The 57,671-nt window shown below is 46.2% G+C and carries 40 protein-coding genes and 1 riboswitch (1 of these 41 running past the window's edge); of the genes, 21 read left to right on the top strand and 19 right to left on the bottom strand.

Annotated features, from left to right (window positions below):
• Together F3I09_RS24280 and F3I09_RS24275 are read left to right on the top strand one after the other, a co-directional pair.
• Window positions 1–872, top strand: the 3' portion of a protein-coding gene (locus F3I09_RS24280; RefSeq protein WP_149697652.1) for a hypothetical protein. The gene continues 2,791 nt to the left of window position 1, outside the view; the window shows 872 of its 3,663 coding nt (coding positions 2,792–3,663); the start codon falls outside the window, past its left edge; the stop codon is at window positions 870–872.
• A 44-nt stretch (window positions 873–916) separates the two neighbouring features.
• Window positions 917–2,854 (top strand): heparinase II/III family protein, encoded by a 1,938-nt coding sequence (locus tag F3I09_RS24275; RefSeq protein WP_149697651.1) that lies wholly within the window; start codon window positions 917–919, stop codon window positions 2,852–2,854.
• Between the two features lie 119 nt (window positions 2,855–2,973).
• Here F3I09_RS24275 and F3I09_RS24270 read toward each other — a convergent pair whose 3' ends face one another.
• The gene (locus tag F3I09_RS24270; RefSeq protein ID WP_223233365.1) at window positions 2,974–4,056 is read right to left on the bottom strand and encodes a TlpA disulfide reductase family protein; all 1,083 of its coding nucleotides are present in this window, start codon (window positions 4,054–4,056) and stop codon (window positions 2,974–2,976) included.
• Window positions 4,057–4,592: 536 nt separating this feature from the next.
• On the opposite strand from F3I09_RS24270, the gene F3I09_RS24265 reads away from it, so the two are divergent.
• From F3I09_RS24265 to F3I09_RS24250, 4 genes are all read left to right on the top strand, one after another.
• A complete protein-coding gene (locus tag F3I09_RS24265; protein ID WP_149697649.1) occupies window positions 4,593–4,958 on the top strand; it encodes a hypothetical protein in 366 nt (121 codons plus the stop codon).
• 408 nt (window positions 4,959–5,366) lie between these two features.
• Window positions 5,367–8,360 (top strand): SusC/RagA family TonB-linked outer membrane protein, encoded by a 2,994-nt coding sequence (locus F3I09_RS24260; protein ID WP_149697648.1) that lies wholly within the window; start codon window positions 5,367–5,369, stop codon window positions 8,358–8,360.
• A gap of 30 nt (window positions 8,361–8,390) precedes the next feature.
• A complete protein-coding gene (locus tag F3I09_RS24255) occupies window positions 8,391–9,707 on the top strand; it encodes a RagB/SusD family nutrient uptake outer membrane protein (RefSeq protein ID WP_149697647.1) in 1,317 nt (438 codons plus the stop codon).
• A 207-nt stretch (window positions 9,708–9,914) separates the two neighbouring features.
• Entirely contained in the window at window positions 9,915–12,350 is a 2,436-nt protein-coding gene (locus F3I09_RS24250) for a TonB-dependent receptor (RefSeq protein ID WP_149697646.1), read from the top strand.
• A gap of 82 nt (window positions 12,351–12,432) precedes the next feature.
• Here the strand turns inward: F3I09_RS24250 and F3I09_RS34185 are convergent, their stop codons facing one another.
• The 6 genes from F3I09_RS34185 to F3I09_RS24210 form a co-directional block, all read right to left on the bottom strand.
• Complete coding sequence (locus F3I09_RS34185; protein ID WP_188133941.1) at window positions 12,433–14,700, bottom strand: glycoside hydrolase family 19 protein; 2,268 nt, start codon at window positions 14,698–14,700, stop codon at window positions 12,433–12,435.
• Window positions 14,701–15,035: 335 nt separating this feature from the next.
• Entirely contained in the window at window positions 15,036–15,776 is a 741-nt protein-coding gene (locus F3I09_RS24230) for an ROK family protein (protein WP_149697645.1), read from the bottom strand.
• 64 nt (window positions 15,777–15,840) lie between these two features.
• Window positions 15,841–16,026 carry a DUF3606 domain-containing protein gene (locus F3I09_RS24225; RefSeq protein ID WP_188133940.1) on the bottom strand — a complete coding sequence of 62 codons (186 nt, stop codon included), beginning with the start codon at window positions 16,024–16,026 and terminating at the stop codon, window positions 15,841–15,843.
• 1 nt (window position 16,027) lies between these two features.
• Window positions 16,028–17,968, bottom strand: coding sequence for a sialate O-acetylesterase (locus F3I09_RS24220; protein WP_149697643.1), 1,941 nt, complete (start codon window positions 17,966–17,968; stop codon window positions 16,028–16,030).
• Between the two features lie 21 nt (window positions 17,969–17,989).
• Complete coding sequence (locus F3I09_RS24215) at window positions 17,990–18,739, bottom strand: SDR family NAD(P)-dependent oxidoreductase (protein WP_149697642.1); 750 nt, start codon at window positions 18,737–18,739, stop codon at window positions 17,990–17,992.
• A 24-nt stretch (window positions 18,740–18,763) separates the two neighbouring features.
• Window positions 18,764–20,893, bottom strand: coding sequence for an alpha-glucuronidase family glycosyl hydrolase (locus F3I09_RS24210; protein ID WP_149697641.1), 2,130 nt, complete (start codon window positions 20,891–20,893; stop codon window positions 18,764–18,766).
• 681 nt (window positions 20,894–21,574) lie between these two features.
• Here F3I09_RS24210 and F3I09_RS24205 point away from each other — a divergent pair.
• Window positions 21,575–21,943, top strand: coding sequence for a hypothetical protein (locus F3I09_RS24205; RefSeq protein ID WP_149697640.1), 369 nt, complete (start codon window positions 21,575–21,577; stop codon window positions 21,941–21,943).
• A gap of 71 nt (window positions 21,944–22,014) precedes the next feature.
• Here the strand turns inward: F3I09_RS24205 and F3I09_RS24200 are convergent, their stop codons facing one another.
• A complete protein-coding gene (locus tag F3I09_RS24200; RefSeq protein ID WP_149697639.1) occupies window positions 22,015–23,046 on the bottom strand; it encodes a LacI family DNA-binding transcriptional regulator in 1,032 nt (343 codons plus the stop codon).
• Window positions 23,047–23,425: 379 nt separating this feature from the next.
• On the opposite strand from F3I09_RS24200, the gene F3I09_RS24195 reads away from it, so the two are divergent.
• The 3 genes from F3I09_RS24195 (at window position 23,426) to uxuA (ending at window position 29,767) form a co-directional block, all read left to right on the top strand.
• Window positions 23,426–26,599, top strand: coding sequence for a TonB-dependent receptor (locus tag F3I09_RS24195; RefSeq protein WP_188133939.1), 3,174 nt, complete (start codon window positions 23,426–23,428; stop codon window positions 26,597–26,599).
• A gap of 15 nt (window positions 26,600–26,614) precedes the next feature.
• Entirely contained in the window at window positions 26,615–28,432 is a 1,818-nt protein-coding gene (locus F3I09_RS24190) for a RagB/SusD family nutrient uptake outer membrane protein (RefSeq protein WP_149697637.1), read from the top strand.
• Between the two features lie 168 nt (window positions 28,433–28,600).
• Complete coding sequence (gene uxuA, locus F3I09_RS24185; protein ID WP_223233364.1) at window positions 28,601–29,767, top strand: mannonate dehydratase; 1,167 nt, start codon at window positions 28,601–28,603, stop codon at window positions 29,765–29,767.
• Here the strand turns inward: uxuA and F3I09_RS24180 are convergent.
• The gene (locus F3I09_RS24180) at window positions 29,670–30,506 is read right to left on the bottom strand and encodes a hypothetical protein (RefSeq protein ID WP_149697635.1); all 837 of its coding nucleotides are present in this window, start codon (window positions 30,504–30,506) and stop codon (window positions 29,670–29,672) included. The genes uxuA and F3I09_RS24180 overlap by 98 nt on opposite strands.
• A gap of 188 nt (window positions 30,507–30,694) precedes the next feature.
• Between F3I09_RS24180 and F3I09_RS24175 the strand changes: the two genes are divergently transcribed.
• Window positions 30,695–31,906 (top strand): AAA family ATPase, encoded by a 1,212-nt coding sequence (locus F3I09_RS24175; RefSeq protein ID WP_149697634.1) that lies wholly within the window; start codon window positions 30,695–30,697, stop codon window positions 31,904–31,906.
• Between the two features lie 218 nt (window positions 31,907–32,124).
• Window positions 32,125–32,631, top strand: a complete 507-nt coding sequence (locus F3I09_RS24170) for a hypothetical protein (protein ID WP_149697633.1) — start codon at window positions 32,125–32,127, stop codon at window positions 32,629–32,631.
• A 296-nt stretch (window positions 32,632–32,927) separates the two neighbouring features.
• Here the strand turns inward: F3I09_RS24170 and F3I09_RS24165 are convergent, their stop codons facing one another.
• Window positions 32,928–33,152: a hypothetical protein gene (locus F3I09_RS24165; protein WP_149697632.1), complete on the bottom strand. Its 225-nt coding sequence runs from the start codon at window positions 33,150–33,152 to the stop codon at window positions 32,928–32,930.
• Between the two features lie 205 nt (window positions 33,153–33,357).
• Here F3I09_RS24165 and F3I09_RS24160 point away from each other — a divergent pair, with 205 nt between their 5' ends.
• Window positions 33,358–33,933: a YdeI family protein gene (locus tag F3I09_RS24160; RefSeq protein ID WP_149697631.1), complete on the top strand. Its 576-nt coding sequence runs from the start codon at window positions 33,358–33,360 to the stop codon at window positions 33,931–33,933.
• Window positions 33,934–33,936: 3 nt separating this feature from the next.
• Here the strand turns inward: F3I09_RS24160 and F3I09_RS24155 are convergent, their stop codons facing one another.
• The 5 genes from F3I09_RS24155 to F3I09_RS24135 form a co-directional block, all read right to left on the bottom strand.
• Complete coding sequence (locus F3I09_RS24155; RefSeq protein ID WP_149697630.1) at window positions 33,937–34,479, bottom strand: STM3941 family protein; 543 nt, start codon at window positions 34,477–34,479, stop codon at window positions 33,937–33,939.
• 118 nt (window positions 34,480–34,597) lie between these two features.
• Window positions 34,598–35,629, bottom strand: coding sequence for a glycoside hydrolase family 43 protein (locus F3I09_RS24150; protein WP_149697629.1), 1,032 nt, complete (start codon window positions 35,627–35,629; stop codon window positions 34,598–34,600).
• 4 nt (window positions 35,630–35,633) lie between these two features.
• Entirely contained in the window at window positions 35,634–37,145 is a 1,512-nt protein-coding gene (locus F3I09_RS24145) for a RagB/SusD family nutrient uptake outer membrane protein (protein WP_149697628.1), read from the bottom strand.
• Between the two features lie 24 nt (window positions 37,146–37,169).
• Window positions 37,170–40,154, bottom strand: a complete 2,985-nt coding sequence (locus F3I09_RS24140; protein ID WP_149697627.1) for a TonB-dependent receptor — start codon at window positions 40,152–40,154, stop codon at window positions 37,170–37,172.
• Between the two features lie 123 nt (window positions 40,155–40,277).
• On the bottom strand, window positions 40,278–44,360 hold the full coding sequence (locus F3I09_RS24135; RefSeq protein WP_149697626.1) for a two-component regulator propeller domain-containing protein: 4,083 nt from the start codon (window positions 44,358–44,360) through the stop codon (window positions 40,278–40,280).
• A gap of 212 nt (window positions 44,361–44,572) precedes the next feature.
• Here F3I09_RS24135 and F3I09_RS24130 point away from each other — a divergent pair, with 212 nt between their 5' ends.
• Window positions 44,573–45,217, top strand: coding sequence for a hypothetical protein (locus F3I09_RS24130; RefSeq protein ID WP_149697625.1), 645 nt, complete (start codon window positions 44,573–44,575; stop codon window positions 45,215–45,217).
• Between the two features lie 126 nt (window positions 45,218–45,343).
• On the opposite strand, the gene F3I09_RS24125 is transcribed toward F3I09_RS24130, so the two are convergent.
• Window positions 45,344–46,219, bottom strand: coding sequence for a hypothetical protein (locus tag F3I09_RS24125; RefSeq protein WP_149697624.1), 876 nt, complete (start codon window positions 46,217–46,219; stop codon window positions 45,344–45,346).
• An 8-nt stretch (window positions 46,220–46,227) separates the two neighbouring features.
• Window positions 46,228–46,722: a hypothetical protein gene (locus F3I09_RS24120; RefSeq protein WP_149697623.1), complete on the bottom strand. Its 495-nt coding sequence runs from the start codon at window positions 46,720–46,722 to the stop codon at window positions 46,228–46,230.
• A 339-nt stretch (window positions 46,723–47,061) separates the two neighbouring features.
• On the opposite strand from F3I09_RS24120, the gene F3I09_RS24115 reads away from it, so the two are divergent.
• Window positions 47,062–47,328 carry a hypothetical protein gene (locus tag F3I09_RS24115; protein WP_149697622.1) on the top strand — a complete coding sequence of 89 codons (267 nt, stop codon included), beginning with the start codon at window positions 47,062–47,064 and terminating at the stop codon, window positions 47,326–47,328.
• A 141-nt stretch (window positions 47,329–47,469) separates the two neighbouring features.
• Here F3I09_RS24115 and F3I09_RS24110 read toward each other — a convergent pair whose 3' ends face one another.
• Together F3I09_RS24110 and F3I09_RS24105 are read right to left on the bottom strand one after the other, a co-directional pair.
• On the bottom strand, window positions 47,470–47,655 hold the full coding sequence (locus F3I09_RS24110; protein WP_223233384.1) for a response regulator transcription factor: 186 nt from the start codon (window positions 47,653–47,655) through the stop codon (window positions 47,470–47,472).
• A 258-nt stretch (window positions 47,656–47,913) separates the two neighbouring features.
• Window positions 47,914–48,360 (bottom strand): hypothetical protein, encoded by a 447-nt coding sequence (locus F3I09_RS24105; RefSeq protein WP_223233363.1) that lies wholly within the window; start codon window positions 48,358–48,360, stop codon window positions 47,914–47,916.
• Window positions 48,361–48,630: 270 nt separating this feature from the next.
• On the opposite strand from F3I09_RS24105, the gene F3I09_RS24100 reads away from it, so the two are divergent.
• From F3I09_RS24100 to F3I09_RS24075, 6 genes are all read left to right on the top strand, one after another.
• Complete coding sequence (locus tag F3I09_RS24100) at window positions 48,631–49,221, top strand: DUF4202 domain-containing protein (RefSeq protein WP_149697619.1); 591 nt, start codon at window positions 48,631–48,633, stop codon at window positions 49,219–49,221.
• Between the two features lie 191 nt (window positions 49,222–49,412).
• Window positions 49,413–49,603: riboswitch (cobalamin riboswitch) on the top strand.
• Window positions 49,604–49,764: 161 nt separating this feature from the next.
• Entirely contained in the window at window positions 49,765–52,149 is a 2,385-nt protein-coding gene (locus F3I09_RS24095) for a TonB-dependent receptor (RefSeq protein WP_149697618.1), read from the top strand.
• Between the two features lie 3 nt (window positions 52,150–52,152).
• A complete protein-coding gene (locus F3I09_RS24090) occupies window positions 52,153–53,652 on the top strand; it encodes a PepSY domain-containing protein (protein WP_149697617.1) in 1,500 nt (499 codons plus the stop codon).
• A gap of 31 nt (window positions 53,653–53,683) precedes the next feature.
• Window positions 53,684–54,019 carry a DUF3592 domain-containing protein gene (locus tag F3I09_RS24085; RefSeq protein WP_149697616.1) on the top strand — a complete coding sequence of 112 codons (336 nt, stop codon included), beginning with the start codon at window positions 53,684–53,686 and terminating at the stop codon, window positions 54,017–54,019.
• 215 nt (window positions 54,020–54,234) lie between these two features.
• The gene (locus tag F3I09_RS24080) at window positions 54,235–57,270 is read left to right on the top strand and encodes a T9SS type A sorting domain-containing protein (RefSeq protein ID WP_149697615.1); all 3,036 of its coding nucleotides are present in this window, start codon (window positions 54,235–54,237) and stop codon (window positions 57,268–57,270) included.
• Between the two features lie 130 nt (window positions 57,271–57,400).
• Window positions 57,401–57,671, top strand: a 271-nt coding sequence (locus F3I09_RS24075; protein WP_149697603.1) for a transposase, incomplete at its 3' end; no start/stop codon positions are given.

Here is a 57,671-nt window from a genome sequence, read left to right as displayed (position 1 = left end):
TGCTGACCCATGAAGATGATGACGTAGTGCGTGAATTGCTGGCCCCTGAAATAAGAACGGCTGCGGCGACAAGTTTAATGAATGAAAATGCGGAAGCGGTTGAAAGCAGAGAAAAGGAGGAGAAGCTAAAAACACTATTTACGCTTTTGGATGAAGCAAAGGAAGAGGAAATAAGAGAAGTGGCTCTTATGGAAATACATAGCGCGCTAAAGAATGAAAAGAGCTCAGGTGGTTCTGCTAACCGTACAGGGTTACCGGAAGGTATGCTTACGGAAGAGTTGAAAGGCCTGTTAAACGAGTATTACAATGCGCACGAAGAGATGAAAGACATTGTGTTACTTGTCAATAATGTTTTAGGATTCAGTGGCGGGAACCTGAAGGATGCGATGCAACTGGATACCTTTATTGAGAACAATCCTGATAATAATAACGTAATGGTGCTGAAAGATGAGGAAATTTACGAAGGGTTTGCTGAGGAACTTAATAAGTTAAAAGATGCAGATAAGGAATTGAACAAATACCTGACCCGTAAGGACGTTTTCCGGAAGTATGTTCAGAACTATTATGGTAATCAGGGATGGATGGTGTACCATCTTGATTTTAAGGGCGACGGGGAAGATGTACATACCTCTGTGATCGATCTTGCCGCAAAGTTCAAGCAAACGATGGTACAGATATGGGTACTTCAGCAGGGCGGTTTCAAATTACATCGTAGCACAGCGCAATATGGAACAGGAGTTGTGAATGTCCTGTACAATGGATATAATCACTTTATAGGATTAAATGATAATCTGAATTTTGTCGGAGAGGCTGAAGAGCAGCCTGCACCACAAAAAGAAGATGTTATGGAGCAGGAAATTCAAGTAGATTAACCTGATACCGTAGTCAGGCATATATAATCATCATCCACATAGTTATGAAAAAGCACATTGTTTTAACCTGTATACTGGTGTTGCTTGGAAGCGCATTGCCAGCACAGAATTTGTTAAGCGGCCGGTATGCATCCGCGCAACTGGCAGAAAAGCTGATACCTCAAGGGAAATGGGAGCCTTTCCCGCATCTGGAGAACAGGGCGGGATGGGAGAAAGCTGATCCTGCTATCGGAGCGGCTGTCATTAAAAAGGCTGAAGCCTATCTGAACTACGAATGGCCGGGTATCCCTGCTGTGAAATCGTTGCTCATCATCCGGAACGGGAACCGTTCAGAGTACCAGGACATCAGCAGTAAAAAAAGGGAGGTACTAGGTACGCTGCTGCTGGCAGAAGTATATGAACATAAAGGCCGGTTCACTGACCAGGTAGTGAACGGGGTATGGTCTATCTGTGAGGAATCTTTCTGGGGAGCGCCTGCGCACCTGCCAAGATCTTTCGATGGATTGATGGACGTATCAGCACCTTTTGTGGAGCTTTTCTCTGCAGAAACGGCCACACTACTGGCCTGGGTAGATTATTTCCTGGGAGAGGAACTGGATAAAGTTTCTCCGCAGGTGAGAAAGCGCATCTATTATGAGACCAGTAAACGGATCTTCGAACCACTGATGACTAAACATCATGGATGGATGAGCACTGGCGCCAGTGGCAGGCGTCCCAACAACTGGAATCCATGGATCTGTTCCAACTGGCTGAATGCCGTGTTGTTGTTAGAGAAAGACGACAGTAAACGGGTAGCGGCAGTATCGAAGCTGTTGGGCGTACTGGATGAATTTCTGAATCCGTATCCAGCCGATGGCGGCTGTGATGAAGGACCAGGATACTGGGGCGCGGCAGCGGCTTCATTGTATGATAATGTCTCTTTATTGAACCTGGCTACCAACAATGCTTTTGCATATGTGTACGCAGATAAGAAAGTGGCGGAAATGGGGCGGTTCATTTACAAGGCGCAGATCAGTGAAAGGTACTTCCTGAATTTTGCAGATGCGGACCCTCAGCCGGGTATGGCGGCCAGTATGATCTACCGGTTTGGAAAGGATATAAAAGATACGGCCATGATGCGTTTCGGGGCCTACTATCTGAAGAATGAGAACCCGGCTTCCGTGAGAGGGTATCATTATTTCAGGCACCTGTTCGTGCTGTTCATGCAGGATGAACTGCAACATGCGGATAAGGGACTGGTATTACCGGGCGACGTCTGGTGGCCGGACTTGCAGGTAATGATCGCCCGCGATAAGAAAGGTAGTACAGATGGCTTTTTTGTGGCTGCACAGGGTGGGCATAATGACGAGAGCCATAATCATAATGATGTAGGGAATTACGTTGTGTATCATGACGGATTGCCGGTGCTGATAGATGTGGGAAGGGGGACGTATACGGCTAAAACTTTCAGCAGTAGGCGATATGATATCTGGTATAACCGCTCCGATTATCATAACGTGCCCACAGTGAACGGCTATCCTCAATCGGCCGGTAGCCGGTTTAAGGCGGAGAAGGTGGTGTATAATAGCAGCTCATCCGCCAGCACACTGGCAATGGATATCAGTGCGTCTTATCCGGAAAAAGCAGGCATAAAGAAGTGGCAGCGGAGTATCCGCCTTAACAGGGGGAAGAATGTGCAGATAGAAGATGTGATGCAGCTGGAGACGGATGGACAGATAACGGAACATTGGATGACCTGTTACCCTACGGAAGTGGTAAAACCGGGACTATTGGTCATACACCGGAAGGAGGGAAGCGGATCGAAAGATTTTTACCTGCATTATCCGGCAAAAGATCTGGTGGCGAGTATAGAGAAGGTGCCGTTACAAACGGAGGAAGACGGTGGTGTGAGGCAGAAGTGGGGAGATAATATTTATCGGATCAACCTGGAAGGGAAGGTGAAGGCGGAGGGGAAGCTGAAATTTTCTGTGGAGGCTTTGTAATGGTAATATTATCAGCAGTAAAGACTAAACAGATTTAAAAAAAAAGAACCGGCAGGTGTTACTCCTGCCGGGTTTGCATTAATTCACTATGACTACCTGTTATGATTACACTCTTTTACTTATTTACCAACTATACCAGCTATTTTCTCTGACAGTTGACTCCCCTTCAGATTTCTGGCAATAATATTTCCGGAAGCGTCTATCAGAACGTTCTGCGGAACTGCAGTGACGTTATAAAGTTCGGCTATCTCGTTTCTAAGGAATTTCAGATCGGATACATTGTAACCTGGCATTCTGTCTTCATTCATAGCCTGGATCCATGGTTCCTTACGTTCTTCCAGTGCCACATTGATCACGGTCAGGTCTTTCGCACTGTAAGTTTTCAGGATCTGTTTCAGTTGCTGGTTTTCCAGTCTGGAGGCAGCAGACCAGCTGGCCCAGAAGTTCAGGAATACCACTTTCCCTTTGAAGGAAGAAAGCGTCACCCTGTTACCATTGGGGTCTTTCTCAGAAAACTCGGGAGCTGCGGCGCCAACGGCGGTCTGTTTTGCTACCTCGATCTTTTTCAGGTATGCTTTACCTTTTGCGGATGTTTTGGTATGATCGGCCAGTAATTTGAACAAAGGCTCCACATCGCGGTAATCGATAAACGCACCTGCATATTCTTCAAGGATATCCAGGCTGATATACATCTCGGGATGCTGCTGGATAAACTCTTTCATTTTTTGTTTTCTGAAGTCCATTGCAGCGCGGAAATGCTCCATATATGTACCTTTGGCAGCAAGTGCTTTCTCCGATACATCATTCTGCAATGTGTTGGATGATTCAGTAGTCAGCAGTGTCAGTTTTTCTTCTGCATCTGCCATGAACTTCTGATAGGTTTTGTAATCATCCTGTGAATTTGATCCGTTAGAATCAAAGTTAGCGATGCTTTCGTCGGATGTTAACCATACGATTGAACCTGGTTCTACGTAGAGATGAGCAATGTCCTTTGCATTAAAGAAGGTCTGTGGTTCTCCGTCCCTGCTTACAGTAAGCAGGATGTTAGTAGGATAGGAGACAGGCCTGTCGAACGAAAAATTACCATTATCAACATCTGCGGAATCATATACACTTTTGCCGTCAAAAGTGTAACCAATATAAACCTTGGCGGGTGCCTGTAATCGTCCGAGCTTTCCTTTAATCTGAAAGGATTGCGCCATTGCGGGCATAGTTATGCAGCAGGCTGCAAGAACCATTAAGCTTCTGTTCATCTATTTTACCTGTTTTACCTTTATTATTATGGTTACACGAATTATTAACCCAGATTCAAAATTTAAACGCGCATTGTATTGAATGAACCCTTTGCATATAAGACAACATTTAATACCCGATATGCGTACAAGGGTTAAAAAAAAAATTAAAGTATATGGATAAGTAAAGTGGAGGTGTAGATATTATGAGTAAGCTAAATGTGGGGTGCCGGAATACATAATTGATTTATTTTATGGACTTTATGAAGCCGGTACTTGCCTGGATAGAGCGAAAACCCGCAAAAAAAATATTTTCCGGCGGATACCCGTTTGGGTTATTAAATAGTTGATAGTCAGAGAAGAAAAAATTTTTAGGAATTTTTTTAAAGAGGCCCCTTAATTATTTTACCTGCATAACGAATAAAAATTGTTTTTAAATATAAAAAATTGTTAAATTGTAGTAGAACCTTGAACCTTTTATTATTATTTAAACGAAAACTATCCCTATGACGAAGCGCGCATTGAACCTATTGCTTATTGTTATTCTGGCTCTGTCTTCCTTCACCTCAATAGCTAAAGCAAGTAACGAGAAACCTCCTTTTACCGAAATCGGATACCAGACAGACGGTAATTATTATTATACTTTCTACGTTGACCTGTCTAAGAACGGGCCTAACGCCATCGCTTATATACAGGTACAGAAAAATTCTACAGGAGAAATACTGAAGCTGGATAATTTCAGCGGTAAGGTGATGCTGTTGAATCCTGTACAATTCAGCATAAAAGATAAAGCTACCGTATCATTCTTTGATGGGAACAAATTGGTTTCCAAAGACCTCAAAGGTGCTCTTGAAGGTAGTGTAAAACCCTGATCAACGCTATATAATATTAATAAATGTCCCGGAGCCGGATTACTATGTAACCGGTTACGGGATATTATTGTTTCATGCCAAACTATAGCAGGAGGTAGGAGGCCATCAGAAAATATAGGATAAATCGCCGAAACAAAAAAAACGAAATGCTTTGAGTTTTTCGTAATCTGCCGAACTTATTCGACGTTATAAAGACCGCTTATGAGAGTCCGCCTGCCGACGTACCGGAAACCAAGCAGCTAAGGAATACCCCTGGCAGGGAACCACAACGCACTGTTAACTGTTAAATAAGCAGAAAAGACCAATAGCACGTTTACCACCAAAATCTGAAAATCGCGGATCACAAGATCAGTCAAGGAAACTGTAGCATTTTTTATCAATCATCATCATATCTAAATCGAACAAGCTATGCTTCTACCCAAATCCAGCTTGCTCGTGTTGCTATTTCTATTTAGCACACTGGCACTATTTGCACAGCAAAACATTTCAGGTAAAATTAAGGACGCCGTGAATGGCAAGCCTATTCCCGGTGTGACTATCAGAATACAGAACACCAACAAGGGAACGATCTCCGACGGAAACGGTGCCTATAATCTGGCCGTTCCCTCCAATGGTACGCTTATAGTCTCTTTCACGGGGTATAAAACGCAGACTATTAAGGTATCGCCAGGCAGTTCATCCCTGGACATTACAATGGAAGAAGACTTCGCTAAACTGGACGAAATCGTGGTAACTGGTCTGGCTACTACTGTAAAGAGAAGTAACCTGGCCAATACCGTGGTGACCATCAATGCCAATCAGCTGTCAGGTGCTGCGCCTGCGCAGACCTTCGATGCGGCGCTAAGCGGTAAAGTACCCGGCGCACTGATCACAGCCAACTCCGGTGCTCCCGGTGGTGGTATTTCGATAAAGATGAGGGGTATCACTTCCGTATTTGGTAACTCACAGCCACTATATATAGTGGACGGTATCTTCTTCAATAATAGCAGTATCCCAGCGGGATTGAACGATGTAACCGGTGCCGCTACTGCGGGTAACCCCAATAACCAGGATAACCCTTCCAGCCGTATCGCTGACCTGAACCCACAGGATATTGAGAACATTGAGATCCTGAAAGGAGCCTCAGCAGCCGCCCTGTATGGTGCGAAAGCAGCAGCCGGTGTGGTGATCATCACTACCAAAAAAGGAAGGGCCGGTAAAACAAGGATCAGCGTGAACCATGAGACCGGGTTTGCCAAAGTAAGACACCTGATGGGGGTGCGTACTTTTACCCCGGAAACAGCTGCTGATCTGGCTGGTCCGTCTTCCAGCACTGACCCTACCGTAATCGCAAGACGTGCGGCATATGCGGCGCAATACAACGCCGCTAAAAGCGCAGGTAAGATCTACGACTATGAGAAGGAAATGTATGGAGAAACAGGTCTGATATTGAATACCGGCCTGTCCCTGAGTGGCGGAGGGGAAAAGACTACATTCTACATCTCCGGCAACCGCAGGCAGGAAGAAGGTATCGTAAAGAATACCGGCTATTTCAATAACTCCGTACGTGTGAATATAGATCATAGGATAAGCGACTATATCTCTTTGGGCGTTACTACCAGTTATATTCATTCCGACGCTGACAGGGGGCTGACAAACAACGATAACAATGGTGTGACCTACGGGGTTGCTTTGTCATCTACTCCTGATTTTGTGGACCTGTTCCCGAATGCATTAGGAGAATATCCCCGGAACCCATTTGCGGCATCCAATCCGCTGGAGACCCGTGATAAAATGAAAAACAATGAGCTGACCAACCGCTTTGTAGGTGGGGCTAACCTGGAAGTGCGCATTCAGCAGAATGAGCATTCTTCTACCAAATTCATCGGCCGTGGTGGGGTGGACTATTTTAACTATAAAACAGCTGCCTTATTCCCCCGTGATCTGCAGTTTGAAGAGAACGCCTTACAGGGGCATTCCATCCAGGGTAATACCAATAACACCAATACCAATTTAGGCGGTTTCCTGGCCAATACTTTCACACCAAATGAAAATATTAGTCTGACCAGTACTGTGGGCGCCACCCTGGAAACAGGTTTCATGGATAACATCGTAACAGTGGCCACCAATCTTGTGTCCGGACAGAGCAATCTTGACGCCAGTGCCAATACCACTACAAGGCAGTTCAGGCAGAAGTACCGCGACAATGGTATCTTCATACAGGAGGACCTCTCACTGATTGACGCTATTACACTGAGTGGCGGTATACGTTTTGACCGGTCTACCAACAACGGCGACTACAAGAAATATTATGTATTCCCCAAAGGAGCTATTTCCTGGAACATTGCAAAGATGAAATTCTGGGATGTGAAAGACGTTCAGAACCTGAAGATACGCGCCGCCTATGGACAGTCAGGTAACGTACCGCCATACAGCAGTAAGTTCACCGGTATGCTGGGAAGTAATATCGGCGGATATCCCGGTATATTGGTAGATAACCTGTTGGGTAATCCGGACATCAAACCAGAAAGACAGTCTGAGTTTGAAACAGGTCTGGACGTGAGTGTACTGAACGGCAGGGTAAGCCTGGAAGCTACTTATTATATCAAGAAAATACAGGATGTACTGCTACGTCATGCATTGCCGGGATCTTCCGGTTATGCGAACGAGTGGAAGAACAGTGGTGACCTGAAGAACAATGGTATTGAGCTGGGACTGACAGCCATCCCGATCAACAACAAAAATATCAGGTGGACTTCCTCCATCAACTGGTGGCGTAACCGTTCCAAGGTGACAAAACTGATCATACCTCCTTATGCGATCGGGGCCTTCGGTAACTCACTGGGTACTTTCTACCTGGAACAGGGAGAGCCAGCTACACAGATCAAAGGAACTGTAGGCGGCGACCTGAAACTGATCGGCAATTCAGAACCTAAATTCCAGATGAGTTTTTATGATGAGGTGACTTTCTTAAAGAACTTCACCCTGCGCTTCCTGGTACATTGGAAGAAAGGTGGCGACAATATTAACCTTACGCAACTGCTGACAGACCTGGGTGCTACATCATTTGATTATGACGACGTCCTGCATGGTACCAAGGCAGGTGTTTACCGTACCGGTGCAGGAGATGCTTCTATCTATGTACAGGATGCTTCTTATGTACGCATCCGCGAGATAGGGCTTTACTATAATGTGCCATTGAAGAATACCAATTTCATCAAGGGTATACGCCTGGGTGTATCGGCCAACAACTTCTTTACCTGGACAAGTTATGTAGGGTATGACCCTGAGGTATCCAACTTCGGAAGTAATACTATCACTACCTCTACAAGTCGTGGTAGTAATGGTTTGTCTACCGGTGTGGATGTTACACCGTTCCCTGCTTCCAAAAGAGGAAGCTTCCATGTTGGAGTGGATTTCTGATCATTTTCCGTCTGTTAAAAATTATTACATATGAAGAACTATTTCTCAATTATAACTGCCGCCTTTTTCCTGCTGATCATGAGTGCATGTCAGAAAGGGGAAATAACCAGTCTGAATACGCCTGTAGTAGGAGGTGTCATTAGTAACCCGACCCGTAGCGACCTGTTTAATCTTGTAACAGGTGCAGAATCGGGCATGCGTAACCACTATGCTGTTTACCTGGATGGCCTGGGTGCTATCGGCAGGGAAATTTATCGTTTCTCTGGTTCTGAGCCCCGTTACACGACCGATATTCTCGGCGGTGGTAGCAGAAGGCTGGATAATAATACCTTCTACCTGACCAATCCCTGGGGCGCCCGTTACCAGGTGGCAAGACAATGCTTCATCCTGCTGGATGCTGTAAAGAATGCCCGTACGGAGATTGCATCTGATGTACAGAAGAAGGCTTTTTCCGGATATGCAAAAACGCTGATCGGGTATCAGCTACTGCTCAATATCAATATGACAGATTCCAACGGCGCCCGTATACCGGTGCCTAATGGTGCTACATTAGGTCCTGTAGTGACAGATCCGGGGAAAGTGATGGATACTGTATTGCAATTCCTGGATGACGGGAAAGCGGATCTGACAGGATCTGAAGTAATGTTCCCCTTATCAGACGGTTTTGCTGGTTTCAAAGATGCAGCCGGCCTGTTGAAATTTAACCGTGCACTGGCTGCCAGGGTGTATATCTATAGAAAGAACTGGGCTGCTGCATTAACAGCCTTGAATGAGTCTTTCTTTGATCTGAACGGCGCCTTGAATACGGGGGTATATCATTACTTCTCCACGAATGGCGGCGACCTGGCCAATACGCTGTTCATACCACCAAATAACACCGGTGAGGTAAGAGGCTCACATCCTTCCTATGCCGCGGATATTGTTGCGGGAGATGACCGTATTAATAAAACTGCCCAGCGTAATGCCGCTTTCAGCCAGAATGGACTGACGGCTACACGTGACGTGGTGATCTGGAGCTCACTGAATTCGCCGGTAAGTATTATCCGCAATGAGGAGCTGATCCTGATCTATGCGGAGGCTAAGATCCAGAGCGGGTCTATACCTGACGGTATTGTTGCGCTGAACCGTATCAGGACTGCGCATAACCTGCCACCGTATGCAGGTGCTATCACTAACGCTGCATTGATAACAGAGCTGTTGTACAACAGACGTTATTCCCTGTTCATGGAAGGACATCGCTGGATAGATGTAAGACGTTATAACTTATTGGGTACCCTGCCGAAAGACAGGCCCGATGATGATGTGTGGGCAAGATATCCGTTGCCGCAGAATGAGAGCAATTTGTAGTTTTAGTCAGCAACAGCGCCGCAGGAGATTGGTCTTCTGCGGCGCTGTTGTTTTTATCAGGCACCCCTTATCTTATCATGTGAGTGTCGGCCTATGGTCATTTCTGGCTTCCTGTAAAATAATTTCCCGATTGCGTAAACTGTTCCCTTTTCGTCAGATCAACTTTGCAGTTTAAACTTGTTTCTATCAATCACAACGTTAACGGGAATGACCAGACATCTACTTTTTCTTAGTTTTTTACTGCTGTTGATCCATGTTGTATCTGCACAGGGTGTGAAGGACAATAATGGCATCATCAGTGGAACTATCACCACCAGTGATGGTAAACCTGCTTCCAATGTGACCATCAGGATTGAGCGCACCAAATGGGGTGGTATCAGTGATGAAAAAGGCGAATTTATTATTAAGAACGTAAGACCGGGCAACTGGTTGCTGAAAGTGTCAGCTGTTGCTGCAGTAGGCCAGGAGAAATCGGTGAGTGTGGCTGCAGGAGAAACTGTGCATGTTGATTTCACCTTGAATGAGAACGCGGCCCAGTTGCAGGAGATCATCGTATCCTCCACTAATCCAAATAAAGAGAACAGCATAGTGGCGAAGATGCCTTTACGGAACCTGGAGAATCCGCAGGTGTATAATACGGTGTATTCAGAGATCATAAAACAGCAGGGCATCACGAATTATGATGACGCATTCAGGAATGTGCCGGGCATTACCCGTACCTGGGAGTCCACGGGAAGGGCAGGAGACGGCGCTTCTTATTTTGCGCTGAGAGGTTTTGATGCACAGCCCCTGTTATATAACGGACTGCCGGGTATTACGAGTGGTAATCTGGACCCTGCAGATATTGAAGAGATACAGGTGATTAAAGGCCCTTCAGGTACATTGTTTGGCGGCGCCTTTTACAGCTATGGGGGGATGATCAATACCATCACTAAAAAGCCTTATTTCGGTTATGGCGGGGAAGTAGGTTATAACTTCGGCAGCTATGGACTGAACCGCGTAACGGCAGATGTGAATGCACTTTTGAGTCAGAAGAAGAAGATCGCAATGCGTGTGAACACGGCGTATCATTCTGAGAACAGTTTCCAGGACGCAGGATTTAAGAAGCCCTTTTTTATTGCGCCATCATTGGCTTATGAAGTGAATGACAGGCTATCCTTCCAGGTAATGGCAGAGATCCTGAATGAAGAAAGAGCGGTAGCGCCGGTATTCTTCCATTCAGACAGGGTGTCGCCATTGAGGTATAAGAATATCGAAGAGATGAAGCTGAATAACGATCTGTCTTTTACCAGTAATGATCTGACTATAAAGAATCCGCGTTACAACCTGCAGGCACAAATGTTGTACAGGATATCTGATCAGTGGACGTCTCAGACGGTAATATCAAGAGGTAGTGTAAAATCCAACGGCATCTACACCTATATATGGGATGATGTTCCCGGGGATGACTATTTCGATCAATATTTTCACAATGAGAACCAGACCACTACTACCACAGATATCCAGCAGAACTTCAACGGCGATTTTAAGATCGGTAAACTGAGAAACCGGCTGCTGGTAGGATTGGACTTCTTTAACAGAAATATCATTGACAATGGTTCCGGTTGGGCTGCCGGCAGGTCGGTAAGCCCACAGGGTGATATCCGTTATTATGTAGACCCATATACCAATGATACGACAGGTCCTGTAAGTTTGTCAAAGGCGGCGATCGATAATTTACTGGCTGGCACGGGTATCAGCAATAGTAATATCTCCAATAGTACTTATAGCGCCTATTTCTCTGATGTACTGAATTTTACACCGGGACTTTCGGCAATGGTGAGCCTGAGGGCAGATTACTTTGATTCCAAAGGAGAAAAGAGCACCAAAGAGGATGACTTTCACCAGTTTGCCTTGTCGCCCAAGTTCGGTCTTGCATATGAGCCGATCTTAAATAAACTTTCTGTGTTTGCGAGTTATATGAATGCCTTCATCAATGTTGCGCCGCAGCAGGTTTCAGATGCGGATGGCAACAATGTACATATCAAGTCTTTTAATCCCGAGCACGCTAACCAGCTGGAGTATGGTGTAAAGGCCAACCTGTTTGAAGATAAAGTACATGCTACTTTCTCCGTATACGACATCAAGGTATCAGACAGGGTGTATCCCGATCCGGCAAATCCGATGAATGTTATTCAGGGCGGTAAAGTAGGCAGTAAAGGATTCGAACTGGATATTAATGCGAACCCGGTGAAGGGATTGACCCTTATAGCAGGGTATAGTCATAACAGCACGAAAGTGAAAGAAGGCAACTCAACGGACTTTTATTCAGAGCCGGGCAGGGCTCCCGGCGGACAAGGTCCGCAGGACCTGGCAAACATCTGGGCTAACTACAAAATTCAGACTGGTAAGCTGAAGAACTTTGGCATTGGTCTGGGTGGTAACTATGCAGGTCGCTATAAAGTGATAGACAATGCTGCTACCGGAGATTTCTATCTGCCCAGCTATGCGTTGCTGAATGGAGCGATATCTTACAATTCGCAGGATTTCAGGATCTCACTGAACGTGAATAATATTACCAATGAGACATATTACATTGGATACTGGTCAGTGAATCCACAACGCAGAAGGAACTTTACGGCAAGTTTTGCGTATAAATTCTAGTATAGATTTCATCCATAGATATATAAAAAGGCCGCCTCAAAAGAAAGAGGCGGCCTCATTTATCTTATGCCATGTGACTATTTTACTGTATCACTATTTTATTAGTAATTGTATTGCGACCATTGCTGATCACCACAATATAGAATCCTGAAGGGATGCCGGCAGTAGAAACTTTCACCACGCCAGTGCTGGCTGTTCTGGTAGCTACTACTTTCTTATTGATGTCCAGTATGGTTATCCGTACCGGTTGTTTGGCGTCCACCTTATCCAGGGCGACGGTAAAGGTACTACCCTTTACTATCGGGTTAGGATATACGGAAGCGGTAGCTGCTTTGGTGTTGCTTGCAGGCGCTACTGTCTGAGCAACTGCTGCCACTCTGGCTGTACCCACTACGCCCCAGTTAAAGGCCTCCCAACCCTGTATAGAAGTACGGTTACAGTTCATTGCCTTTTCACCGTTCTCAGAGCTTACATACATACCGTTGTTACCTTGCAGAGAAATAGTATTATCTGCATTCACGATCCAGGTAAACTGTTCCCAACCCTGTATAGAAGTACGGTCACAGGTCATCGCTGTAGCGCCATTGCCGGAAGTTACATATTTACCCTGGTTGCTCAGCGCAATCTTACCGTTACCGGCGTCTACCACCAGGAATTGTTCCCAGCCCTGTACAGTAGGACGGTTACAGTTCATGGCCTTTGCTCCGTTCTCAGAACTCACATACTGGCCGTTAAAGCCCTTCAGCCAGATGGTCTGGCCGATAGGCGCCTTTGAAGGATCATTAGGCTCATTTGGATCCTGAGGATCAGTAGGAGGGTTAGTGCCATTGCAGGCGCCTACTACGGCCCATGCGGAGCTGACACCTGGAACATCAGCAGAACCAGCCCACCATAGGTTGCGATAGATGGTACTGTTGTAACGCACGATAGTACCTGCGGTAGCATAGGTTGCTGCAGCACTCCACAGGGGCAGGCCTGCACAGCCTTCAAATGTCTGGGAGTTCCATACTGCGAAGGTAGTGCTGGTCACCACAGAATCTTTACCGGGGCGGATACCCACGGCTGTAGCGGTGTAGGAGTTATAAGCAGATGGCGTCCATTGTACGGAAGTACCGGACAGGCGTTTGCCATCTATCTTGATAAATACCTGTGTAATCTCACTATTCGGATCATTTTTAGATACTGACAGAGTAATGGCTGATAATGAGCTTACGTTCAGGATACCGTTAGCAGGTGAGGTGAATTTGAGTGAAGCGATCTTGCTACACTCCGCTGCATCAATTGGGAAAGGGCGCATATTAGCACAACCGCAGTTCACGGAGTTATTACCGCCGTTCAGCTCAATGCTTACGCCTTTGATGCCGGCGTAACGCTGGAAGTGGCCTATACGACTTAGTACCGTGTTGTTTTCTGAACCGCTGCCACACTCTATAGCACCATTGATGATATTGACAGTAGCGCCAAAGCCGGGACGCAGGCCCAGTGCTGTCTGCTCGCTGGTAGGCGTCCATTTACCGGGGATCATTACATCATGGCAGGAAGGTTTGGGGTACTGCTGTGTCATCCAGAACCAGATACCTGTTTGGAAAGCGATCACACCGTCCTGGATCACCTTTTCAGGATTTGCCAACAGTACATTCTTATCGCCAAAGAGGAACTCACTGACCTGGCCATAGTTGTAGTTGTAGCTCAGCTGAATAGGGCCACGGCCATGGTATGATTTGCCGGGCGCAGGAGGATACACGGCATCATCAACACGGTAGCCGATGTTGTTAGTGTTTTCGTAACCCTGCTCTTCGCGGAAGTAAAGGCCCCAGGCATACTGGCCATCCGGCGCAGTAGGCCAGCCACCGGTAGTTTCCTGCGAGATGTTGGCCAGGAAAGCACACAACTCACGTTTGCGTACAGTCAGGTCGCCTTCGCCCGCAAAGGAAGCATAGTCCAGTGTTTCCGTGAGGATGTTGTTAGTGGAGATGTTGAAGTCAACATCCGTACGGATCACTTTGGATGCCCCTGTTGTCTTGTCAATACGTGTAAGACGGTAGGCATTGGTGCCGCAGCGTCTTTCCACGATGATCTTAATGTTGCTCATACGGCTTACTGCTTCAGCAAAGTTGGCATAGGAATAAAAATCCTTTGCCGGAGTAGTAGGCGGTATCCCGGAGCCGGAACGGTCGTCCGGGTTAAAGCGGTGGGGGAACAATGTGTTCCACTCAGAGGCGGCCAGCACATCGCTAAAGGTTTGCGCGTAGCCATTGTTTGTCGCCGCCATGCAGCATAGGAGAAAGGATGCAATAAAGCTTCGCCTGAGCCATCGTTTGACAGCAGGCAGTTTGTAATGGATTTTCATGGATATACTATTTGGTTTTCAGTGAATAGACGGTGAAGACGGGATTTTATGGTGAATACGACATGGCTTGCCCGCTGGAGACAATTGCTTGCAGCGGGTTTTAGCGATGATTATTTTGAGTAATGCAAATGATTATTCTGAGTAAAACAAAAGATAGGCTTTCTTTCCTGTTTACGTTATGTTTGATTGTGGTGTTTGTTTGCTGGCACTATTAATATTTAATTTATCTGCAAATATTGCCTGCTGTGATAAGCAGCCAGACGTGTACGCATACTATGACGTATGAGTACACGTCTGGTACCTGTTGAGGAGATAATTTTTTATGTATGCGTTCCCTATTTTTTGGGATGGTTTGTGCTGATGTGATACTTGTCCTCCATATCCCATAGCCTTGCGCCGCCTTTAATACCGTCTTTATTGGTGAAAATGTGAATGTTATCATCCAGGGGAATGGTCAGTTCGTCTGCACTTCCTCCCCCTATGTACAGCCGGTCGTAATTAAAGACGGTTTTCAGGATCTCCAGCACCCGTTCCATTCGTTTGTTCCATTTCTCTTTACCTTCTCTTTCCAGGGCTTTATTTCCGATGTATTCGTCGTAATCGTGCTCCCGGGTAACGGGGTGGTGTGCCAGTTCAAGGTGAGGCAGCAGGTACCCATCTATCAGCAATGCGGTGCCAAACCCGGTGCCCAGTGTGACTGCCAGTTCATACCCTTTACCGCTGACCACGCCCAGGCCAAGCTGGTCTGCATCGTTGACGAGCCTTACCGGTTTATCCAGCAGATCGGCAATTTGCTGGCCCAGGTCGATATTCTTCCAGTTCGGGTTGCCCAGATTGGGCGCGGTATAGACGATACCATTGCGTACATAACCGGGGAAGCCTACCGAGACCTTGTCATAGGCCGGCATGTCCCTGACCAGTGTGGAAATGGTTGCCAGTACATCCGCCGGTTTCGCCTCCTCAGGTGTGGGGAGCCGTTTGTATTCCATCTGCCATTCGCCTTTGCTGTTGAGAATAGTGCCTTTGATGTGTGAACCGCCTATGTCTATTGCTAAAATGTGATCGGATGATGTCATTGTTTACCGGGATTGTAATTAGTGAAAAACCCTGCGTTTCGTTACGCAGGGCGCTTCAATGAAATTACTTCAGATTCTGCAGATATTTGATAACATCTTCCCGGAAGGGGCCTTTATTTTTGATGGCCTCCAGTATTTGTTCGTGTTTAAGGTGCGGAAACTGTCTGTGAACATATTTCACTTCTGCAGGATCATTGGTATCAATTCTTATACTGTCTTGCTGACCGACATTGGTTTTGTTATCAGACATATTAAAAGTTGAAATCGTCCGTTCTGAAGGGCGATGCAGGAAGTCCTTCTTTGTTAAACAAGTTGGCATTCAGCGGACTATCAGCCCAGGCATAACGTACCGCTACAGGTTTGCTGATGGATTCATGCCAGACAATTACGGTATTGTTTATTATTGCTGCATGTGCCCACCTGAATTTGCCATCAGCTCCGGCAATAGCGAAGTGTTTCAGCGGACCGCCTTTTGCCAACAGACCGCTTCCGGTATTGGTGAATTGCAGGATGATCTTGTTCCCTTTTATGGTCATGTTCTTGTAGAGAGGACCGGAGCTAACCACCAGGCTATCATTGTATGCCAGTTTACGGGCAGCCAGGGCCAGGCGTTTGCCTACATCTTCTTTGTTGAGCGGATGGATATCATTCCATTCTCCAATATCTGTGGTTACAACCATAGCGGTATTGGGAACGGAGAGTGTCTTTGACTGTGCTTCCCGTAAGAGGGCCCAGTTGCTGTTGGTAGGTTGCGGATAACTGGCCATATAACTGGTCAGCTGTACATAGAGGAAGGGAAAGTTCTTCATAGGATGCATAGCAGCCCATTTTATCCGCCAGTCTTTTATCAGTGCCGGGAACAATTGACTGTATTCCGCTGCCCTGTCAGAGTTGGCTTCTCCCTGGTACCAGATGACACCTTTAATAGCGTAGGGCAGTAACGGTGCTATCATGCCATTGTACAGCCCCAGGGGCTGCGTATAAAAGGTCATAGCAGGTGGTATAGGCGCAGTAGCGGCGCCCAGTTGATATTGCCATGGTCCTTTCAGGTCGACGGTATCGGTAGCAGTGAACAGCTGATAAGGCTTGTCTTGATAGAAGCCGCCGTTACCACTATAGTTAATCAGTCGTATAACGATGGTGTTTGCACCTTTCTTCAGCATGCCGGCAGGGATAGGATATTTCCTCGGAGGATACTGATATTGCGTAGCGCCGACCAGTTGACCATTGAGGTATACGGAATCGCGGTCGACCATATTTCCCAGGAATAATCTGGCTGGCTGTCCAGCCATCGTTGCAGGTACCTGTATGGTTTTTCTGAACCATACAACGCCGTGTATATTCTTTAATCCCTGGTCTGTCCAGTACCCGGGAATATTCATCGTCTTCCGGTCCTGCGGGTTATAACTGCTGTCAAACCATTTTACAGTCGTCTGCATGCCTTTATCCTGCCACCACAATCTGCCGTACCAGTCGTCGCTGGCTTGCTGATCAGCCTTGCGTATGCTGTCAAGGTACTTTGGATCTTTTAGTTTGAGTGAGTTATAGATGCCGGGAAATTGTTGCAGTGCTTCGTCGCTTAACCATGCTTCAGCAGTTGATCCGCCGGTGGCGGCCCTGATGATGCCGATGGGGATATGGTACTTTTCGTAGAGCTCCTTTGCAAAGAAATATCCTACGCCGGAAAACTGTAGTATAGATTCCGGGTCGGCCGATGCCCAGGAGCCGGTTTCAAGATCCTCCAAAGGCTGTTGCCAATTCATCCTGGTGGCGACATTAAAAGCCCTGATATTAGGATTGGTGGCAGCCGCGATCACGGCGGGATATTTGTCTTTTAACCGTATCATAGACAGCTCCATATTGGATTGTCCGGAGCAAAGCCAGACGTCACCGATCAGGATATTCCTGATGGTGAGGTGATTGCTGGCATCGATCTTCATGTCGTAGGGACCGCCAGCCTCCATTGGCGGAATGGCCACCCGCCAGTGGCCATCCGCAGGAGTGATCGTTTCGTATTGTTGACCGGCAAAGCTGATGGTGATGTTTTCCCCTGCGGTTGCCCATCCCCACAGGTTTAGCTGGGTCTCCCGCTGTAATACCATATTGTCGCTGATCAGGCGGGGAAGCCTGACCTGTGCGCAAATGGAATTGCTTATTACTGTGCTAAGGAGGAACAAACGAAAAATCTTCATAAAACGTGAGATATGTGAAGCTTAGAATCCAATTGAATTACCGCCGTCTACAGGCAATATTACCCCTGTAATATACCTGGCAGCATCCGAAGTAAGAAAGAGTGCTGCATCTGCAACATCTTCAGGAAGGCCCATGTGCCCCATGGGCGTTCTGCCGATGGCTTTCTGTTTCCTTTCAGGATCAGCGTTCAATGCTTTGGCTGTCATCGCTGTTTCGATGAAACCGGGAGCAATGGAATTGATGCGGATCCCTTTTGGAGATAATTCCACCGCCATGGCCCTTGTCATGCCGTCTATTGCCGTTTTACTGGCGGTATAGGCGATTACCCTTGGCATACCGTATTGGGCCGCCATAGAGCTTATATTGATAATACTACCACTGCCTTTTGGTAACATGTGTTTTACTACCTCTCTTGAAATAGAGAATACGGAACAGAGATTGGTAGTGATGACCTGCTGGAATTCTTCGTCAGTGATGTCGATGAAATCTTTCTTCATGTTGATGCCGGCATTATTCACCAGGATATCAATATGTCCGAACTGGTCGATGATCTTTCTGATGAGATCCGGAATAGAAGGCAGGTTGCTTACATCATGGATGATTGGATAACAGAGATCGCCCAGTTGTGTTTTGGCCGCCTGCAGCTTCTTTTCATCCCTGCCCACGATCACGGTGTGTATGCCGCTGCTGATGAATTTTTCCGTGATAGCGAGTCCTATACCTGAGCCTCCGCCGCTTACTATTGCTACTCGTTTGTTTGCTGTATCCATATCGATCTGTTTATTTAAGGTATATCAGTTTCCCGGTGCGTAAGGGAAATGTTGTTGTTGATAGTATTCGAGTGTATGGTCTGGTTTTTCGTAACTGGCCGGGAAAGGCATTTGGGAGAAGGTCTGGAAGTATAGCAGACAAGCATTCCGCCACCAGATAGCATCTTTGTGCTGGATGGCCAACAGCATCTGTACCTGGTGAAATCTTTCCGGATCAATATAGGGTTTAAGCTGTTCCCATCTTTGCTGCATGGCGCTGACACTGTCTACGCCTTCCTGGTATTTATGACAAAGCTCGTTCCACAGGGTTCTGCCGGAATGCATTTTATGCTGCCAGCTAACGTGGTGGAACCATAGCAGGTACTGGTCACTGCAGGTATTGCTGTCGGCGTACAGCTGTCTTACGGCAGGTTGGTATTGTTGTAATGCATTGGTGCCGGAAGCTGTTCTGTCAAAGCCGATACCTTTTGCGTCTGCTTTGTGATAATATATGGGGTCCCAGTCAGGGCGGGGTGCATTGTTGCTCCAGGGGGCAGGGCCATAGTGGTGGCCGTTGCCCATGATATGATGCAGGCCGAGGGGCGTCATATAGTTCACGACAGCTTCGCGGGAGGTAAGCATGATCTGTTTGATAGAGGTGACCACGGCTGGATCGTTGCTGAATGTTTGCTGGATCCATTCTGTAGCTATTTGTTCGCTGGTAAGCGTGTAGTCCCATGCTAGCCGGCCGAGCGCATACCAGTTTGCCTGGCCAAAGAGATGACCTGTCCAGTTGCGTTCATTACCGATATTGGATACGGCTGCGATACCTGATAGTGTATGTTCATAGAGACTACCGTCGATGACCTTTGCTACGGAGCTGTTCGGGCCTTTGGCATGTGTATCTGCGTCGAGTACTTCTTTGAACAGGGGCGCTTCGTATACGAGGTGTGTGCCCTGACCCAGGTATTCCTGGGTGAGCTGGAATTCCATCATCAACGGCGTCTGCGGCATAGCGCCGAACAATGGAGAGAAGGGTTCTCTTGGCTGGAAGTCGATAGGTCCGTTCTTCACCTGTACCAGTACGTTCTTGTTGAATTTACCATCCAGCGGAGTAAATTCTGCATAGGCCTGTTTGAACCTGTCATTTGCTTGTGGATCGTATACGAAGGCGCGCCAGATAACGATGCCGCCGAAAGGCGCTACTGCGTCTGCCATCATATTGGCGCCATCTGCATGGCTGCGGCCATAGCTTTGAGGGCCGGGTTGTCCTTCGCTGTTGGCTTTTACTAAGAAGCCGCCAAAGTCAGGGATCAGCTGATAGATCTCTTTTACTTTAGCTTGCCACCATTGGCGTACGGTATCGTTGAGCGGATCGGCAGTTTTCAGGTGGCCGATCTCCATGGGAGCGCTGAAGCGGGCGCTGAGGTATACCTTGATGCCGTAGGGGCGGAGTATATTGGCCAGCGCTGCTACTTTCCGGAGGTAAGGCGCTGTGAGTATAGTGGCGTTGGCGTTGACGTTGTTCAGTACTGTACCGTTGATGCCGACAGATGCATTAGCTCTTGCGTAATCGATGTAACGGTCATCTATATAGTCGGGCAGGGTATGCCAGTTCCAGATGGAGATGCCGGCGTATCCGCGTTCTACGTACCTGTTCAGATTATCCCAGTGGTTCAGCAGCCTGAGTTTAACACGGGGAGAAGATATGATGTGTAAGTTTTCAATGGATTGGTGGGTTTGGATGAGTCTCAGCAGGTGGAAGGCGCCGTAAAGTACGTCTGTTTCCGTGTTGGCGGTGATGATTGTATAGTGCTTATTGTCAATTGTTTTTGAAGTGATGAGAAAGCCTTCTGCTGGTGTCTGGTTGTCTTGTAGCTTTAATGCTGTCAATGCTTCACGGGTACCGGCGATGAGTGTATTGCCGGCAACTTTGCTGGTTACTGTGATATGTGTGTCGAGTAAACCGTTCAATCCCTGTTCCAGTTCTTTTTTTACTGCGTCCATGGTGGGGGATTGGCCTGCCACCTGGATAGCGGTGATGGTTTTCCTGTAGGATGTCAGTAACATGTTGTTGTCTATGCGTTTGTACCGGAGCCAGAGATCGTAGCCGTCTTCGGCGTGTAATACATGTGCCAGGCATGATAACAACAGCAGTAATAGTGTTTTTCTCATAACGGGGATGTTGTAGAAATTACAATCGGTTGCGTAAAAGTCGGGAAAAGAAATTTAATTACAAAGATTTGTTTTTGGGGATGGTATAGCGGAGGGTTTGTGGAAGGGGGGATGGCCTGAATTCAAGCCGACCGCCGTAGGTGGGCGTGTGTTTGTAGCCCCGGGTTTCAACCCGGGGTGACGATAACGGGGATGTTTTATCACAATGGTTATACCCTATTAATGATGATTTCATATTCAAGTATGCCTCACGCGTGATAGGAGGGTGTGTTTGATGACGTTTTGTTGTTTTTGGGGATGGTTCGGGGGATGTTGCTGCGGTTTCAGGTGGGACCACGGGCTGTATCCCTTTTCGAGGACCTTACTATTGGGCTTTCTCAATCGTGGTTGGCTTTTGAATAGTTATTAAACCCCTGGTCAATCGTATCAGCACTCTCAAAGGGATAAGGCCCTTTGGTCTCCACCTGAAACCATCCGCTACATTAGGAGGGCTTATGGATGGGGGACGGCCTTTAGTTCAAGCCGACTGCCGTAGGTGGGCATATGTTTACCGCAATTTGCATATTAAAGGAGAGATGTATTATTTTTGCAGCCCTTATGTGTGAATTGTTTACGAATTTATATAATGCTTATTTCACTCTTGGTGGGTCGGATAAGTATATCATAGGTAAGAATCTTAGAATGGTCAGCCTCTCGGAGAATGCTTATTTGCTTCACCTGGATACCCGGGAGGTAACATATCTGAACTGGTTTTATGGGGATCCGACCTGTGGGGTGATTAGTGAAGATGAAAAGTGGGTGGTAGTGGCTGGAGATTTCGAAATAACGGTATGGGATGAAGGTGTTGTAACCACGATTGATACGAGTCCCGTATTTGATATCCGTCAGAAAGATGCGTTTACAGTCGAGTTGTTAGTGAGTATACCATATCTTGATGCCGCGGTGTGGGAGCTGAATATTGCGACGATGGAATTGCGGAAGACCGCGCATTATACAACGTTCTTTAATAAGGAATACCTTAGCAAATGCACTATCCTGTGTAAGTTGTAGCGGTTATTTCCTGTTCACCTGGTAGCTCCCTGCTAATCAGCTCAAATCGGGGCACAATTGTGCTGATATTATTACCTCTTTCCTGAAGACGCTCTGATGATCAGCTCAGATCTCAGTACAATCGTATTGGTATTGGTGATGTTAGTATCCCCGTTCAGGTGGCTGGCAAGGCTGGCGACTGCAGCCTGTCCCATGTTGTAACCGGGATAGTTCACGGTAGTGAGGTTGGGTTCTATTACTCTGCTGATAGGGTCATTATTGAAGCCGGCAAAGGCGATGTTTTCCGGGATGTTGACACCGGCGTTCCTGAGGGCTATCATGCAGTAAACGGCGGCAGTGTCGTTGGCAGAGAAGACGGCTTCCGGCCTGTCTTTGGGTTTCAGTTTCAGAAGCTGTTTGGCGACATCTGTGCCGCATTCTTCGGTGAGGGTGCCTGTTATGACCAGTTTTTCGTCGAAAGGTAGTTTATGGTCCTGCAAGGCCTGTTTGTAGCCTCTTAGTCTTTCGGAATAAACATTCAGTAACATATTGCCTCCCAGGTGCATAATACGTTTATGGCCCTGCATAATGAGGTGCCGGGTGACCTGGTAGGCCGCGGTGAAGTTATCTATAATAATACTGGTGCTGTCGGGATGAGCGGCTACACGGTCAAAGAAGATGACAGGGATCTTTTTATTAAAGAACACATCGAAATGCCGGACGTTCTCTGAGCTATGGGCCAGGGATACCAGCAGTCCGTCTACTCTTTTGTTAAACATGGTCATTACGTTCTCCATTTCCTTGTCTGCCTGCTCCAGTGACTGTGCGATGATCAGGTTATAACCCTCCCTGCTGGCCGCATTCTCCATGCCGGCCAATACAGAAGACATGAAACTACTATTGAGCCTTGGTACAATAACGCCCAGTGTCTGGGTACGTTTGCTACGCAGGCTGCTGGCAAAGGTATTGGAACGATAGCCCAGCTGCCGGGCGGCTTCAGCGATCTTTTTACGGGTCTTTATATTAATAGTGGGATGGTCTTTCAACCCGCGACTGACCGTCGTAGGTGAAATGTTCAGATGTTTGGCTATATCGTAGATCGTGATTTCTTTTTCTTCTGACATGACAAGAGTGTTTCCCGTGCAAATAAAAGCAGAAATATTTTATGGAAAAAATACAATCGGTTGTAATTTTTATGAAAAGTATTATATTCGTTGTGTGAAAACGCTGATTTAAAGATTCCACTATGTAAGCACATTTTCAAGGGTTCCACGAAATAAACGAAAGAAGGCTAGTGCCAACGGTTTAATGAAAAACAGAAAGCTCATTTCCTGCCTGCTCAAGGCTATTAGCAACCCTTTACTGTGACTTCGTAACTACTGGCAATTCACTTGCGTAAGTAGCCCGGAGGGCTATGCGGTACATTCCTGTGTGTAATCAATGCTGGTATTGACTTATTGTACATTACAACCGATTTCATTTACATCAATCAAATACGGGAAAATGGTCAATCTACATCTACAATGCTGTAAGGGTAAATGGTGGCAGTATACGGTCTTCTGGGCGGCCGTTATGCTACTTTGCCAGCTTACCTTTCCTGCGGTAAGTTTTGCTCAGCAGGATAAAACAATTAAAGGCAGGGTTATCAGTGACCTGGGGACAGCAATTATCGGAGCAACAGTACAGGTAAAGGGGACAGCGAATGGTACTGTGACCAACGTTAACGGGGAGTTTACCATTACAGCCGGACCACAGGCTGTGCTCATAGTATCAAGTATGGGATTTGGAGAGAAGGAGGTTGTAGTGGGCGGCAGAACAGAAGTGAATGTACAACTGTTGCCTGTGGCAAAAGATATAGGAGAAGTGGTAGTAGTGGGATATGGTACACAGAAGAGGAAAGACGTAACCGGGTCAATAGTTTCAGTGAATGAAACCACCTTGCGTGAAGTGCCGGCAGCTAACCTGCAGCAGGCATTACAGGGACGGGCGGCAGGTCTGGAAATTCAGCGTGCCGGTACTACTCCCGGTTCAGGCGCACAGATCAGGGTTAGAGGCACAAGGTCCATCAGTGGTTCCAATGAACCATTGTTCGTGGTAGATGGTATTCCTTTTGAAGGAACGCTCAATGATCTGAATCCTGATGATATCACATCCATTGATGTGCTCAAAGATGCTTCTGCTACTGCTATCTATGGTTCCAGGGGCGCTAACGGTGTGATCATCGTTACGACCAGACGTGGTAAGAGTGGCGATACAAGGATCGCTTACAGCGGTTATCATGGAGTCAGCACTGTAGCCAACCAATACCCGGTATTCAACGCGCAGGAGTACCAGGCGATGCGTAATACTTCTACCTGGGGACAGGGTTATATGCCGGAAGAACAGAAGTCCATTGCCAGCGGCAGGACTACTGACTGGCAGGATCTGATGTATGGCACAGGATATCGTACTAATCATAACATCACTGTAACAGGCGGGCACGGCGGTAATAACTTCTCTCTGGGGGGTGGTTATTATAAAGAGAAGGCCGTATTGCCGGGACAGGATTTTACCCGTTATTCCCTCAGGGCGACGATTGACAGCCGTATCGGCAAGCGGATCAAGGTGGGGATTACAACCCTCAACCAGGTGGGCGTTACCAATGGTTCACAGTTTGTGGCCGCTGCCACGATGTTCCCCATACTGGCAATGAGTCCGCTGATGCCGGCATATGACAGTACTGGCGCTGTTATTCCATTGCCGAATGGGAATGTAGATGATAATAACTATCCGACTTATAGTCCGCTGTTGCTGCAAAGGAACAACAATAACTGGGTGGACAAAGTGCGCAGGCTGACTACCAACAACAGCCTGTATGGTGAATATGAGATATTGGATGGACTGCGTTACCGGGTGAACCTGGGTCTGAGTTACCGTCAGCAGGAAAGCGACCAGTTCCAGAGTGCTAATACTCCTGCCAATCCCGCGTTCTTCCGTGGTTTCAAGGGGAATACGGCCTCTGTAAACAATGAAGAATCGTGGGGATATACACTGGAGCACCTGTTGTATTACGACAAGACCATCGCACAGAAGCATCGTATCAGCTTTACAGGATTGTACAGCGTACAGGAGAACCATATGCATAATACACAAGTATCCAAAGACTCTATCAATGAAGATTTTGTACAATTCTATAACCTGGCACAATCCAATGTAACACCTGCAGCTGTTGTGAGTGGCAGTGAAAGTTCATGGGCATTGTTGTCTTATATGGCGAGGATCAATTACGTTTTTGACGATCGTTATATGTTCACACTGACGGGTCGTATGGATGGTTCTTCAAGATTAGCAGTGGGTCAGAAATGGCATTCCTATCCGGCGGTATCCGCAGGCTGGAATATCAGTAAGGAAGCGTTTATGAGTAAGGTGAAGTATCTGTCTAACCTGAAGCTGCGGGCGGGCTGGGGACAAACATCCAACCAGGCTGTTAATCCATATGCATCATTGGGACTTGTGACCAACAATAACTTCCTGACGGCGCCAGGCAATGTGATCAGGTACAACTATGGCAGCAGTATTGTGACGGGTTACCAGGTAAATACATTGCCTAATCCGAACCTGCAATGGGAGTATACACAGACACGCAATGTGGGTGTAGACTTCGGCCTGTTCAAAGACAGGTTGACAGGTAGTATAGATTATTATTATGCCAAAACCAACAGGATACTGTATAGTGTAACCCTTCCGCCTACTTCGGGTGTAGCGGGCGCTTACCAGACGAACATCGGTGAAATGCAGAACAAGGGGATGGAGTTTAGCGTATCGTCTGTCAACATCAGGTCAAAGAGCGGGTTCTCCTGGACCACTGATCTGAACCTCTTCTTCAACAGGAACAAGATCCTGAAATTAAGCAACCAGGTAACCCAGGATGTAGCGAACCAGCTGTTTGTAGGACATCCTATGTCGGCTATTTATGATTACAAGAAGCTAGGCATCTGGCAGACCAATGAAGCAGCAGAGGCTGCGAAATATGGTGCTGTGCCGGGACAGATCAGGTTTGAAGATCATAGTGGTCCGGATGGAAAACCTGATGGCCAGATCAGTGCATTGTACGACCGCTATGTGATTGGCAGTATGGATGCCAGACTGCAGGGTGGATTGACCAACAGGTTTGCCTATAAGGGCATTGATCTGAGTGTGGTGATGTATGCACGTTTCGGAGGGATGTTGATCAGCCAGATCCATCAGCCGAATGCTGCCTACCTGACGGTAATGGATGGCAAACGTAATGGTATCAAAGTGGATTACTGGACACCGGATAATCCTTCCAACTGGTTCCCGAAACCACAGGCCAGTATCAGCAGTATCAGTACTGCATGGACTACGCTGGGGTATTATGATGCAACTTTCGTGAAGATCAGGAGCATTAACCTGGGATATACTTTTAATCCGGAGTTACTGAAGCGCCTGAATGCACAGTCTATCAGGCTGTACTTCACGGTGGATAATGTCGCTACGCTGTTCTCTCCGTTTAAACATAAGACAGGCATTGATCCGGAAGGAACGGGTACCGGCACACAGGGTGTTGCTGATCCGGGTAATATCCGTGCGAACACGAACGGTAACGGTTCTATCACCTTAGGGCCCAGCACACCGCCTACGCGGACTTTTACGCTTGGCGCGAATATCTCACTTTAAATCATTTGCAAGCATATGAAGCCTATATATAAGCTTATGACGATGATGGCCGGAGGATTACTGTTGACAGTGGCCGGTTGTAACAAGAAACTGGAAGAGCATCCATATACGGTGTTTTCCGTAGCATACTTCAAGACGCCGGCAGGTTTGCAGAATGCGGTGAACGCGCTGTACTCCGGTATGCGATATGACTTTGGTCCTGAGGGAGCTGTGGCTATTACCGTAGATGGGACCGATGAATATACCTATGCAGAGCAGCCCAGGAATGGGGCCGGTGGTACGCAGGATTTCCTGACCCTGGGTAATTATACGCTGGACTTTGCGAATGGCGCTATTCAGACTCCGTGGAACAGGAACTATTCAAATATCAACCTGGCGAATGCGGTGGTGCAGTTTGCGCCGGAAGTGGCTATCAGTGAAGATCAGCGGAAGGTGATACTCGGGGAGGCGCGCTTCTTACGAGCACTGTATTATATGCTGCTGGTGCAGCAGTTCGGCGCGGTGCCTTTAGATTTGGGAAGCGGCGATCTGAAGTTCAATGAAGTGGCTTTCCAGGGGTTCAACAGATTGCCGGTAGCGGATGTGCTGGTGAAGGATTATAATGTCATTATAGACGATCTTGTTTTTGCCAGTCAGAACCTGCCCGACAAAAGGCCCACCAATGCCTTTAAACTGTCCAAAGCAGCCGCTTTACACCTGCTGTCGAAGGCTTACATTCACCGGGCCTATTCTGCGGCAAAACAGCCCTCAGATTTCACGAATGCCTACAATGCAGCTATGGAGCTGATCAATAATCAGGGATTATACGGTGTTGCCCTGCAGCAGAACTATGCCGACGTACATAGGCCGGGGAATGATTATAATGCGGAGATCCTGTATGCTGTGGAGCGTATTCCCGGTAATAACAATGCTAATGAGGTGGGTAATCCCAATGGCATCGGTGGTACAAAGGGTATTGATGCCAACAATGATTTTGTGGGAGATTATACCTCTGTGAGAGCGCCGCTGGCTACTTCTACGACACAGCCTGTTGTGGTGAGAACGGTGCAATACGGTCGCCCGATCAGACGTTTTTGTCCTACGGCATGGCTGTATAATGTGGCTTTTGCAGACAAGACAAATGATAGTCGTTATGATGGTTCATTCCGGACGGTGTATATCGCGTCACAGACAGGGGGAGGGTTTACAGCGAATGTAGATACAGCCTTCATCCTGGCAAAGACGGATCGTATTGCTGATTCATTGAATGGGATATCGCCGGCAGGACCGAAGTTGAAGCCATACCGGGTGATCGCTCCCCGTGAATTCTATTTGATAGGAGGATCGATCGATCCGGCGGTGACAAGGAATATGTATCCCAGTCTGAGTAAGTATGAAGATCCCGGTAAGCTGGCAGCAAATGACCAGGGTGGAAGACCTTTCGTAGTCAGTAAATTATCAGAAGTATATCTGCTCGCGGCCGAAGCAGCGTTGGGGGATAATCATCCTGCGGATGCTGTGGGGCTGATCAATGTGTTAAAACAGAGAGCAGCGTATCGTCCGGGATTGAGTGCTGATGAAGTAACTAATCGTTATAATGCAATTAAGGTGAATGACGTAGCACAGATCACGCTGGATTTTATATTGGATGAGCGTACCCGTGAGCTGTGTGGTGAAAGCATGCGCTGGCCTGACCTGGCAGTGCGTGGTAAACTGATTGAAAGGGTGAAATTGCATAATCCGGATGCGGCTAATGGTATTAAGGCTATTCATGTGTTACGGCCTATTCCCAAGGGGCAGCTGGATGCTGTAGCTGATCTGAATAAGGCGCAGTATCAGAACCCGGGGTATTGACGGGGTTTCTCCAAGATTGTTCATAGGTAGATAAAAATGCCTGCGGTATTATGCTGCAGGCATTGCCCTTTCATCCGTCGATTTAAATGCAGTGGGCAGAGTCGGCAACACATCAGATAAAAAACAATATTCGTTTAATAGAGAGTAATACTATAGCTAATGTTATTGATGGAGAAAACAATGCGCTGGTTTGGCCCTAATGATCCGGTAAGTTTGCGGGATATCAGGCAGGCAGGATGTACAGGTGTGGTGACAGCGTTGCATCACATACCTGTAGGAGAGGTATGGACAGTACCGGAGATCCTCAAGCGAAAAAAAGAAATTGCCGCCGCCGGCATGGACTGGACGGTGATTGAAAGTCTGCCGGTGAGTGAGGATATTAAAAAGCAATCCGGTGATTATCAGCGGCACATTGCCAACTATAAACAAAGTTTGTTGAACGTTGCGAAATGCGGCCTGAAAGTGGTGACCTACAATTTCATGCCGGTGCTGGACTGGGTGAGGACTGACGTTAACTACACCTTACCCGATGGCAGTAAGGCATTACGTTATGAGCGCTCTGCCTTCGTTGCTTTTGACCTGTTTATGCTGGAAAGACCGGGTGCAGCCCAGGATTATACTTCTGGCGAGATTGAAGCCGCTACAGCTTTGCTGAAGCATATGACTGAGGGGGAAAAGGCGACGCTTTATAAAAATGCGTTATTGGGATTGCCGGGGAGTGATGTGCCTTTTACGGCTGCTGAAGTGCTGGCGGCACTGGACACTTATAAAGGGATTAATGCTGATAAGTTAAGGGAACACCTGTACTTTTTTCTCCGGGAGGTGGCGCCTGTTGCGGAAGCTGCGGGCGTACGGCTGGCTATTCATCCGGATGATCCGCCTTTTCCTGTACTTGGGCTGCCGCGTATTCTAAGCACTGCTGCTGATGTGGAAGCTTTGTTAAATGCCGTTCCTTCGTCTGCGAATGGATTATGCTTCTGTACCGGATCTTTTGGAGTGCGAAAAGATAATCATCTGCCGGAGATGGTGCGGCAATTCGGGGACCGTATCCACTTTGTTCACCTGCGTAATACCCAACAGGATGCGGCGGGTAACTTCTTTGAATCGGATCACCTGGAGGGGATTGTGGATATGTATGCTGTTGTGAAGGAATTAGTGCTGTTAATGCAGCGGAAAGGGCATACGCTTCCCATGCGGCCGGATCATGGTCACCAGATGTTGGACGATCTTGCAAAGACTACCTACCCCGGTTACTCGGCGATAGGTCGTTTGAAGGGCTTAGCGGAGCTGAGAGGGTTAGAATTGGGGATCGCTGTCGGACTAACCGGGAGATAATACGACGCTTTCTACCTGTATTGGGGTAGGCGTTAGGACGAAGTAGGGATATCTTTGACATGGACTTAGGTTGGACCTGTAATTTAGGTCTGACCCTGGTCTGTGTGGGTATAGGAGTGGGTTCCAGGACGCTGATAATGTCCAGGGATTGTTGTACTTCGAGCAGGAGTATGGTAAGGTTACTGGCCCTTTCGATAATAATTGTTGTTGTTTCTTTGATTGTCACCGCCTCACTGACCCGGAGTTGAATATTTCCTTCTTCAAAGTTCACGGATAAGGCGATCACCTTTGCGGTTATGTCCTTATTAGTACCGGGGATGTTTACACTGATATTTTCACCTTTTTTTATGTCTACGCAGTCCATTTTCGGGACACGTGCCTCGCTGTTGAACCGGAAACCGGTTAAGGCGGACATGTTTTCCGGGAGAAGTCTTTTCTCTCCGGCGGGACGGGCTGTGTCCAGGCGCAAAATATCTGCCAATACTGTGTTTAGACGGTAGTGAAGGCTCTCGTCTTTGTACTTACTGGTGTATGGCTTTAGCGCCTGACGGATCAGGCGACTGGCTTTACTGGCGGTACCGAAGTCGCTGGCAGTCTTTTTAGTGGCAGCGCTTTGGTGTACTACTTCCGGCGCTTGCCGGACGTAGTAGTTCTTTCTACCTTTTTTGTCTTTCCGGTAGTAGTAGACCAGGTCGGCAAGGCGACCGGATAATGGAATAATGCTGTTTTGTCTGGGCATTAACGGTTTGATTTTGAGTTGGTTGAAGGTACGAAAAATGGGGGAAATGGGGAAATAAAACCGGGATAGCAGGTCACTGTTGATGAAGGAATTAAGATAAGTTTTGTACTTTTACGTCTTGAGCCATTCTATATTAACGTAGAATGGCTTATTTGTCGTAATACCAAAGAAGATAATATCATCGTAGTATGAGTTTCCCATATATTAAGCAGATCCATGTCAATGATTGTTACACGTATCAGAATTTTGATGTGCCGGCGAATATGTTGACGGAGTTTAAGCATATTATTCTAACGGGGAAAAATGGGACGGGGAAGACGACGATATTGAATGCGATAGGTTTTCAGATAGGGGCATTGCAAAATGCTCCGTCAGGACTGCATAAGCAGCACCATCTGAACAGTATGCTAAAGCAACAGGGGCGTTATGTTGTGGTTGAAAACAAGCCTGAAGATAAGGTAATAAATCCCTATAACGTTTTAAATTTACTATTCCTTCAAGAGAATAATACGCATGCGCTTTTAAACATAGATGAATATATATTCTCTCATTTCAGAGCACATAGAAAAGTCAGTTTAGATATAGTAAATACAGTTCTACAAGAGGAAGAGTTTGTTAAGAGTTTAAAAACTCAAAATGATCCTGAGAAGTTCATTTCAAAGTTTAAACAATACCTGGTCAACAAGAAGGTCTATGAGGCATTTGACCTCATGAAGAACAATAAAACAAGATTAGATCAAAACCAGCTTTTTTTTAATAATCTAAGAGATATTTTACAAAGGATATTTGAGGATGCTAAACTGGAGTTGGAGTTTATTCAGGAAAGCTTTGAATTTGAGTTGGTGTTGGGAGATGGAAGACACATAACATTTAATCAACTTTCAGAGGGTTTTTCTGCATTTATAAGTATATTAATGGATTTATTAATGCGGGTGGACTTAATAAGAAAGGAAAAAGGCGACTATAGTTTTGATCCGCCTGGAATAGCACTCATAGACGAACCTGAAACGCATTTTCATATTGGCATGCAGTATGAAATTCTACCAATATTGACAGAACTATTTCCGAAGATCCAGTTTATCGTAGCAACACATTCGCCTGCCGTTATTTCAAGCATTAAAAATGCTGTTGTTTATGATCTGACCAGCAAGACAGAAGTGGCCGGATGGCAGGCAGGAAGCAGTTATTCTGAACTAATGATCAAACATTTTGGATTGGAAAATGAGTTTTCACCGGTTGCGGATGCTATTATACAGGAGGTAAATAATGCAGTTAATGAACGCAATCCTGAGAAGCTCCGCGAAATAATTATGGCTAATGAAAAGTACATGACGCCATCATTGAAATTTGAAATAGAAAATCAAATAATAGCAATAGAAAGCAAACAGGGATTAATATGATCAATGTCCAGCGGGAAGCAGCTATACCTACCGCGTTAAATACTCCAGAAATACGACAATACATTGCAGAAATTCAGGCACATATTGCTAATCCCACAGTAGCAAGTAGACCAACCGAACCTGGAAGCTATCGAAGTTCAGACTTATTACAGGCATTTGACAGATGCTTTCATTCGAAATGTTACCTGACAGAACAGAAGTTCCCCAATTCATGGTGTATGGATATAGAACATTTTGTTTCACAGTCCGTAGACCCTGCAAAAAGGTATGAGTGGACCAATCTTTATCCTGCTGAGCATAGAGCAAATAAGATGAAACCGCGAACAACACCCGCGGGAGGGTATCTCGATCCCTGTGATGCTGCAGATGATGTGGAGACAGAAATCTTATACAGTCTTGATACTATGGGAGATAATCCTCAGTTCACGCCACGGGATACCACTAATGTGAAAGCCGTTAATACCTGTGATCTGCTGAATAAGCTTCATAATGGTCACAATGATGAAACAGTTCACGCAACTGCTGGGCTCCGGTTCGAAATCAGAAAGAAATATATGCATATCCTGGACCTACTCATTAAATGGCTGGCGAGCAGTAACCCGGTTTTAAAACATCAATACGAGATGGAATTAAAAATGCATTTGTCAAGAAAAGCTTCCTTTACCATGCTATGCCGGGCAATGGTTGCGGTACTGAATCATGTACCCCCTCAGTTTTTAGACTAGTCGGTCGATATTACAATTGTTGTCTCATGTTTATCAGGAATCTTAAAGTTTCTCATCCATTCTGTTAGTTAGTAGTTGCCACACTGATATTTAGTAGTACAAGTAAACAGATCAATAACATTTTGATCGTCATTCTGTAGTGCCGGGAATAGATTCTGTCTTGCCTGGTAGAGATGCGCGCCGAAATACCATTACGCTTTCTGCTGATTGTAAGGTTTCGGCATTCTGCGTTCAGGCACTAGTGTGTGGTGTTTGTACTCATTTTAAAGCAAGAAGGGGGTTAAAATAATAACGAGTCAGCGGTAGCAATACCCGCAGGGATGATCTTTCCCCATGGTCTTCGCCTCCTGTACGGTGACAGAGTCGATATTGTGTGTACATCGCTTCAATCCTTCGCAATATCCTTTATGGTAGGAATAACTGGTTGGGGACTTGCAGATATACACTTTTGTGAATTGTGTGGCGTTTAATGATATGAAGGAAAGAAGCAATGCTGTAATGAGATATGATTGTCTTTTCATGCCGTGTTATTTACAGATGTAATATAAATAATTGTCAAATAATAATCTGAAGTATAAACATAAATATTTCTACTCTGGTAATCCATTATTGCTAAGTCCCTTTTATTGACCACAGGCAGTGGCTAGTAGCCTATGAATATTTTTGTAGTTAAATAACTACATATATATTTGTAACACCATTTTACTTAACAAATAATTCAGCAGCATGAATTCCAAAGTTGACGCATATATCAGCAAGTCCCAATGGGAAAAGGAACTGGAGAAATTGAGAACGATCATTCTTGGTTGTCAGCTGACGGAGGAATTGAAGTGGGGAACGCCCTGTTATACATTTGAGGGGAATAATATAGTCCTGATACATACATTTAAAGAATACTGTGCGATCCTGTTTTTCAAGGGCGCTTTATTAAATGACCCTGAAGGTGTTTTGATCCAGCAATCGGAAAACACACAGGCAACACGCCAGATCAGGTTCACCAATGTCAAAGAAGTAACAGGAATAGCGGCTGTTCTGAAATCTTATATCTATGAGGCTATTGAAGTGGAAAGAGCCGGTTTGAAAGTGAATTATAAAAAGACGACAGAGTTCCCGGTTGCGGAAGAATTCCAACAGAAATTAGATACCCATCCGGCATTAAAGACTGCTTTTGAAGCTTTGACGCCTGGACGGCAAAGAGCTTACCTGCTTCATTTTTCTGCACCTAAACAATCCAAGACCCGTGTGTCAAGGGTTGAGAAATGTATGCCGCAGATTCTGGATGGGAAAGGACTGATGGACTAATGGTTAAACAGACTGACGTCCGATCATCTTCGTTGCGATCATGCTTTTTACTTCAGCCGGACTGACTTTGAGATGATTAATAGGGATCTGTATAGGAGACCCATAACTTTTGAAGTTCAGTTGCATCGTTTTGCGGAGCAGAAAATTAGACTGACGGGCAATATATTCTTCCGGATTCCTGACTATCAAGGTCAGGAATTCCTGTCTCATGACGACAGTACTCACCACTTCCTCTATATCACTCCATGGAACAAGCCAGGGATTAGCGGTAGCGACGCCGTAAGTGATACCTTCATCACTGATGATCAAACCCGGTTTTTTGCTGCTTATTTTTTTAACCATGACGAAGAAGGCTCCTCCAAAGAAGACAATGCCGGCAATAGCAATGCTATTCTTAACGTATGGTAGCCTGAGTAGGAAGTTCGTGCTTACATGATCAGAGACCAACATCCAGATGGATCCGGCAAAGAGGAAAATGCCGCCGATCAATGTTTTGATTAACTTCTTTTTGCTGGAAGGAATTTCGATTATTTCACCGGTAGTCATGGCAGGGATTTATAGAGATGGCTAAAATACGAAAAAACCGAAGATTCTTTCCGCAGCGAAATAAAAATGAGGGCTACTTACTCCTGAAAGATAAGTAACCCCCGCGCTGTACTATCAATCAATTACTTGTTAATCCACTCAATTTCCACTGATCCTCCCATTGCACGCGTGGCATGCCTTCCGGATTAAATACCAGTGGCAGCCATATATAACGCGATGTTTCCAGATCATTTTTATTCCACCTGTCTGCCATAAAGATAAAAGCATTCGTTTGCCCGTTTACAGGCAGTACAAAGGTGCTCTGTGCATGAAAAGTACTATCCGCATCTGTGCCCTGGCATGGATTGTCGTGTTCCGTCCAGGTGCCCATAATACTATCGGCGGTAGCATAGGATGCCGCATTGGGCGACCAGCCGGTACAGCCTGATGTGAACAGGTAAAAGCGGTTGTTGTATTTACATACAGCCGGTGCTTCCCTGGCACGCTGCACCAGTATGCGATGATCGTTTGTGGTATGTGAAAGATAGTCGTCTGCCAGTTCACAGATGTGCATGGTCTGGTTCTCTTCTGAAGAATAAAAGTGATATGCCTTGCCGTCATCGTCCTGGAAAATGGTCATGTCCCTGGCCATATTGCCGTTGGGCCTTACGCTACCGATGTAGTGGAAAGGGCCTTCGGGCCGGTCGCCTACAGCCACGCCCGAACGGGCGTAGCTGTAATCCTGAGAATCGATATGCATCCACATTATGAATTTGCCTGTCTTTTTGTTATAGATCACCTTCGGTCTTTCAATTACCTTGCTGATGTGTAGGTCGGATGTGCTATCAGTTTTGTCAGGCGCGAGCGCGACACTCTCATATTTCCAATGCTGTAGATCTTTTGAGGAGTAGCAGGATACGCCGCCGGCATTGACCCGGTTATTTTCCCAATTGGAGCCGGGTACTCTCCACGTATCACCTTTCTTTATTTCACCATACCAGTACCAGGTACCTGCGTAATACAACATGCCTCCGCCGTGTGCATTTATCGGGTTGCCATCTGTATCTGTCCATACTGCACCAGGAATAATACTTGTTTGCTGCTGGGCAAAGCCTGTCATTGATGCCGGTATTACCAGCATCAATAACCATAGGGCCTTAATTATTTTCATACGCTCAGAGGTTTGAGTTTAGTTGCTGATCGCCGATAGGTATTGGCGCCCAGTAGAAAGTATGAGTAGCATCGTCAGGAATGTTCTTTAGTGCTTCTTCTGATGCATCCCTGTCTGAATTAGCCTTCTTTACTGTTTCTGTACGGATCAGGTCATACCAGCGGGCGGCGGGTTCAACACCGGCAAACTCCCAGCCACGTTCTGCAATCACCGAATCCCGGAAGGCGCTTTGAGACAGGCCGGCAACGAGATCTCCCAGTCCGGCCCTTTTCCTGACAAGGTTAATGGCGGCATACGCAGTAGCATCCGGAGCGGCTGACATAGCCTGTGCTTCGGCGTATGTAAGCAAAACTTCTGCGTAGCGGATCACGGGAACGGTATGGCTACCTATCCAGTTATTGTTCACGTGGTTCGTCGGATTGAAGGCATCGTCATCGCGGAACTTGAAGAAGTACGGATGTTTGCGCTGCACTTTAGTCCAGTCAACGGCATTGTTCGGATCATTATTTATATAGTACACCATCTGGTAAGTAGCGTCTTTTCTCGGGCCGGCAGGGAATTTTTTGTAGAAGTTGATCTCTGCGTAGCCGTCGCCCCAACCTCCTTCATCATCAGGAGCATAAGCGTTAGGTGTAAGCATATTATAGTTTTCCCATGCCCAGCCGGAAACACTTACATTATAGTAGCAACCGAATACCGTTTCATGGTTGAACTTTCCTGTTCTCTTCCACAGATCGGCAAAGTTGGATACCAGGTCATAGCCCCAGGTGGCTTTGCCGTCAATCACTTCTTTCGCTTTGGCGGCTGCAAGTGCATATTTGTCTGTTTGTTTCAGCGGCCAGCCCGCCATGGTCAGGTATACATTGGCCAGCAGCGCTTTAGCAGAACCGCGGGTAGGCGGTATGTCAACACCATTCTGTCTTTTGGTGCCATCCCAGCCATCGGGCAGCATAGTTTCTGCTTTTTGCAGATCTGCCACTATCAGCGTATAAATATCTGTAGGTTCAGCTTTCGTGCGCGTATAGTCTACCTTGTTATCCGTGATCAGTGGCACTGCTCCCCAGGTACGGGTAAGGAAGAAGTAGCTCAGGGCACGGAAAAAATAGGCTTGTCCTGCGGCCTGGTTCCGGGCATCTTCTGATGCCCCGGTGGCGTTCTGATAGTTGTTGATGAGTGAATTGCTGGACTTAATGGTAGAATAGAAATAGCTCCACCAGTTGGTCATACGGTCGTTGGAAGAGGTAGCCTGATAGGTATCAAAATCAGAATAAGAGATCTTGTTACCGGCGCGGGCTACGGTGATATCATCACCACCCCAGAGCGTGGAAAAGCCTGCCGACTGGTTGAATGCGCCGTTCATTTGTGTATACAGCCCGATGGTGGCCATATTCAGGTCATCGGCAGTTTTATAGAAATTATCCGGTGTCAGGTTGCTTCTGGGGTCTTCCTTCAGGAAATCCTTACTGCAGGAGGTAAAGAGCAAAAGCAGCAGCGGAGCGATTTTATGTAGTTTCATTTTGTACGTGTTTAATGTGATCACTTATAAAGAAATATTCACCCCGAATGTGATAGTGCGAGGGGAGGGATAGGCACCCAGGTCTATACCGGCATCAGCATCGCTGGTAGCCGAAGTAGAGGTGGCTTCCGGATCATACCCTTTATATTTGGTGATGGTGTACAGGTTTTGCGCGCTCAGCGTAAACCGTATGTCAGCAAAGCGGGTGGTCTTCTTCAACAGGGCGTAAGACAGGCTTACGTTCTTCAGTCGTACATAACTGCCGTTTTGCAGGTACTGCGTAGACTCGACATAGCTGCGGTTTGTTTTGCTCGCAGGGTCGGCCCACTCGGCGTCGGGATTCTTACTGCTGGCGTAGTTGGCAGATTCTGCCAGTGTAGGATATTTCACATCGCTGGTAGGCGCTGCGATACCTGCATAGGTAGCATTGAAGATCTTGTTGCCGTGTGATGCCTGTACAAATACATTCAGTTCAAACTGTTTGTAATGGAAGTTGTTGTTGAAGCCCCACAGGAATTTCGGAAGGGCGCTACCTGCAATTACGCGGTCTTCGTAACCGATGGATTTGTTTCCACTTACGTCCCTGTAATGGTTATCGCCGGCCTTATATCCCAGTGTGTTGTCGTCGGAAGTATAAACGCCCTGCCAGGGTATCAGGTAGAAGGAACCCAGTGCCTGCCCGGTTTTAACTACCTGTATATTGGTATTGATAAGCCCTCCACCGATAACGGGACGGTAAAGGATAGAGTCTTTACCCAGGCTCACTACTCTGTTTTTGTAAGTGGATGCATTGATAGTGGCTGTCCAGGAGAAATCATGCGTTTGAACAGCGGCAATGTCTACAAAGAATTCAAAGCCTTTGTTATTCACCGCACCCACGTTTTTATACATGGTTCCACCGCCATCGTAGCTGGCAATAGGCACCTGCAGCAGCAGGTCTTTTGTGCGCTTGTTATAGTAGTCGGCAGTAACGTTCACTCTTCCGCCAAGTAAGCCTACATCCAGACCTATATCAGTTTGTTTGGTGGTTTCCCATTTAAGGTCGGGATTGCTGGGGCTACCCAGCAGATAACCCTGGTAAAGGGTAGTACCGCCGTAGGAATATTGTACGCCGCTGAGCAGGCCCAGGCTACTATAGGGGTTAATGGACTGGTTACCAGTAATACCCCAGCTGCCACGCAGTTTCAGGTTAGAGAAAATGCCCAGGTCTTTGATGAAAGACTCTTCAGACAGTCGCCAGCCAATACCAACGGAAGGAAAATACCCCCATTTATTGGCCGTACTCTGGAACTTGGAAGAACCGTCAGCACGGTAGGTAGCGGTAATGAGATATTTATCGTTAAAGGTATAGGAGGCCCTGCCTACATAGGAGAGCAATGCCCAGTTGGTGTAAGCGGAAGAAATGCCCTGTGAGGTATTCAGCCCCAGGTTGTTGTATCCATTGGAAGTGGAAGTCAGACCGGAACCTGACGCTGAAAAGGAATTGAACTTGCTGGAAGTTTCCTCCACGATGCCCATCACGGTAAAGTCATGTTTCTCGTTGAACTTCTTGTGGAAGGTGAGCGAGTTACTGTTCTGGATGGTATAGTTCTCCAGGGAACTCTGGCCGGAGCCGGGATTGCCGGGGCTTACCCAGTCGTTGTTCAGATAGGCGGTCCGGGAGATATTTGCATCCAGACCCACGTTCACGTTCAGGGATAGCCAGTCTGTAATATCGTATTTCAGTCGTCCGTTGAGCACTACTGAGTTGGCGGAGTTGTCATTCTTCCTTTCCTTGATGGTCATATAAGGGTTGGACCAGATAGGGGAGATGGCGAAACGGTTGTACTGGGTACCGGAATCATATACCGGCTCAGTAGGCGCCCATGCGAGGGCCGACATTACCGGATTACCTTTGCCCCCAATGTCGCCATTATTATGAGAGTTGGAATGTCCGGCGAAGATGCCTACACCTATGCTCACTTTTTTGCTCAATTTGCTGTCCAGGTTGGCGCGCAGTGCGAACTTCTCCTGGCTGGTGTTCAGCAGGAGGCCGGACTGGTTCACATAATATCCGGAGATATAGTAGCGCGATTTTTCCGTACCACCTGAAACCGACAGCTGGTGGTTCTGTGTTGTACCGTTATGGAAGACCATATCCTGCCAATCGGTGCCTTTTCCTGCATAGGAGGCCGGATCAGCGAAGACATTCGTGCCTGCGATATGATTGGCCAGTGTTGCATATCCCTGTGCATCCAGCAGCTTATACTTCTTCATGGGGGTATTGCTGCTCAGGAAGCCGTTGTATTCAAGATGCATGTCGCCAGACTTGCCGCTTTTGGTAGTGATGATGATCACCCCGTTGGCGCCGCGGGAACCGTAGATAGCAGTAGCAGAGGCGTCTTTCAGTACTTCCATGGAAGCAATGTCGTTCACATTGATGTCCTGGATGCTGATGCTACTCAACGCTACCCCGTCGATTACGTACAGCGGGTCGTTGCTGGCATTGATGGAGTTAGCACCCCTGATGCGGATCTTAACCGCACCACCCGGTGCTCCGGAGCTGTTGGCCACAGAAACCCCTGCCACCCTGCCCTGCAGGGCGGAGGAAGCGTTCAATACCGGCTGATCCTTATAAGCGGTTGCATTTAACGAAGCGATAGCACCAGTGAGGTCTTTCCTTTTCTGGGTGCCATAACCTACAACTACCACTTCTCCCAGTCCCTGGGTAGAGGATTCGAGTTGCACATTGATGGTGCCACGGTTGTTTACGGGCACTTCTTTACTGGTATAACCCATCAGGCTGAAGGTAAGGGTTGCCCCGGCGGGAGCATTGATGGAGTACCGACCGTCATTGTCGGTCTGCGTGTTCACGCCTTTGCCTTTTATGTACACCACAACGCCCGGCAAGGAGGTGTCGCCGGCGGTTACCCTTCCGGTGACGGGTTGTTGGGCATAGAGGGCCATGGCATAACTGCTGAAAATCAGGCAAAGGGCCAGTTTTTTCCATAACGTCAAATTACTTTTCATGACAGCGTTTTAATTTTTGTACCGTGGAAGATTGGTCGTTGTTCAATGCAATGATATGACCACCTGCCGGCAGAACACGGGGGGGAAATGATCAAATATGGGCGCTAAAATGGTAAAAACGGGCTATTCTTTCCAGTTCACCACGTTAAAATCCTTGTTAAAGGAGCTGCGATACTTTTTGATGTATTCAGAAGGGTTCATACCGAAAAGCTTTGAGAATTGCTTCCTGAAATATTTCATGTCATTGAGGCCTACCCCAAAGGCGGCTTCGTTCACATTACAATCTGTACTAAGCAGCAAGACTGCCGCCCGGCGCAAACGGATAAAGCGAATAAAGGCATTGACGGAATGACCTGAAATGGATTTTACCTTCTTGTAAAGATTGGAATGGCTCATGCCTATTTCTGCGGCCAGCATTTTAATGTTAAAAGTGTCCTTGTCCAGGTTGTCCTCCACGACGGTGATGCAGCGTTCCAGGAAGTGTTTGTATTCGGTGGAGATCCTGGCGTCGTTCTTTTTCAGTGTGATCTTGTCGAAAAAGTAACCCTGCAGGGCATTCCTGTTCTGGAGGATGTTCTCAATACGGGCCAGCAGCAGATCCTGTTCAAAGGGTTTTGTAATGTAGTCGTCCGCACCACACTCAATGCCCTTTAGTTTGATCTCCTGGGAGGGATTGCCAGTGAGCAGGATCACCGGTATATGGCTGAGGGTCGGATCCTGTTTAATGGTATTACACAGTTCCATTCCATCCATTCCCTTCATGAGCACGTCACTTATAATGATATCAGGGTAATGTTCCCGGGCTAACTTCAGACCGTCCTCCCCATTATCTGCCTCCAGGAAAATGAACTTCTCGCGGAACAGCAATTGCAGGTAACCCCTGATCTCGGCATTGTCATCCACCACCAGTATAGACCGTTTACTGGTGAAAATATCTTCCAGGGGGCTTTGTTCATTGTCCGCCCCCGGCCGTTCGAGGGATATTTCGCTGGTGATATTGCCCATCAGCTCTTCCAGCATGGCCGGGTCGTCGGTCATCTCTTCAAAAATGTACTGTCCGGCGAAATGGCTGGTGCCTTTTCTGAGCTGTACGGTAAAGGAGGTACCTTGTCCGGGGGAACTGGTGAAAGATATCCCACCTTTATGGCTTTCGATGAAATGTTTTGACAGGTATAGCCCGATACCGAAACCGGCTTTACCGGAGGTCTGCTTTTCCTTTACCTGGTAGAACTTTTCGAACAGTCGTTGCCCCGCATCTTCGCTGATGCCGCAGCCGGTGTCGGTGATGTTGACGGTAATGGTTTCCCCGTCTTCGTCAACAATAAAGCTGACTGTTCCATTCTCAGGTGTGAACTTCAGGGCGTTTGACAACAGGTTAAACAGTACGATCTCAATCTTTTCCCTGTCTGCATATACTTCAAGCTGCGGGGTGGAGCAGTTGAATATATAATCGATCTGTTTTGCTTTGGCCTGCTGGCTGAAGGACAGGTATACCTCTCTGCAAAGGTTATGAAAGTCGAGCCGGGTGATTTTCAGCCTGTCCATTTCACTGTCTGCTTTACGGAACAACAGCAGTTGGTCTACAAGACTAAGTAACCGCCGGGCATTCCGGTATACGACTTCCAGTCCGTTGCCGGGTGTTTTGTCGCTGTGGTTCAATAGCTCCTTGACGGGATTGATGATCAGCGTCAGTGGTGTTCTGAACTCATGAGAGATATTCGTGAAGAAGGCCAGTTTCTTTTCGTTCAGTTCTTTTTCTTTCTCTGTTTCCAGGCGGGCCAGGCGTATATCGAAGGCCGCCTTTGTTTTCTGGGCCTTATACTGCAGGTAGGTATATGCCATCCCTGCGATGGCTGCCAGATACAGCAGGTATGCCCACCAGGTACGGTACCAGGGTGGGAGGATGGTTATCTGCAGGGTATATTCCCGGGTATTCCAGACGCCTTCGGTATTGGTCGTTTTTATCCGGAAGGTATAATTGCCTTCATGCAGGCGGGTATAGTTCGCTGTTCTGGATTTGCCGACATAGTTCCATCCTTTGTCCCATCCGTCCAGATAATAAGCGTAATCTATCTTGTCGGGAGCAGAGTACTCGGGCGATACGAAATCAAACGCCAGCACTGCTTTATTATAAGGTATCTTCAGTGAGGTGATATGATCAGTAGTTCTTCCGGTAACATACCGGGCTGCCTGTTCGATAGGAATATTATCCACTTTTAAGCCTGTCAGCAGTATACCGGGCGTGCCGGAGAAAGAGGGCAGGCTGTCAGGGTAGAAAATATTCAGTCCTTTGAGGCCGCCAAATATAAACTCGCCGGATGGCAGTGCCAATGCCGCATTATAGTTCAGCTGATTGGAAAGTAGTCCGTCTGATTGTGAATAGTTCTTGAACGTCTTCTGCCGGGGATTGAATTTTGAGATACCGTAGAACGTGCTGATCCACAGGTTACCGCTTTTGTCCTCCAGTATTTTCAGGATGGAGTTGTTGGAAAGACCGTCTGCTTTGGTATATCGCACATAGGTGCCGGTTTCCCTGTTGAAGAGGAGCAGACCTCCGCCTTCGGTACCTATCCAGCAATTACCGGCTTTGTCCTGGTGAAATACCCGGACGGGATAACCGATATTATATGTTTGGTGATGCTTAGTCGTTCTGTCAATCTTTATCAGCGATGTATAGTCGCCAGCCCAGAAGTCGCCCTTATTATCTTCCGCCATGGAAAGAATATTGGTAAGACGACTGTCGAATACTTCAAAGCGGTTAGTCTCCCTGTTGTAGCGATATAGCGGACTGCCGGTACATACGCCTGCCCACAATGTTTTGGCTGCATCCTCGTAGAGCAGCCAGGTGTTTTTGTCCTCCGTACCATTCGCCTGGTTGAAACAGGTATAATGGTCAAAGGAGCGTTTTGCTTTGTTGTAGCGGTAGATGCCTGTGCCCCAGGTAGAGATCCAGATATTATTCTGGAAGTCGCGGGTGATACTGGTTACAAAGTCGCTACATAAGGAGGCATCATTACCCGCCAGGTGTCGGAAGTTGGTAAACTGGTTCTGTTTCCTGTTCCATATACTGAGTCCACCGCCGTCGGTACCGATCCATATATTGTGGTCAACATCTTCGCAAAGGGACAGTGTAAAATCGTTGATGAGGCTATTAGGGTTCAGCGGATCATGCGTGATCCGGGCAAATCCTGCTTTCCCCGGATCAAGGATATTAACGCCTCCCCGGAGGGTACCTATCCATTTACGGCCTTCATGATCTTCAAAGATGGAGAATACAGCTGTGCTGGTAAGCAGTTCTTTGTTCTCCGGTGAAGCCAGTCGCGTGATCTTTTCTGTAGACAGTGGCATCATGAAAACACCTTCCCCGTCTGAGGCAATCCAGAGCGTATTATACCTGTCTGTGATGAGGTGCACTACTCTTTTGTTATGGGTGGAGAGCATGCTGGTAAAGGTATTGGCAGCGACTGTATATTTATACAGTCCTTCGTCTGTCCCCAGCCATAGCTGGCCCTTATGATCCGCCTGTAAGGCGATGCCGTTCCTGATATTATCATTGATCACGCGTACTACGCCGCTGGTATTGTCGTAGATACAAAGCCCGATACTGCGCACAAACAGCCAGGTATGTCCTGATGCATCTATTGTTATTGATGAGACTTCATAATGCGTAATAAGGTCGTCCCGATATCTGAGTGGCGCCTGCCTGGCTGGTCCTGAGGGATTATAAACAAGCAGTCCTTCGCCGTTAGTGCCGATGAATATAGTCTCGTTTGCTCCGGGCAGGACAGCATTCACCGGAACCAGGATCTTTTTTTCCTTTGTGCTTTTGTAAGGCAGGTAGGGAAGGCCGGAGAAACGGCCGGTGGCATTGTTGTAGATGCTGATACCTCCCCGGGTACCAATCCAGAGCCGTTTATGGTGATCTTCAGTGATACAGGCAATCCGGTTGTTGACCAGGGAGTTGCTGTCATTGAATTCGTTTCTGTAAACAGTGAAATTGTAGCCATCGTAGCGGTTCAATCCATCGTAGGTGCCAAACCACATAAAACCATTGTGGTCCTGGTAAATGCTGGTCACGGCATTATTGGAAAGTCCCTGTTCGATACCCAGATAGGTGAGTAATGGAGGAGCGGCAGCAAAGGAATTGACTGGCAAGGAAAACACGTACCATACCCCGAGGATGGCGAGCCTCAGATATTTGTTCATATTCACTGTATTTATACTGTCCCTTTATTCTATTTTCATAACGACTGTCAGAAAATGTACGGAACTTATTTTAATAAATGAAATTCCCGGTCGGAAAATATTGAATATGAGATGTGATGGGAGAGAAGTGTAATATGATGAAATAGCGTTAAATTGCGGGTATAAATTTAAATGTTACCCCCGGCTATGAATAGCCACAAAACGGACAAGATATGCTTAGAAGCAATGATGCCGTAAAATTCTGGCGTTGGTTTGAGGAGAAAGGTGATGACTTCCGCTTTTTCAGAGAAATGGATCCGGAAGAATGTGAAGAAATATTTGGAGAGCTCACGGAAAGACTCCATTTGTACTGTACCAGCCTGTTTTACGAAATGCGCATAAATACGAATAATGAGGGTGAGCTTATTATTACCGCTGAAGGCGATGAAGAATTCTTCGATGACGCAGAATTCCTGGTGTCAAAAGCGCCGGCAATTGATCGTTGGACGTTTACCGCATTGATACCGGCGGAGGAAGATAACGAGGGTATCGAATACGAAGACCTTGATCTGTCTCCATCTGAAATGTGGTTTACTACCATTGAAGATGAGGATCAGCCACAGAAGGTGAACCTGGTGATCCATTTTAAGGATTATGAGCTTGTTAAACGGAGCGAGCATCTTGAAACAGCGATTTTTCTTTTGCTACAGAGTATTTTGGGAGAGAAAATGTTTGCCCAGTATATTAATGTTTATACGATGACGGAGTTACCGGGGGATCCTGTAGAGGATGGATTTTCGGAGTTGAGTAGTTTGCCGGAGTATCTTGCGGCCATGAAGGAGGAGAGGGAGAAGGGGCTGCAAACACGTGACTCCTGAGGGAGCCTATCCGGTGTATGCTGAGAATGCGGTATGATGATGACTCATCTCATCCTGGATTAAAATCAAAAGAGGTGTAGTATGATGAATACTACACCTCTTTTGATTTTAATGTATATGAACTTCCTAGAAGTTAACCCATACGATATACGCCTGTTTGTCTCTGCCTTTTCTTTCGATCATCATAGTTGCAAAAGATTTACCATCTTCAGCTGCAGTGTTCATCTCCAGCTGGCAGAACCTGTTTTCATCTTTATTCTTAGGATCTCCGAAGAGGTACGATTTAACAACTTTTGAACCATCAAAGTAAGCATATATTGTGTTGGTAAGACTGATACGTCCCATACTTTTATTGTCCTTAGTAGTTTCCTTTTCACTCTCGGTATTCCGCACGTTCTCGTTATAGATAACGTATTCTTTGTCATTTACAAACATGTAGTCGTAGGAGTAGAAACCGGACAGGTTATTGTAGCTATATCCCTGGCCTCTGAAATTCCAGTTTGACATTTTGCGGCTGTAGAGGTCAAACATGTACAGCGTTGCCTCAGCTTTCTGGTCCTTGGCAATAGCGTAACTACGTAGCTCCTTACCACTCTGGTCCATATTCACGATACCCATAGAGCCCAGGTCTGTATAGAAATGGGTACTGGTATGGGTGCTCATACGGCCATTGGTATATGATGTATATGTATTTGTAACAGTGTAGTTATCCATTTCTTCAAACATATACGTGATTGTATTATCATCATTGAGCTTAAAGTCCTGGATGATACCGAGGTATTTACGTTTTGCCTTCAGGTGTTCATCTGCATAGGCAGTTAACTTCGGATGTTCTACGAAATATTTATTCTTCAGTTCCAGTGAAAACGGATCGAAGATGTTCATCTGCAGTACAAACCCTGTAGATTTTTTTCCTTTGTCCATGGTCGGCATACGTTTCACGCTTTCAGCCTCGATAGCAGTCAGCATATACAATTGCTTGTTAGCCTGGCTGTACTTCATTACGGTCTCTACTTTCTTGTAGTCGTCAGTACAGAGAGTCCTCCAAATGCCATTCCATAAGCTTTCCCCATGCTAACGCGCTGCATAGAGGCGACCATGTCTTCTTTTATTTTCCTGCCGGACTTAGCGTCAAACACCATACGGTACAGGGTAGGGCGTTTTTTAATAAATTGTTGTATGAAAACCACCGCCTGACCGTTGATTTCATACACGCCTTTGAGAGAGGCGCTTCTCATTTTTTTCTGTTTCCAGGAGTCGACTTTGTTATTTACGATTCCTTTCTCGTGATGTTTCTGGTCATAGACGGTAACATCGATCCCTTTTTTGGGTGTAAAATGGAAAAACAGGGTGTTACCATTTTTCATGAGTACAATTCTGCTGGAACCGCTTTCAGGTTCTTCAAATCCTGTTGTGCTGCGGCTGTAGGTGGGTATTCCTGATTGCGCTATTGCTCCAAAAAGCATAAGAAAGCAGAGCTTAGTCAGAATAAGCTTCTTAAACATAGATATAGGTATTTTGATGCTGTAAAAATGGGCAAATATTTTTTACATAGATGTTAAAATTTATATAATGGTGGCCGTGCCCACCAGCTGATGAAGCTACGACTATCAATAGGTAAGATCTGTTCATGCATGAACCTTTCAATATCAATAGAATAATATTAAAATAATTTAATATATTGCAGGAGCTGTTGTAATGATCAAACAAGTGACTAATCGCCTGGCGCAGGCAAATAGCAGATAATTGGATAAATCGCTTTGGTACTTTCAATTTTCAGCGAAGAGAACTGCGAATCATTCGCGAGAGCTGTAATAAGATTATTAACACTAAAAAACTTAGCTATGTTTGCACTGGGAGGCACAGAAATTTTATTGATTTGTTCAATTATTGGAGGAGTGATCGGCTATTTCAAACGAAATAAAAATAGAAAAAACGGCGCTCTTATAGGAATTATTCTGGGGATATTGGGTTCCATAGTTGTAAATATACTATTGATAACTTTTGTATTTCAATCATACTTCGCGATACCTGTTTACGCTGTTTTAGGCGCCTGGCTTTTTAATTATATCTGGTCCAAATTCCAAAAAGAGGAAGAACCTATTAGTTAGAATAGCTTTTGCTTCATTAAGGGTATAAGATCAATTCACCACATCCTTTTTCTCGTTATTACAGTAGTATTCAAAACTAAAAAAGGGCTCGCGGTTACAGAAGTAGTGGACAAGCTAAGAATCGTTGACTGAATGATGCGCTTATATCCAACCCTTCTTCTGCGCCAGTAATACCAGGCCGATACGATTGCGGACATTCAGCTTTTCCATAATGGTATTGGCATGTCCCTCCACCGTACGTGGCGAGAGAAAAAGCTGTGCGGCGATCTCACGATACGTTGCTTCTGAGCAAAAATGTGGCAATAGTTCCCGCTCTTTATCGCTCAGCTCCGTTTTTACAACTTCTTTCTTTATATAGTCATTGGACAGCGTTCTGCTAACCTGCGGGGTATAATAACCCCCCCATTATAACATGCCCAATACGTATAACCTGGAAAGGAATAATAAAATAAAGTTCATTGGCTGGTTATTGTAATGATGATGAGCTATCTAATAAAAGAAATAAACACTTACACTAAGCCGAAAAGCCTTCAAGTGTCTAGACTTGAAGGCTTTTAAATTTATAAAAGTGATTTAAGGTTAAGTTTAAATGTCCTTAGCTTCTACTTCTTCTTTTTTTGAAGGAATAACTCCCCAGATCAATGCCGCGATGATCAATACCGCAACTATTTTACCTCCATATCTTGTGTAGAAAGGCAATTTATTAAGTTCTTCCTTTTTTAGCTTTTGTGATGCTAAAATTGCATCTATTTTGTCTTGAGGTATATCATAAAAAGCGTCTCTTTGTTGATCAAAGATAACCAGTTTAGGTTCTTCCATGACGTATAATGGAAGGAAATAAGCAATGTTGTATTCTTTATGAAGCGTCGCCAGGTCAATAAAATTGCCATCGTCTGATTTAAATTCATCTGTATTAGGTAAGTCATACACTTTGTTTAATACTTCTCTTTCCCCAAAAGGAATTTTAATACCTGCAAAAACAGAAGTTGAGGAAAACGTAATTAGTAAAGCGATAAAAATTGGACGGATCATGGGATGCATTCTGATTTAATATTACTTATTTAAGGTTAATAGCTTAGACTTATAGTCTGTAGGGCTAATGTCAAAATAAATATACATTTTTTATTTAAATATGATAAAATAAAAGTATTCTATATAACTCGCCGATAATTCCTGTAGTTTTTCTGAATACTGGCAACTTTTGCGGTAGTGGCCACAATGAATTTCACTCGTGGTATATGGTATTTTCTTTACTATATTTACAATAACTTGAGCAATGACACTACTAAATCACTGGTCTTTATGACAAAAATGGAACAGGCTTTTCATTTATTTGATGCTTATAACCAACAGGATCCATCCGAAGTAATATGGGATGGCAATCATTATCCATCTGAATATTTTTACGCCATTCAATTGTATGAATGGGTGAAGAAACTTAATCCGGAAGCCAGCGAGCCGCTTTTACTTGCTTCGAGGAGCCAGCACATAGGAAGATGGGAAATCGACAGAAAAACTTACCCGGAAGGGAGAGTAGGCTACCTGAAATGGAGAAACGATTTATCGCATTTTCACGCACAGAAGGCAACGGAAATATTGCAGTCGCTGGGATATGACGCGGACATCATTGCCCGGGTCAACGAAATTGTATTGAAGAAAAAACTTAAAACGGATACTGATGTCCAAACGATGGAGGATGCCCTTTGCCTGGTGTTTCTGTCATTCCAGTATGATGATCTTATAAAGAAACATGCAGAAGAAAAGATGATTAATATTTTGCAAAAAACATGGGCAAAAATGAGCGCAGAAGGAAGACAGGTGGCCTTGTCTCTTGCTTATAGTGATGCGGGACAGATGCTCTTGAATAAAGCGCTGAAAGGTGCTGGCCAATAGGCTATTTGCTTATCTTATCCCGGACTACGATTGAGATCAACCAATTTGGGGCTGTCACAATTTTGCCCTGATATCTTGATAAAGATAAACCCGGTTTACCAGTTCAGCGAATACTTCGCAAGCAATTCCGGATTTTAGATTTAATCTTGATTTATTCCTATATCTTCGCGGCCCAAAGAAGTTCTTTACTTTATTTTTCCAACAGGAAAGGTTTTGCTTTTCAGTAAATTAATAGGGAATCGTGTGTAAATCACGAGCTGTCGCGCAACTGTAAGTAACTACCAAAGTTTATATCGACATATCCACTGTCCGCCTCCGGCGGATGGGAAGGATGGTATAAATGTTACAAGCCAGGAGACCTGCCTTTTCTAGTGGACGACGCTTTCGCGCAATAAAGCAGGTCGGTCTGGATAATATTTATAACGGTTTTGGGTACCCCAACAAAACCAGCGCTGTCAGGCGCGTCCTCCTCCTGCTCATGTCCTAAAGTGCCGTAAAATGCTGCAAAGAGCTTTTAACTCATTTAATCTATAAGTTAAAAGTATGCAAACACCTACATTCTGCTGCTCGCGAACTAACAGCAAACAGGCGAAAAAAACATTTTCATTCCTTCTATCATTCGCGTTACTATTGTCTTCTATTCTGAGTTTCGGGGCTGCGCCAGGAAGGGTCAGCGGGTCCATTCAGAATGAAAAAGGAGATGCAATCGCTGGTATCAGTGTGCGGCTGGAAGGTACCGGTTATGCTGCTGTAACCGACGGTGACGGCAGATTTGACATCAGGAATGTCCAGGCAGGAAGTTATACGCTCCTTGCCAGCGGCGTGGGCCACGAGGCGAAGAAGGAAAACATCATTGTGAAGGAAGGCCAGGCGCTGGAATTGAACTACAAGCTAAATATCAGTACCAATGAGCTCTCAGAGGTAGTGAGCAGCGCAGCCAGGCGACAAGCTTTTTCTGCGGTCAACAAGATTGACGTACCCCTTCGCGACATGCCGGTCACCACATCAACGGTATCTGTAAAAACCATTGAGCAACGCGGGATCGACGATCTGGGCGAAGCAATGAAAAACACCACCGGGGTGAGAGCTAACAATACTTACGGTGGCTTCCAGCATTTCACGATCAGGGGTTTTTCAAATTTTGTGCTTTTGGTCGATGGTGTGCGAGATGAGCGTCATAACATTTCCACCAGCGCCCCGACCACAAACCTGGCTAATGTCGAGTCTATCGAGGTGTTAAAAGGCCCGGCTTCTGTCTTGTTTGGACATTCAGCGCTGGGCGGGATTATTAACATTGTCAGGAAAAGACCAACTGCGGGCTTCAAAGCAGATTTTTCTGCCAGCTATGGCAGCTTCAACACCAGAAGGATCCGTGCGGGTGCAGGTGGCGCAATCAATGATAAGCTGCGTTACCGGGTAGATTTTGGTATGTCTGACACCGAAGGATACAGACATTCCGGATCGAATACGAACAACGGTTATCTGGCGCTGGAATACACCCCGACCAGCAAAGATCAGTTCTATCTGACTATTGGTGCCAATAAGGATATTTACGACACCGATGCCGGGATACCAATGCTGGAAGGCAGTAAAGTAGCGCCGGGAATGAATGTAGATACCCGCTACAACGATCCCCAGGATTTTCTCAAACATACCCGCTACGATTTTCAGTTGAAATACACCCGCCAGCTGGCCAGCAATCTGCGGCTGTCAAACCAGCTCTCATACTACGACGACAATATCAACTATTTCTCAACGGAAGAGCTGAGCTTCAATCCGGCGATGGAATCATTGCAGCGATCGTTTCCATTTTACTTTAACCACCTGACAAAGCCCTGGCAAAATCAGCTGGAACTGACTTACGATTTCAACACAGGCCCGATCGGACATAAGCTGCTGGCAGGGTATTCGGTCAGCATGCTGGATAGAAAGACTTACAATGGAGAGATTTTCGGCGCAGGTCTCCATGCGACTATTCCGGTTAATAGCCCGGTTCTTAACCAGGGTTACCTGAGCTATACCGATGTGAACTACCGCGCAACCATGGAGAATGTCCACGGGATTTATCTGCAGGATTTTATCCGTTTTTCCGATAAACTGAAAGGTATCGCCGGTCTTCGTTATGACATCTTCAATGGCACTTATTACACCGACAAAGTAGACGCAGACCGTAACGTAACGGAACACGGTGTAGAGTCGACCATTTCGAAATCTGCATTGACCTACAGACTGGGTCTGGTGTATCAGCCAATCGATCCATTGTCAGTCTACGGATCATTCTCTACCTATTTTAAGCCTTCGCGCAGAGTGGCTCCGAACGGTGAGACTTTCGATCCGGAAACCGGGTATCAGGGTGAAGTTGGCAGCAGATTGGAGCTTTCCGGAAAATGGTCGGGAAATCTTTCATGCTATTATATGCGAAAGAACAATCAGCTGGAAGCGCTTCCGGGTGGTGTCTACAAGCGGATTGGTTCGGCGGAATCAAAAGGTTTTGAGCTGGAAGTAAACGGAAGTCTTCTGCCGGGTTTAGATGTAACGGCAGGATATACTTTCTCGAACGCGAAGATCCTTCCTTTTTCATCTGGCGAAACAAATAAAGTAGCAGGCAAGACCGTCGCGTTTGCTCCCAAAAATCTTGTTAACGCCTGGGTTAATTATGAAATTCAGAACGGGGCTGCGAAAGGATTCAGTATCAGCGCCGGTGCTAATTATATGGATGAAACTTTTACAAATAGCTCCAATAGCTACGTTTTACCATCCTATACCGTTTTCGACGCTGCGTTGGGTTATCGCATTGGACGGATTGGACTGAGAGTGAATATGAACAATCTCTTCAATGAGAAATACTTCGCCAACGCGATTTTCTCCAACCAGTTCTCGCCGGGAGCTACCAGAAACTTTCTCGTCACAGTACGGTACAGCCTTTAATGCATGAAAACTACTGTTAAACTATTTTTGCTGGTTCATCGCTACCTGGGCTTTGCATTGAGCTTGCTTTTCGTTGTATGGTTTCTGTCCGGCTTCGCGATGATGTACGTGCGGTATCCAACCATGCGGCAGCACGAAAAATTGCGGAACCTGCCACCGGTGGACTTACAGTCATGTAAGCTGAATTTAAATGAAGCATTGACAATGGCTGGAGTCAAAGACACAATGAGGACCGTCCGGTTGGGTATGATGCTCGACCGGCCGGTTTACCGTCTTACCACCACCAGGGGCGATTACAAAGCCGTATTTGCCGACAACGGAGAGCTATTTTCAGGAACAGATTCAGTGCTGGCCGGCAAGCTGGCCAGCAGCTTCGGCAAACCTGCTAGGGTGGGCAAGACAGCCGTATTGACCGAAATCGATCAATGGATGGCAGCGGCGCGGTCGCAGGGCTACACGACGCCTGTGTACCGGATGCAGATAGACGATGATGAGGGTACTTACATTTATGTTTCTACACAAACCGGAGAAGTCGTTCAGCGGGTCAACGCCCGCCAGCGCTTTCTGGCCTGGTTGGGACCAATACCGCATTGGATCTATCCGACTGTTTTGCTAAGGAACCGGCCGCTCTGGAACGACATTATCATCTGGATATCCTCGCTGGGCACCATCATGTGTATTGCAGGTATTGTTATGGGATTTGTCAGGTATAAACGAAAAGATAAATCCTCCTTCGAATTCAGTCCATACAAAAAGCGCTGGTTTCGCTGGCATCATTACACCGGCTTTGTCTTTGGCATCGTTGCTTTTACCTGGGTGTTCAGTGGACTTTTGTCGATGACGCCATGGGACTGGGCTCCAAATACCAGACTTGACATGGAAGAAACAGCGCAATGGACAGGTGGGCCGATGAAAGCGGAGCTATTCAGCTTGTCTTCATTGAAGGCAATTGAGCGCCTGAATGAGATTTCAGTGAAAGAAATCCATTTGATACAGTTACACGGCAAACCCTACTATCTGGCCTGCCAGGATGATGATCATACGCGCCTGATGCCGGCAGATGCAGATGCTGTTATACCTTTCGAAAAGTTCGATCATCGACCGTTCATAAGCATGGTGCAGGCCCTGAACCCGGGCATAGGGATCAAAGAAAGCCTCGTACTCAGCGAGTATGACGATTACTATTACTCGAAGTATAATGAAAAACGACTACCAGTCCTGAGGGTGAAGATGTCTACGTCGCAGGAAACCTGGTACTACATCGATTTAAAGACCGGCCAGGTAGTTTTGAAGCATGAGAAATTGAGCAGGCTTGAACGGTGGTTGTACCACGGGCTGCATAGCCTGGATTTCAAATGGCTGGTTTACAGGCGGCCATTGTGGGATTTGGTTGTTGGTTTACTACTGATCGGCGGGTTGAGTGTGAGCTTTACCGGACTGGTGATGACGTGGAAATGGATAAAGCGAAAATCCTCTACTTCTGGTAGACTATTTAGTTTATAGGAAACTATTTGAACCATTGTTGTATCGATTCATGTTTGCGACTAGATTGATAAGAAGAGGTATTCGCCTGAAAGGGCGTGTGGTGGGACATGTCCATAAGCCATCTGTTGATCAGGAAATCCAGTATGCACCAATAGTGGCATTTATTGACCAGGATGGTGCCGCCCGCAGCGTTACGTCAGATAGATATAGGCTGGAAAAACTGGTTATTAATTCGCCGATAGACGTCTATTATGATGAAAATAACCCTGATGATATTTTAATTGACAATGGTATTGTACTCATTTCCAGACTAATCGCGTTGCTGGTTTTGGTGGTTTGTTGGGTCATTATGAATGTAATAGCGGTTAATCGTATTTTAGGATAAGAGTAATAATAATTCTCAATAAACTAGTTTTAAAATAGATTCCCGAACCCCAGAGATTTCTCCTACATTCTTATGGGAATCGTATCTTTAACCCCGAAACCATATTCTTTTAAAACATCGTAAACCCATCACCTAATTCCATACCTGTTGATATACAGTACAATCTGTAGAGAACCCATCAACATCCAGCATCTTTTCCCACTTAAATACTATATATGAAACACTCTCTATTACTATTTGCATGCCTGCTATGCGCATGCATCCTGAAGGCAGGCGATATTGTCCTGCCGCCGGTATCTGCCTGGATTAAGTTCACGAATCCGGTCCAATCCGGCAGTCTATCCTATGGTATTGAAAATAACCAGAGCGGTGAGGGGTACACAGAAGTCGCTACTGTGGATGGTGTACCCTGTAGGAAGATCCCCGCAGGAAAGTTTATGTATGTCCGTTGTGACAGAAGCGCCGTTCCCACTACGGCTAAAAAGATCATTCTGTCTATCACGTATTATGACAACAGTATGAATTTCGTGTGGCTGAACTACACCCGTTCCGGTACAGGATGGGGAGGCGCCGATTTTAAGAAGTCAAATACAGGAAAGTGGGTTACCCGCCTGGTATTCCTGGAAGATGCAGGCCTGGATGGCAGCATGGGATATGGTGGAGATATCCGTCTCGGATATGGTTCGGAAGATACTTATATCAAAGACATAACGGCTTATGTCGGATCATTGAACCCGGATGCACAGCCTATTCCTGCCAGACCTAACAATCCCGCTTCGGAGTTTGTAGGTAAATCATTTGCGGGTTACCAGTTATGGCACGAAGCAGGGGCTAAGGCGGAGGATTGGAGCCATTGGGCATATGACAAAGTACCTGCTGCAGGAAGGGGTAACCATAATACAGAGACCTTCCCTCTGCTGGCGGATTATGAGAATAATCCGAACGTGCCGATGTATGCCACCAACTTCGCAAATCTCGGAAATGGTAAGCCTGCGAAGTTGTACAACTCTACCGATAAAGGTGTAATAGATGTACAGATGGCATTGCTCAAAAGAACAGGCTTTGACGGTGTGGCTATTCAGCGTAATGCACCTGTTGGAAGGAATATGAAGTACACTTCCTCCGATGATTATTATGTCCATATCAGGAACGCCTGTGAAGCCAATGGCAGGTTGTTTTATGTAATGTACTGTATGCCTGATCAGAACAATGGGGAAGTGAATTCCATTGACCTGGTAGAAGGTATTAAACGTGATTGGGTATACCAGATGGAGCAGATCTATGAGCTGACCAGGTCCGGCGCTTACGCTACAGTGAATGGCAAGCCGGTAGTAGAGCTCTGGGGATTGGGATATTCAACTATCCTCGTGGACAAAACACAGGCGCTGGAACTGGCGCAGTTCTTCAAAGACCGGGGTTGTTATGTGATTGCCGGAGTACCGAGAGACTGGAGATTGAGAGATGGAGGTTCCCGTCCTGATTTTGAAGACGTTTACAAAGCGTACAACATGATCTCTCCCTGGACAGTAGGGGTATACAGCGATACGACAGGAGCCGATAATTTCAGAACACAATACCTGATCCCTGATAAACAATACTGTGATCAGAATGGCATGGGATTCTATCCGGTGATATTCCCCGGCAGTGCCTGGTCGCAGCATGTATCAGGTTATCCGAATGATACCCGCAGGCTGGGAGGGAAGTTCCTCTGGAAACAGGCCCGTAATATCAAGAGTGTAGGCATAAAGTCTATGTATTACGCTATGCTGGATGAGTTTGAGGAATCGACCAATATTATCAGTTCAGCGGTGGATTATTTTGATATTCCGACAGACCAGTATTTTGGTACCTTGTCTATGGACGGTATCTGGACCTCGTCCGACTATTACCTGCGTCTCGCAGGACAAGCCGCCCGTTTGCTGACCAGTACAGATACGCCTGCCGAAATTCCGATCCCTTATTCACTGGGGCCGATCTATTACAGGAACAGTTTTGAAAGCAGGGTAGCGAATTGTCTCATCAACAATGTACCGCAGGATATCGTTTCTCCCATTGATGCCTGCTTCTATAAGAATGCGGTATTATCGTCTGCAGGTGTGAGCAATACTACGGTAACGATCGACAATGCAGCCGCATTCTCAAAGAGTGGCGTGTACACCGTAAGGATCAATGGTACGGCTGCCGGAGCATCTTCTTATTACTATAAAATATCAGAAACAAAGATTGCGGTGAAGGCCAATATGCAGTTGAGTTTCTGGAAATATACCGTGAATAATCCCGGTAGGTTTACTGCTGTAGACCTGACGTTCAAATCAGGTAAGTTGCTGCGTAACCTGACCGCCTATAAGGATAATAATGGCAACACCATGCATCCGAATGTAGGCCGTGGTACTGTAGGCAGCTGGGAAAAGTTTTCCTGCCAGATCGGTAAGGGGGAGCTGATCGGGGATGAGATCACCGGTATCAGTATTGCTTATGACAACTCCGCGCTGAGTGGCAACTTCACGGCTTACTTTGATGACATTATCATCGAGGATGCGCAGGATACCACTATCACCAATCCGCCATCACCGGCTCCGATTGGTAGTACTATTTACCTGTATAATGATACGCTGCTGGTATGTTCCGAGAATGGTACGCAAGCAATGAACTGTAACCGTACCGGCTTAGGACCATGGGAGAAATTTGTAGTGGTGGATGCAGGGAACAGTACTATCGCCCTGAAAGGAAATAACGGACTATATATAACTGCTACCAGCCCGATGTACTGTACAGGTACTACCCTGGATAGCACTACAAGATTTAAATGGATCAACCTAAGCAGTAATACCGTTGCCTTCCAGAGCCTGAAAGGTCTGTATATCTGTTCTGAGAACGGTACAAAACCTATGAACTGTAACCGTACAGCTATTGGTGGATGGGAAACGTTCAGATGGGGTACTACGTCTGCAGCCAGAGTAGCAGCTATGCAGGTACAACCGGTGGAGGATAAACTGACAAAGGCAAGCCTGAAGATCTATCCGAATCCTGCAAGAGAACAGGCAACATTGTATTACCAGCTGCCGGCGGCGACTGATGCAGTGATAGAGATATACAATTCAAATGGTGCGCTGGTGAAGACTTTGAAACAGCATATCGCCGCAGGTGAACAACGTATATCCGTGACTACAGGTAGTTTAGTGCCGGGGGTGTATTTGGTGAAAACTATTTCTAATGCAAAGATTGAGACGAAGAAGTTAGTGGTAGAATAGCCTTTCTTGCTGTGGTTTTGAAGGAAGCCGTCTCAAAAGTAATTTGGGATGGCTTCTTCTTTTTATACAGTTTTTTAAATAAAAGGAGCCGTTTTGTTAACCATATAATGTTTATTGTGTTATAGGGAGTATGGCAAGAGGCAAAACATTATCAGTTGTATTTAAGAGCAATCACCAGAACCAGGGGATGCTGTTACCACCAGATTTGAATGATCTGATTCCAGCTAATCATCCAGTCAGAACAGTCAACGATATTTTGGATAAAGTTGATATCACAAAGTTAATCCAACAATATAAGCCAGGGGGAACCAGTAGCTATCACCCACGTATGTTGTTAAAGGTCCTGGTCTATTCCTACATTAATAATATATATAGCAGTCGTAAAATAGAGGAGGTTGTTA

Origin of the sequence: Chitinophaga sp. CF418, assembly GCF_900142925.1 — a bacterium.
GTDB lineage: Bacteria > Bacteroidota > Bacteroidia > Chitinophagales > Chitinophagaceae > Chitinophaga.
Note: the sequence above shows the minus strand (reverse complement) of the source record. Positions and strands in the feature narration are given on the sequence as shown.

Bases quoted from the DNA above. Each gene is read 5' to 3' on its own strand.
- F3I09_RS24275 (WP_149697651.1), top strand. From the start codon at position 917: ATGAAAAAGCACATTGTTTTAACCTGTATACTGGTGTTGCTTGGAAGC.
- F3I09_RS24270 (WP_223233365.1), bottom strand. From the start codon at position 4,056: ATGGCGCAATCCTTTCAGATTAAAGGAAAGCTCGGACGATTACAGGCA.
- F3I09_RS24265 (WP_149697649.1), top strand. From the start codon at position 4,593: ATGACGAAGCGCGCATTGAACCTATTGCTTATTGTTATTCTGGCTCTG.
- F3I09_RS24260 (WP_149697648.1), top strand. From the start codon at position 5,367: ATGCTTCTACCCAAATCCAGCTTGCTCGTGTTGCTATTTCTATTTAGC.
- F3I09_RS24255 (WP_149697647.1), top strand. From the start codon at position 8,391: ATGAAGAACTATTTCTCAATTATAACTGCCGCCTTTTTCCTGCTGATC.
- F3I09_RS24250 (WP_149697646.1), top strand. From the start codon at position 9,915: ATGACCAGACATCTACTTTTTCTTAGTTTTTTACTGCTGTTGATCCAT.
- F3I09_RS34185 (WP_188133941.1), bottom strand. From the start codon at position 14,700: ATGAAAATCCATTACAAACTGCCTGCTGTCAAACGATGGCTCAGGCGA.
- F3I09_RS24230 (WP_149697645.1), bottom strand. From the start codon at position 15,776: ATGACATCATCCGATCACATTTTAGCAATAGACATAGGCGGTTCACAC.
- F3I09_RS24225 (WP_188133940.1), bottom strand. From the start codon at position 16,026: ATGTCTGATAACAAAACCAATGTCGGTCAGCAAGACAGTATAAGAATT.
- F3I09_RS24220 (WP_149697643.1), bottom strand. From the start codon at position 17,968: ATGAAGATTTTTCGTTTGTTCCTCCTTAGCACAGTAATAAGCAATTCC.
- F3I09_RS24215 (WP_149697642.1), bottom strand. From the start codon at position 18,739: ATGGATACAGCAAACAAACGAGTAGCAATAGTAAGCGGCGGAGGCTCA.
- F3I09_RS24210 (WP_149697641.1), bottom strand. From the start codon at position 20,893: ATGAGAAAAACACTATTACTGCTGTTGTTATCATGCCTGGCACATGTA.
- F3I09_RS24205 (WP_149697640.1), top strand. From the start codon at position 21,575: ATGGTCAGCCTCTCGGAGAATGCTTATTTGCTTCACCTGGATACCCGG.
- F3I09_RS24200 (WP_149697639.1), bottom strand. From the start codon at position 23,046: ATGTCAGAAGAAAAAGAAATCACGATCTACGATATAGCCAAACATCTG.
- F3I09_RS24195 (WP_188133939.1), top strand. From the start codon at position 23,426: ATGGTCAATCTACATCTACAATGCTGTAAGGGTAAATGGTGGCAGTAT.
- F3I09_RS24190 (WP_149697637.1), top strand. From the start codon at position 26,615: ATGAAGCCTATATATAAGCTTATGACGATGATGGCCGGAGGATTACTG.
- uxuA (WP_223233364.1), top strand. From the start codon at position 28,601: ATGGAGAAAACAATGCGCTGGTTTGGCCCTAATGATCCGGTAAGTTTG.
- F3I09_RS24180 (WP_149697635.1), bottom strand. From the start codon at position 30,506: ATGCCCAGACAAAACAGCATTATTCCATTATCCGGTCGCCTTGCCGAC.
- F3I09_RS24175 (WP_149697634.1), top strand. From the start codon at position 30,695: ATGAGTTTCCCATATATTAAGCAGATCCATGTCAATGATTGTTACACG.
- F3I09_RS24170 (WP_149697633.1), top strand. From the start codon at position 32,125: ATGGATATAGAACATTTTGTTTCACAGTCCGTAGACCCTGCAAAAAGG.
- F3I09_RS24165 (WP_149697632.1), bottom strand. From the start codon at position 33,152: ATGAAAAGACAATCATATCTCATTACAGCATTGCTTCTTTCCTTCATA.
- F3I09_RS24160 (WP_149697631.1), top strand. From the start codon at position 33,358: ATGAATTCCAAAGTTGACGCATATATCAGCAAGTCCCAATGGGAAAAG.
- F3I09_RS24155 (WP_149697630.1), bottom strand. From the start codon at position 34,479: ATGACTACCGGTGAAATAATCGAAATTCCTTCCAGCAAAAAGAAGTTA.
- F3I09_RS24150 (WP_149697629.1), bottom strand. From the start codon at position 35,629: ATGAAAATAATTAAGGCCCTATGGTTATTGATGCTGGTAATACCGGCA.
- F3I09_RS24145 (WP_149697628.1), bottom strand. From the start codon at position 37,145: ATGAAACTACATAAAATCGCTCCGCTGCTGCTTTTGCTCTTTACCTCC.
- F3I09_RS24140 (WP_149697627.1), bottom strand. From the start codon at position 40,154: ATGAAAAGTAATTTGACGTTATGGAAAAAACTGGCCCTTTGCCTGATT.
- F3I09_RS24135 (WP_149697626.1), bottom strand. From the start codon at position 44,360: ATGAACAAATATCTGAGGCTCGCCATCCTCGGGGTATGGTACGTGTTT.
- F3I09_RS24130 (WP_149697625.1), top strand. From the start codon at position 44,573: ATGCTTAGAAGCAATGATGCCGTAAAATTCTGGCGTTGGTTTGAGGAG.
- F3I09_RS24125 (WP_149697624.1), bottom strand. From the start codon at position 46,219: ATGAAGTACAGCCAGGCTAACAAGCAATTGTATATGCTGACTGCTATC.
- F3I09_RS24120 (WP_149697623.1), bottom strand. From the start codon at position 46,722: ATGTTTAAGAAGCTTATTCTGACTAAGCTCTGCTTTCTTATGCTTTTT.
- F3I09_RS24115 (WP_149697622.1), top strand. From the start codon at position 47,062: ATGTTTGCACTGGGAGGCACAGAAATTTTATTGATTTGTTCAATTATT.
- F3I09_RS24105 (WP_223233363.1), bottom strand. From the start codon at position 48,360: ATGATCCGTCCAATTTTTATCGCTTTACTAATTACGTTTTCCTCAACT.
- F3I09_RS24100 (WP_149697619.1), top strand. From the start codon at position 48,631: ATGACAAAAATGGAACAGGCTTTTCATTTATTTGATGCTTATAACCAA.
- F3I09_RS24095 (WP_149697618.1), top strand. From the start codon at position 49,765: ATGCAAACACCTACATTCTGCTGCTCGCGAACTAACAGCAAACAGGCG.
- F3I09_RS24090 (WP_149697617.1), top strand. From the start codon at position 52,153: ATGAAAACTACTGTTAAACTATTTTTGCTGGTTCATCGCTACCTGGGC.
- F3I09_RS24085 (WP_149697616.1), top strand. From the start codon at position 53,684: ATGTTTGCGACTAGATTGATAAGAAGAGGTATTCGCCTGAAAGGGCGT.
- F3I09_RS24080 (WP_149697615.1), top strand. From the start codon at position 54,235: ATGAAACACTCTCTATTACTATTTGCATGCCTGCTATGCGCATGCATC.